We start from the raw sequence: 53,228 nt of genomic DNA, 5'->3' as shown, positions 1-53,228 counted from the left end.
CAAACGCGGACCACTAGGGCGTGTCTCCAAATAGCTTGATCCAGCAGATACAGGCCTGCAGCACAGTCGCTGCGCGGTAGGTGATGGCGAGTTTGTCGTCGAGGGTGGCCAACCCTCGCCATTGCTTGGTCATGCAGAACGAGCGCTCGACGACGTTGCGGTTGGGTTCCGACTCGACGTGCGTTCAGCGGGTTGCAGAGAAAGTTGATCCCAGAAGTGAGCGTTGCCTGATCGGCAAGAATCGCATCGACGAGGGCAACCCAGAAGCAACGGTTAAAGTCGGCTCCTCTAAGAACTTCTTTGAACTTTTCGGGGTAAACGCGCTACGGAGCCGCGTCAAATCGTCTCAGGTACACTGGACGAATGCTTCGGACAGACCAACTGTTTCAGGAATTTCGCGAACTCGGAATAGTGCCTGGCGATTGCATAATTGTGCACTCGTCGTTATCCAGCTTGGGCAACGTGGAAAATGGGGCGAACGGGCTTTTGGGCGCACTCCTGACCGCAGTCGGCCCAGACGGAACCATAGTCGTGCCCACGTACACCGGATCGGTGGTAACGGACCCCTTTCCAGGAATCTGTGGGTCGCCACGCACCGAGATCCAGCTGGCCCGTGACCGTATTCCGCTCTTCGACGACCTTATGCCGACCGGAATGGGTGCGCTGCCATCAGCAGTCCTCGCTCACCCAGCACGATATCGCAGCAAACATCCACAGGCATCGGTTGCTGCGGTAGGAGAAATGGCATCTGAGGTTACGACCAAGCAAACACTTTCGTTCGCGCTGGGCATAGATTCTCCGTTTCAAACCCTCTACGACATGGGAGCACGGATTCTTCTGATTGGCGTAGTACACAATCGAAACTCATTTCTGCATCACGCAGAGTCTCACGTTTCGGCCCGACGCATCAAGATGCGTCGCTTCCCCTACCTTGTTGACAATGAACGAGTTTGGGTCGAAACGCCCGACGGCGCGGACGACAATGACACATTCTTCCCACTGGTGGGAGACGAGTTCGACCTGATGGGGAAGACGCGTATCGGCAAGATCGGATTAGCCGAGTGCAGACTCTTGCCTGCGCGCGCGTTGACGGATTATGCAGTTGAACGGCTGGAGCAACTTCTTTCAGGTCAAGGGTAGCTCTCGGTCTCACCCTGTTTCGCACGAGATCCGTCAGCTGCTGAGCTTCGTTCCCCTAGTCACGAGGCCCGCTGCCAAACTGATCAATCCAGCCAGAATGAATCCCCAGTAGATCTCATCGACCTGCACGAATCCCGCAATTGCTAGGCCCAGGGATGCCAAAGCGATTTTAATTCCCGCCATAGTGGGGAACACCGAAAATCGAAGGTCTTCGGGCGATGCTTCTCTCCTTACAGCGAATGCACATGATCAGCGAGCCGCTCCCGACACATCCTCGCCGGACGATGGTAGGTCCCCTCGTCGAACTTCGTCGGTGCAGCCATACCGGCATTCTCATGGTGCGATCATTGTCGCCTCCAGACTCAGGATGGTTCACCCCGCGATCGCGCAGCGCATGGCCGCGGCAAGTAGGCGCTGGCCGCTACGTAGTTTGCTGACCGTGGTCTGCGCAGCTGGCACTTTACTGGTTGGATGATCGAGGAGCGACTAGGCAGGCCGCGGCGGCAGCGCAGGTCATGCCGAGAATGATCGCTCGGAAGGGTGCGGCGGCGGCGAGTCCGGAACCGATTGCGATGAACAAGGTTTGGGGGAGCATCATGAGCATGTTGGCCGCGGCCATCACCCGCCCGCGCCTCTCTGGTGGGGCGGCGTCCTGAAGGTAGGTCATGACGCCGACCGATAGCAGCGCGAACGCCCCACCGAGCGCGACGCAGGCGAACGCGACTACCGGTGTGGAAGGGACCGCGAACAAAATTGTGGACACTGCGCAACCCGCGGCGGCTATCTTCATCGCCCCGAGTGGGCCTAGTCGTCCGACGACGCGACCGGTGAGCGCGCCCAGGACAGCGGCCCCGATGCCTTGGGTGACCAGCAGGACGCTGACGAACGCGGCGGGTTTGTCCAGTCCGAGGGTGACGACCTGGAAGATGATTGGTTCGAACACACCGATGGCCGCGTACAGGATGGCCAGTGCGAGTGAGGTGCGAAGCATCGTGCCGGTGGTGAGCAGGAATCGCAGGCCCGCAAGGGATTCGGTGAAGATGTTCGGGCTGGGCGGGGCAAGGCGCTCGGGTTCGGGTAGGAACCACAACAATGTCGCCGAGAGAGCGAAGCTGGCGATGTCGATGAGGATGACGGCAGTGGCCCCGTGCCAGGCGTACAGGCCCGCACCGATAAGCGGGCCGATGATCGTCATGACCTGGCCGCTGCTGACGATGATGGCGTTTGCGCGTGGGCGGACTGGTGGCGGCAGTATGTCGGCGAGCAGGGCGCCGCGGGCGGCATTGAACAGCGCGCCGCCTGCGCCGTAGCAGACGGTGACCGCGAACACGATCCACACCTGGCTCGCCGAGTGCACCAGCAGTAGAGGCAGCAGGTAGAGGGCGCCGGCGGCTTGAGCAGTGATGCTGACGGTGCGGCGGGAGAACCGGTCGCACAGCCATCCGGTCAGCGGGGCGGCCAGGACAGGGAGTCCGTAGGCGAAGAACACCAGCCCGGCAAGCGCAGAGCTGCCGGTGAGCTCCTTGACCCAGATGCCGAGCACCAGCGCGAGCACGCGGTCGCCGAACAGCGACACCAGCTGACTGCTCAGCAGCAGCCGGAACTCCACAAGCCGCCACGGCGACAGTGTCTGCGCTGCAGAGGATTTGTTGTTCCCATCGAGTGCGTTCATGTAGTTGTTCGCCAGTCGGAGACTGTCAGCAGGGCCTGGTCGGGGTCGACGTTGTCGCGCAGCGCGGACAGGCGGGAATCGGCTGTGCGGCTCGCCATCCTCTGCATAAGGCGCGCGAGGAGCGTCGCGTCCTCGTCGTCGGTGGACGGTAGCCCAATGTCGGTGAGTGCCTGGTCGATGGCCAAGTCGAAGTGGCGCTTCACCGAGATGGTGTCAAGCCGGTTCACGCCGAGGGTCAGGTGTAGGGAATGGTCGTGGTCACCGGCCGCGGCGCGGTGCGCGGCACCGCGGGGCAGGTACATAAATTCCCCGGCGGTCATGGTGTGCGGGTGCAGCGACTGTTCGGGCGAGTCAGCGGCGCCTTCGGTCCATCCGCTGGCAGGGGTGGCTTGTTCAGTTTCCCAAATCTTGGTGCCCTCGGTCTGTAGGATCAGCAGGTCCTGGCAGTCGCGGTGCAGTGGCAACGCTTGTCCGCCCGGGGGGGGTGAGGAAGGCGCCTGCTTCCACGTATGCGCCGTCGAAGGACCGGCTGACCTGGTGACACAGCCGTGCGACGGGCGGATACCACTCCTCCAGGCGGTTCAGCACGATCGTGGCGCCCTGCCGGTACAGCTTGGCGGCGCGGGCGGGATCGATGAAGCCTGGGACGGGAGTCGCGCCGGCATCGCGGGCTCGAATGTAGCTGCTGGCCGGGATCGCCGAGCCGGTGCGGCTGAGTTTGATGTAGGGGAATCGGACAGCGCTGCAGAGTAGGATTTGCTCGATATCGCGGATGGTGAGCAAACTGGCAATCCGCGGATCGGCGATGGATCCGTTGGTACGTCTCTGCTGCCAGTGCTTCGATCGGAATGCGTCGGGGTCGGCGACGATCGCCGCGAGACCACAGTCGAGTGTGTCGGTCATGGTGCGCTCCTGGGCGGGCAGAGGGTACGTCGGGTGGTCACGCGTTCCATTATCGCCCTAACGATTCGCATACTTACGGATTGTCGGTCGGCGCGCGCCTCGTACCACATCCAGTTAAAAACGGGGTTGACTTCCAGGAACACGGCCTGGTCTTCGTCGAGGAAGGCGTCGATGGCGCACAGATCGAGCCCGCAGGCCGAGGCCAGCGCGAGGAACTTATCCCGCTGGTGGGCCGGCAAATTGTAGGGAGTCACACGCACGCTGGCGGGCGCGCGCCAGCGGTCGCTGCTGTTGGCGTGCGAGACGAGAAAGGTGACGACGGTGTCGTCAACGACATACACGCGGACCTCTATGCTTGAGCGGACGCAGGCTTGCGCAACGACCGGAGCCAGCTGTCGCGGCAATGCGCGGTCGACGAGATCGAGGGCCACTGGACTGACAGTATAGATTGTTCCCGGGTCAGGCTCGACATCGTGTGTCGACACGGTTTTGAGGATCGTCGAACCTCGCATGGAATCGAGTGTGTTCGTAATGCGGGTCGCTGGGACTTCGAATCCACAACGCTGAGCGGTTAGCAACTGCGTGAGGGTATCGATGCTCTCCGGTGTGGCGCCAGAGTTCAGTATCTTGCCCTCGAAAGCGGTACGCAGGACATCAACGAAGGCTCGCCATTCATTTCGCGCGAATTCACGAGTAATCGCGCCGCCAACGCCGCCGACGGCTGCCGGGGTGAAGTACCGCAGGAACACAACGTGAGGGTCGATTGGCCGACCGTCAAGCAAGACCTCGACTTTCGTGCCGGTAAGGCCGACCTCCAGCGCGGGGGGATAGTCGATCTCGATACGATGGGCCGCGATACCGACTGCACGCAGAGCCCTTACGAGGAACACTGCCTCACGATCGGCGGCGCGAGTCAGGATCAGGACGTCGACCTGCTCCTGGATCGGCTCGGCAGAAGCTTCCCGTGTTAGGGCGGTCGCCGGGGAGCGTGGGGTGAGTTCCTGGTCAAGCAGGCGTAGATCGTGGGACGCATTCATGGGTTTTGCCTGGACGGAAAGAAGGCGGGGTGAGACTGGTAAGGCCACACCCCGCCGTCCTCATCCCAGGTGATTAGAAGCCGAACTTCGGCTCCGGACCCAGGAAGTCCTCGAGGGCCAGGAATTCGTCTAGAATTCCGAGAACGACCTTGTCTGACTGAACGGACATTGCATTTCCTTTCATTTGGGTTATCCCTTGGGTGGAGATTGAGGCCGATGAGACGACGATGTCCTCTCGTCTGACTACTCTGGTAGGGCGCTTTCTGGCCAGTCCGGACCAATTAGTTTGCGCCGGAAAAAAGTGGCCGCAACACAACGTTTCCGGTGATGTTTGACAGTTCCGGGTGATTGCCGATCGGGGTCGTTCCGGACAAGATATCCCGGAGGTGGTTGCGCGACTCGGGCCGGATGTGCGGGAGGTGACCCGCACCAGAGAGCTCGACCACCAGCCGGCTTGCGGCCTCGGCCGGGGTTTCGGTCGCGAACTCCTGGCCGAGGTGGGTCAGAATGTCTGGCGAGCGGGGCAGGTTCAGTATCAACGCGAGGAAGAACTGCTGCTCGGGAGAGTCAACCTTCGGCAGTAGCAGCCGGGTTGTCAACCGGCGCAGTTCTTCTCGCGAAACGGCGGCCAAGTCGTCGGCGAACTCCGGATGCAGATCCATTGCGCGGGCGAGGGAGCGTTCGTACAGATCCTTGTCGCGCACCACGGCTGGCATCTTCAAGTAATCTAGAGACTCGGCTACGCTCGGGCGTTTCGGCAACAGCGATTCTAAGCCTTGCCGCAATAGGTCCGGCGAACCGGACCGTGCCAGCACTTCGACCAGGCGGCGCTGCCGGGTACGCCGATCGCGGTCCAGGGAGGGATCCACTGCGACGCATGGGGGAAGATAATTCAGCTGCGTGCCGCTGTCGCGATCCTGGTGGGTGCGAATCACCATGGTGATGGTCGGCTGCGAGACGTGGAAGTTGGCGTGGATGAAGCGGGGGCCAGCGTGGATGCGCCGCACAGCGCCCTCTTCGAGAATCTCCGAGCCGCGGAGCCGCAGCTCGCCGAACAAGAGCTCCTCTTGTACCGCGACGCGGGGATCGAACTCGTACTCAACGTGGACGCTGCGGCCGCGCAGGACCGCGAAAGCGCCGCTGAAGGAGTGCTGGTGGATGCTCGTGGAGCCGCCCAGCCACACCAGAACCTCGACGCGGAAGCGATCGTTGGAGAATACCCGCAGGTCGAAGTCGGAGAATCTATATGAAAGATCAAGGTGTTGGTTATGGTTGATAAGCAGATCGCTAAGCTCCATTGCGGGCGCCTGAGCAGCGGCTGCCTCGGCGATCACTGGGAAGACCTCAGGGTCATAGTTGCTTCGCTTCCAGGCGCTATCGATCTGGACGCCCATCGACGAGAAGGCGCTAGTTTTCGCGCTTGCGGCGACTTCCACAATGACCTCCCAGCGGACAGTTTAGCTTTGGTTAACAAGCACTTTCAGCTCTGTCAACGGCAGGATCGAACGCAGCACCGCAGATCATGCAAAGGGACTGTGATCCGTCCCGGCGTTTCCGGAGGGCTCATTGCGTGAGTGCCTCCTCCGGGTTGAGGGTGCGCGTGCAATCGTAGTGGAGTTGCTCGGCGTGGTCGGGGGTGAGGTCATGGCAGTAGCTGTGGGGGCGTTCGCGGTTGTAGAACGCGACCCACTGTGCGGTGGCCAACGACAATTCCGCGACTCCGGGGTACCGAGGGCCGTTGTCGACGAGCTCGTTCTTGTAGTCGGCGTTCACCGATTCGGCGAGGGCATTGTCGTAGCTATCGCCGACCGTTCCGATCGACGCCGCGATGCCCTCCTGCGCCAAATGTTGCCCGAACGCGATCGCCGTGTACTGACCAGGTTCAACCGGTCGACGCACCACCCCAAGCGGCGGAGGGGTTTTCGATGGGACGAGCACCGGGATGGGCAGCGGCGCTGACGGGGCGCGCGGTGATGGTCTCGCCGGGACGACCGCCTGTGCGCCGGGATCTCGAGAGAGCGTTCTGGACCCAGATCGCGCGAGGGCTCACCAGTGAGGACGCGGCGGTCGCGGTCGGCGTGTCGGGTCCGGTGGGCTCGCGGTGGTTCCGCAATGCTGGCGGGATGCCGACCCTCGATCTGGCCCCGATGTCGGGGAGATATCTGTCGTTCTCCGAGCGCGAAGACATCGCTGTGATGCGAGCCGAGGGAATGAGCATGCGTGCGATCGCCGACAGGCTCGGGCGGTCACCATCGACGATCTCGCGGGAGGTCCGCCGCAACGCCGCCACCCGAAATGGAAAACTGGACTACCGTGCGTCGGTGGCGCAGTGGAAATCCGATCTCGCCGCCCGACGACCGAAAACCGCGAAACTGGTTGTCAACGAACGGCTCCGACGTTACGTCCAAGACAAGCTGTCCGGTGTGTTGTGTGACGACAACGGTGACGTCGTCGGCCCGGCCACCGCGTGGAAGGGCCGAAACAAGCCACGGCGAGCGGATCGAAGATGGGCGAACGCGTGGAGTCCGGAGCAGATTTCGAACCGGTTGCATGTTGACTTTCCCGACGACGACTCGATGCGCATCTCGCACGAAGCGATTTACCAAGCGCTCTACATCGAGGGCCGAGGCGCGCTCGAACGGGACCTTGTCGCGTGTCTACGGACCGGGCGGGCGTTACGGAAACCGCGAGCACGGGCGAAGAAGCTGCGCACCGGTTTCATCACCGACGAGGTGACACTGGCTGCGCGCCCCGAGGAGGTCAACGACCGCACTATTCCCGGGCACTGGGAGGGCGATCTGATCATCGGGCTCAATCGGTCTGCGGTCGGCACCCTGGTCGACCGAACGAGCAGGTTCACCATACTGCTGCATCTACCGCGAAAGGACGGATACGGAGCGGCGCAGCCGATCAAGAACGGGCCGGCGCTCTCCGGCTACGGATCGGAGTCGGTCCGCGATGCACTCGCGGCCGTGCTGTCGCCGCTCCCGGCACATCTGCGCAGGTCAGTGACGTGGGATCGCGGGAAGGAACTCGCCCGGCATGCCGAGCTGACCGCGGCGACGGGAACCAGGGTGTACTTCTGCGACCCGTACAGCCCCTGGCAACGCGGTACGAACGAGAACACCAATGGATTGCTTCGGCAGTACTTCCCGAAAGGAACCGATCTCGCTCGCTACGAGTATCGGCAGATTCAGGCGGTTGCCACCGCACTGAACAACCGGCCTCGCAAAGCGCTCGGATGGAGAACGCCAGCGGAAGTGCTTGCAGAGCAGCTAGAGTCGGCACCACGACGCGGTGTTGCGACGACAGGTTGAATCCGCCCTGCGATCCAGCATCGGAGTGGTGTACCAATCCTGTTGCAGTGAAGGCGAAGTCGTGTCTGCGACGGGTGAACAGGGCCTGCTCGAGCACACCAGAAACCAACGGTGTGGCCTTGGTCGTCATCACTCGCCAGCCGAGGATCCGCCGGGAGTACACGTCGACGACGAACGCGGTGTAGACGGACCCCGACAACGTCCAGCAGTAGGTGAAGTCAGCGACCCACCACTGATCCGGGCGGGTCGGAGCATTCCACTGCCGGTCGATCAGATCCGGGTGCCGCGGCACCCGATCATCGCGCTGCGTGGTGACTGTGCGGCGCTTGCCGCGCACCACGCCGGCTGCGCCGCAGATCGCCATGAGCCGCCCGACCTGGTCACGCCCGACGTCGTGACCAGCGCGTTACATCGCATGCCACATCTTTCGGACCCCATAGAGGCCCCGGTTGGCCGTGTACAGGTCGTGCACGGTGTTCGCGGCGTAGGCCTCGCACAGCGCCGCCGCCGAAACGCGGCCGCGGTTCTTGACGGCGTAACAGGTGGACTCCGGCGATCTGCACCTCGTGCTCGGTGAGCACCCGGCAGATCGGGTCGACCCCGAACTCTTCCCGGTGAGCGTCGATGTACTCGACGATCACCGGGAGTCGGCGGTCGACCTCCGCCGCGGCGAAAAACGCCGACGCAGTCTTCACAATCTGATTGGCCCTGCGTAACTCGGCGTTCTCCCGACGCAACCTCGCCGCCTCGCCCGCCACATCGGGATCAGGCTCGACATCACCGGCCGAGCCGACTGGAACGCCCTTGTCGACCCAGTTCCGCAACGTCGCGGGATTGATATCGAGCAACGCCCCGACATGCTTGCGGGCACCGAGTTTCGAATCACCCTCGGCGAGGCGGTCGCGGTACATGCCCACCGCCCGCTATCGCGACGTCTCGTCGTACTTCCGTGGTGCAGCCATACCGGCATTCTCCTGGCGAGATCACGGTCTCCACCAGATCCAGGACGGTTCATTCAGAGCGTCGACGAAGGCTCATGCTCGTTGTCAGTATGTGGGCGGGGAATGCGTTGTTAGCATGGTGGTGTGGCTGAAGCTCTCAAGTATTCGGTGGTAGACGGTCAGAACCGCAGCATTGGCGTGCGCGTGGCCGATGGCCAGATTGGTGCGGCGGCAGCGGCTGATGCTGGCGCGGTGGTGCGTCGGGTCGCGGGTGATCGTATGCGATCGGGGGTACCGATTGGTACGCGTGAGGCCGGCGAGCTGGAGCTGACGGTCAATGGAGATGTGGTGCCACTGTCGGCGGGCAAAGGCCGATTGTCGCGGCGGTCATTTCGGGTGGCGTTTGAGTACTGCGGCGCAGATTATGTGTTCGGTCCAGTGACTGATGATGAGAGTGCGTTGTCACGCGGCGGGGCGGAGTTGGCCAGGTACTTCATCAATGCCGACGATCAGGTCGAGTTCTTTGACGATGGTGCGCAGACGCCTACGGCTACGGAGTCGGCGGTGGGCGTGACGCTTGCGGCGGCGTTTGGCTGCGGTGCGATGCACGGGTTTGGTGCATTCGTGGAGGCGTTGGTCAATGGGGCTGGTCAGACGTAGGGCGTGCTTTGTGTGGTCGCTGTGGTGTGGGTGAGCGCAGCGTGGATGCGCAGAGCTTCAGCCAGTGTGTCGGCGAAGCCGTGGGTGGCCAGACGCCCTGCGGTGTTGATGACGAGTTCGATGTCGACGCCATCGGCGCTTAGGTGCCCGTATGCGGCCAGTATGTCTGCGGCGACGTTGTTGGGTGTCCCGACGTGGACTAGCCCGGCCGCTCGAACTGCGCGGATGGATGAATACGGCTGCGTAGGTGCGACGTCGAGACCAGCGTTGACAAGCATCGCGCTGTAGTGGGGCGAGGCAAGGTGCGCACCGACGGAGTCGAGGATTAGCCTGTCGGGGTCAACCGCGATGCCGCAGCTGGAGTCGAACGCGTAGACGATGATGACGAGTCGCGGTGGAGCGGCGCGTCCAGCGGCGCCGGCCAGTAGCGCTGGTGCGAGCACCTCGGCGAGATAGTGGGGTGGGCAGAGCACAGTGATCGCGGCGTCGGCGCATTTGCCGGCGACACGTGCCATGTGTGTGCGCATTACCCCGAAACCCAGCGTGTAGGGCCGCGTGTCGGCAGAGTAGAGGTACTCATATTCGGTATGCACTGCGCGGGCGAAGTCGCGCACCGCGTCTGCGCCGCGTGGTGCTGGCCCGGTGTGGCCTGCGATGGTGTGCCAGTGCGCGATGAGGTCGGGGTGGCCGTGGCCGATGCCGATGATCGGTGGTTCGGCCGAGAGCGCGCTCAGCGAGTGCGCGTGCGCCGCGACCGCGGTGGGTGTGTCGGCGGGGTACACCGATACTGCTGTGCCGAAGCTGAGGTGGGGATGGCGGGCGGAAAGGTAAGAAAATGCCTGCCAGTGACTGATTCGGAAGGAATGCCCACTCCATAGCCGCCCGCGGTAGCCCGTTGCGGCGAGAGCGTCACTGATGCCGTCGAGATCTGTTCGTGTACTGGGCATCCCGGGAAGCATGACGGATGCGGTGATACTCACGCGGATTGGTCCTAGCGGTAGTTGCGGGCTTGTTGTTCAAACATGCGGGCGTAGTGTCCGCCGGCGTCGTGTGCGAGGGTGTCGTGGTCGCCGTGTTCGATGAGTTCGCCTCTGTCGAAGACCAGGATGTGCATGGCGCGCCGTACCGAGGAAAAGCGGTGCGAGACGAAGATTCGCGTTGCTGTGGCGAAGTTGGTGTCGAACTGGGCGAAGAACTGCTCTTCGGCGAGCGGGTCGAGGGCGGCGGTTGGCTCGTCGAGGATGACCAGGGGGGCGTGCGAGAATACGGCGCGGGCGAGGGCGAGTCGCTGCCATTGCCCGCCGGATAGTTGCTTTCCGCCCGAGAACCGGCGGCCCAGACGGTCGTCGAGGGTGATGCCGTGTCCGGGAGTCGCGATGTCGAATCCAGCGTCGCGTGCAGCGGCGTGTTGTGCGTCGCGCTCGTCGAGGCGTTCGATCGCGCCGAATCCGATGTTGTCAGAGACCGATAATTCGTAGCGCACGAAGTCTTGGAAGATGACCCCCAGCTGTTGATAGAGGGAGTGTCGGTCGTAGTCCTGGATGGGGACGTGGTCAATGAGGATTGTGCCTGCGGTGGGTTCGTAGAGCCGGGACAGGAGTTTGACGACGGTGGTTTTGCCCGATCCGTTAGCGCCGACGAAGGCTACGGATTGTCCCGCGGGAATGGTGAAGGAGACGTTGCGGAGGGCGTCGGCGTCGGTGTTGGGGTAGCGAAACGACACGTCGCGAAATTCGATGGTGGGTGCGGTGTGCGGAGCGTGCCGGGTGCCCTGGGGCAGGGTCGTTGGGGAGGTGTCGAGGAGGCGGAAGAGATTGGATACGAATAGGCCGCTTTCGAGCACCGTGGCGAAGCCAAAGAAGATGGCACCCATGGATGCCTGCACGATAGTGATGGCTTGCAGGTAGCCGGTGAGCTGTCCTACAGCATCCGCGGAGTTGGAGGCATTGAACAGTGCGGCAATGGCGGCGCCACCGGCGGCCAGGACGCTGATGAGCCCCAGGGCGGCGTAACGGCCCATGTGACGGCTGGTGGTGGCGGAGTCCTGGGCGAGGAACCGTTGGACCAGCGTCCTGTATCGGGCGCGGAAGGCGTCTGCGAGGCGGAATAGCCGCACCTCTTTGAAGCTCAGGTCTGTGGTGGTGAGCTGTTGGTAGTAGAGCTGCTCGCGCCGCTGCTCGGCGCGGGCGTACTCCAGGGCGAACATGTTCTGACCGAACTGTATTTGCGCGATCGCGCTGGGGATCGGGGAGAGTAGGACGATGATCCCGATCCACCAGTTCCAGGAGATGATCACTCCGGCAACTGATATGACGGTGATGGCTTCGCGGGCGACGTTGATGCTGTCGTCGAACAGTTGGTGGACGCGGGCACCGTTTGCTTCTTGGAAGGCGCGTTGCAGCTGGTCGTAGGTGTCGGCGTTCTCGAAGTCGGCCAGTTCGAAGCTCGCGCCCTTGTCCATGACCAAAGTGCTGATGGCGAACGACAGGCGTAGACGCAGTATCTGGTTGAGGTACTGGTTAGCTGAGCCGGCGAGGTGGGCAACGATGCTGACCGTGACTAGCGCGACCGCCCACCCCATCAGCGGCTGGGTGGAGTCCTGTGCACCGGTGGCCAACGCCGCGACCGTGCCTACTGCGCCGGCGATGACGGCCACTTGAATGGCGGGGACGATTCCGGTGATCACCGTTGTCGCCACCAGTAACAGAGTTCGGATCGGGCTGATGCGCCAGATGAGTACGACAATGCGCCACCACACCGCGGCGCGGTGCCGCGCGCTGGGTGAGGTGGCATCGGTGGTGGCGTCGATCATGCGTCGGGGCGACCTTTCAAGGTGCGGGTGAGGTGAGCGATGAGCGCATAGACACTGTTCTCCGCGTCTCGGTCGACACCGATGATGCGGTTGACGTGCATGTGGATAATGCTTCCGCGGATGTCGTCGGGGGGCGCGGTGGTGGGTTCCTGGGTCAGCGTGGCGTTGAGGTGCCGCGCGCTATCGACGAGATGCGCGCTGTGTTCGGTGAGCCAGTGGTGCAGGGCGGTGCCGGCGTTATCTGGTATGCGGTCCCAGGGCCGCAGCAGTTCGGCCAGTACGGGCCCGTGGCCACGCAAGAGTTGTCGTGTGTGGCTGGTCGGGGTGGTCTCGGTGGTGGGGTCGAATGCGAAGGCGGCCCCGTGTGCTCCGATCGCGTCGATGAGTGGCGCGGTACTGGCCAGGCAGGCCAGCCGCGTGGCGGTGTCGTGTCCGACTTCGGAGGCCAGGGTGGTGAGTGGGGTGCAGTTGAGTAGCGCGACCGCGAGGTAGCTGCTCGCAGCGAAGACCTTGACCGCGCCGGCCCAGGTCGCTTGCCCGCCGTAGCGGTGGTGCTCGGGGCGGAACGCAGGAGTATCCACGCAGGGTGATGGCGTGGTGCGCGCAAGGTGCGCACGGACTTCGCCGACCGCGTGGTCGCGTTGTGCGTCGTCAGGTAGGTGTAGGCGTATCCGCAGGTGATGGCCGCCGCTGTCGATGTAGCGAATGTAGAACCAGTGATCGACAATGCCACGCTCAACGAGGTCGGTAAGCGGCCCGTTGGCCAGCGCGTCAAGCAGCGAAGGGTGGTCCTGCGGGGGGCTGTAGATGTGCAGCGAACGCCATTGTTCGCCGATTGCGTCGATGTTGATCGACTGGGATTGCCGACACCCTTCCGTCACGGTGGGCAAGTGCAGAAGTGGCGTGGTCGGCCGGGGTGGGGTCGCTGTTACTGGGAGGACCAGTTCGTGTTTGTACCGGTGCCGATGGTTGCAGTTGGTCACTGTGGGTGATGTGGTGGTGTCGAGGTTCTCCTCGAGCCAGACCCACCCGGCCGGCTCTGCGGAGGACTTGTGCAGCCGCTCAGCGGCTTGCAAGAGCGCTGGGGCATCGTCGCGGCGCACAGTGAATCGTGAATCGGCCGACGCGACTGTCACGAAGTCACCGTGGAATTCGCCGGCAGTGGCGATCGCGTCAATCTGTTGCAGTCGCGCCCTCGGGTCGCGGCGGCGGTCGGTCACTGCGGAGGGGAGGGTGACTTGGCGGCGCCGCAGAATTGCGTCTCCGGCGGTCACTCGGGGGAGACGTCTTATCCCGGCGAGGTCAGTGGGCCACGAGAAGCCGGAGGGCTCGGCGTAGCCGTCGTGGGAGACCTCGAGCATGAACCGCGCAATATTCGGCGCGAGCAGCGGGTTGAGCATGTGGTTCTGGTGGACGAACAGTCGCCGGTCGTGAACACCAGACCACAGAAACAGTCGTGACCCCGTGGAGCCGACGTAGATGTCTGCGAGCTCGATCGCCGGCAGGGTGTGAGAGCCGTTGGTGTCGATGGGTATTTCGTACCTGCGGTGGTGTGGCGCGGCAACGATGTTGATGGCGCGGTCGGAGGTGGGTTGGTAGATGGCTTCTGCATGTAGCGCCTCGGCGTCGAGGTGACTCTCTTCGAGTCGGCAGTAGTCGATCAGTGCGTCGGCGAATGGCCTGGTGAGCAGGTGGGCGAAGCGGCCGGTGGATCGGCCGCCGTAGGCGATGGCGTCTTCACGAAAAATGGGCTTTTCGGCGGTGTCGAGTTCGAAAAACACATCGAGGTAGGGGTACCAGGCCAGCTCCTTCTCCCGGGGGTCTCGGCGCTCTGCCCAGTGGTCGAGCCAGCCGTCGAGCACATCGACGGTTCCCCCGTCGCCGCGGCCGGCAAGATCGGCGGCCGCCATCGTCCAGGGCGACGGGTCGGTGATGGGAGCGATGGGTCCGCTGTAAGGCGATTGGCGCAGCGGGTGGAGGTAGGACTCGGGGGGACCCAGTCCGCCGCTGTGTTCGCTCAGGAGCTGCACTATGGGGACGAGGCTATTGGCGCCGTAGCGATCGTCGAAGGCGTCGCGATAGCGGCGCAGAATTTCGTTGTGGCCTGGGCGGAGCGTAGCGATGGTGAGCAAGATGTCGCTGGCCGTGGCGACCCGGCGGGCCGCACTCGCAGACAAGGTTGCATCGGTGGTCGCGAGAGTGCAGTCGGCGTAGACCGCTACCTGCGGTGTGTTCGTGGTGGGCGTGTTGTCGCGGATGACGCGTACGTGCGCGCGGATCGTGCTCAACACCTCGGGCAGGTCAGTCGTTTCATCGATGCTGTAGGTGCGCATTTCGGCCTCAGCGTGATGGTGAGGGGTCAGTGCCGTGGCCAGGGTGTCCAGGCGTTGTCTCGGTGTAGGAACTTCACGCAGGAGCATGCCCTGGGTGATGAGGCTGTTGACGAACGTCGCAGCGTCGCTGCGAGTGGTCGAGAACTTCTCGGCGATGTGTGCAATGACCTGGTCGAGGGGGGCTGGTATCCGACAATGGTCAACGATGCTGCGCACAGCCGGGGTGGCGGCCACCCGAATAGTTTCGGACTTACGAGACGGGGTCGGTCCGGGACGCTGAAAGTATGCCGCTGCCGCAGTCCACGCCACCGTCGGATTGGCATACACCGTGTCCGTACCTGCGGCGGCGTCTCGGGATTGGGCGAGTGTGTAGAGCAACTGCGGATCTGGTGCAACAGACACCCGATCAATGACGTGGTCATCGAGCATGATCGATGAGCTCGTATCGTTGTCTCGCGAGACCGATCCAAGGGCAATTCCTGCGGTGAGCCCGAACGGGGTCGCTCGGGTCACGACGCGAGAGGCGTAGCGACGTACCGTGTCACCGAGCCTGCGATCCTGGTGAGCTGTAGTGCTGTGCGTGGTCGCCGCGTCGATGGAGGTGCTGGCGATCATGAGCGCGGTGTGTGCCAGGGGTGTATTGCGCAGGATCGTCAGTGGATCATTACTGTCGGAGATCGCGTGCGCCTGTCCGACGGAGATTGTTGACGCGCGTAGGAGAAAGATGCGCCCGGGCGTGTAGCAGCCCATAGTCATGAGAGTTCTCCCTGCTGCGGTGTGGTCAACGGCGATGGAGCGAAGGCGTCGATCCATAGCGGCCGGTGCCGGCAGATGGCGGCGAGAAGGGTTAGGGCTACGCCGGCGGCGCCGTTGAGAATCGACGGGTCGTCGACGGGTTGGTGTGTACTGTCCACGTCGTGCACGGCGAGAGGCAGGGTGGGCTCGACACTGTCGATCAGTCGCTCGAGAAGCAGCTCAATAGTGGGACGCAGTGCGTCTCGTAGAGCCACGCGCCCGGCCGATACGACCAGGAGAACAAGCAATACACCAGCAGTGCCGTGACAGAGGGTGGGTGCGATGTGGCGGCTTTCGGGTTCGGCGACCATCTTGAGCAGTGAGTGAATGTGCTCGTCGTGGGCAGCCCGCTCCTGGTCGCTGCCGCGGTGCAGAACATGGTGACATGCCTCGGCGGCTATGAGGCAGCCCGGAGATCCGTAACACCAGCCGAGCTGCGGTTCAGTTTGCGAGGCCAAGGATTGTCTGGTGTCGGTGTGGATGAAGTTGGGCCAGAACAGCAGTCCGTCGGAACGCGGGCGCGCTTGGCGGAGGAGCCAGTCGTAGCACCGGGCGAGGTCGTCGCGCGCACCCGCAGGCTCAGTGGAGGACCCCATGGCCGCAGCGGTGAGCAGTCCCGGGTAGCCGTGCGCATAGCCCAGGTCGATGGTTGGGCCGCGTCCGAGTGATGAAGTGTCGTCATCGACCTGCACGCCACGACCATGGGGAACCCGCAGCACGGCGAGGACTGCGTCAACGTCTGCGCGGGCGGGGATATCGCTGTCTGGTAGCGGTGCGTGCTGCGCACGGAGGACGGTGAGCGCGGACGAGGCGCCGGTCACAACGTCATACCGCGACTCACTGTAGGCGGCACCCGCCGATGCCGAGACTTCTCGGGACAATGCCTCGCCCGTCTGGCGGAGTAAACGGTGGTGGAGGGGCAGGTAGCGCTCGTCGAGTGCCCCCAGCGTTCCCGCTGCGATCGCCATCCCAGCGGTGCCCACAAAAGCCGTACTGGTACTCAGCGGAACAACCGAGGTCCACCGCACCGCTTCGGACATCATGTTGCGGGCTACTTCGACCGACGTGGCATCGCCGGTGACCCGTGCGCACTCCGCGTGCAGCACCGCTAGGCCGGCGTGTCCATGCGACAGCGCAGGTGGATACCATTCATGCACGTGAGAAGATTGCTTAGCTGCGCGCGTCGCCATCGCGGCAACGCTGTCGACGTCGCAGAGCCGACCAGCGATCCGCTCTGCGGCGCTCCATGCGCGATCAGCGATCACGGTGTTCACCGCTCCGAACCAGGTGATGGCAGGGATGGTCAATCGCGTTGAACCCTTCGATTGGGGGTGGGATGCCGACTCGTCAGCCGCACCCCACCCTGGAGCAGAGGTAGTGCCACACGTTTGGACGTCGTTGACGTGTGGCACCACAGGCGCGTGAACCTGTTACCGGGTCAGAACGAGCACCCCGCGGTACAGGCACCCACCGTGGTGCACTTGCACGTCGTCTTCGTGCACACCGGCGTCTTCGTGATCAACGAGATCGTGAAGGCAGCCGGGGCTGCATCGACCGCACTGACCTGCACATCAAGGTTTAATGCATCACTCATGTTGCACTCCAATCTTCGCGAGTCGGACGAATCGATCTGATCCACCCGTGCTCTAAACTTAGTGATAAAAACAACATTTTCAAGCCGTTACCGCTCCTTTGTGTAAACATGGGCAGGTCTACGAGTACGCCCTCACCCACGTTGAACGCTTCGGGGTGTAGGGCGGGCTGTCGGCGCGTGAACGCCGCGCACTGTCGCGGAAGCGCACCGGACGTGCCGCGTCAGGACCGCCCGGGAGATATTGTCAAGACCTGTGGATGAGCGGAGTTCAGGCGGCCTCCTCGGTAGTTGAGGTGGCTGTGGTTTCGACGAGTATGCCCTTGTCGAAGGTGGCGCCGTTGCGGACCAGTTTCACCAGGTGCGGCGCGTTGACCGCCCGCCATTTCGCCTCTGCGGCCTCGATGAGCTTGTAGGCCATCGCGAGGCCGGCCGCGCGGGATCCGGGGCCTTTGGTGACCTTGGTCCGTAGCCGTACGGTCGCGAAGGTGGACTCAATCGGATTGGTGGTGCGCAGGTGTATCCAGTGTTTGGCTGGGTATCGGTAGAACTCGAGCAACACGTCGGCGTCATCGACGATCTTGGCCACGGCTTTCGGATACTTCGCGCCGTAGGCTTTCTCGAAGGCGGTGATCGCGGCCCGGGCACGGGACTCGTCTTCGGTGTTGTAGATTCCCTGCATCGCTTTGATGGCGTTGGGGTGCGCTGATTTCGGTAGTGCGGCAAGCGCATTGGCTTGTTTGTGGAATCAGCAGCGTTGCTCACGTGGTTCAGGGAACACCTCCCGGATCGCGGCCCAGAACCCGAGCGCGCCATCCCCGACGGCCAGGGCCGGCGCCGTCATGCCGCGGCGTTTGCACGAGCGCAGCAGATCAGCCCAGGACTCGGTTGATTCCCGATATCCATCAGCCAGGGCGATCAACTCCTTACGTCCGTCGACGCGGACCCCAATCATCACCAACAAACAGAGTTTCTCCTGCTCGAGACGCACTTTGAGGTGGATGCCGTCGACCCACATGTACACATAATCGGCGGTGATGTCGCGGTCGGTGAAGGCGGCAGCTTCTTTCTGCCACTGGCTGGTCAGCCTGGTGATCGTGGCAGCCGACAGCCCGGCGCACGACCCCAGGAACTGCTCGAGCGCGGGCCCGAAATCACCGGAGGACAGTCCATGCAGATACAGCAACGGCAGCACCGCGGAGATCTCCGGGCCCTTGCGTGCCCACGCGGGCAGGATCTTCGACGAAAACTTCTGACGCTCAACAGTGTCGGGGTCGACACGCTTGTCGTTGACTCGCGGGGCTGTCACCGCGACCGCACCGGCGGCGGTCATCACCTCACGTTCGTGGTGATAGCCGTTGCGGACCACCAGCCGGTGCCCGTTGTCATCAACCTGATCAGCGAACTGGTCGATACAGGCGGCGACCTCAGCCCGCAGCGCAGCGGCGAGCATCTGCCGAGCACCGTCACGCACGATCTCATCGAGGGGCTCGCTGCAGGAACTGGTGACAGTTCGGGTGGGTTAGGCAGCGGTCATCTCGGTCTCGTACTCGATGGGGGTCAATCGGCCCGGGCGGTCTTGGCGTAGTCGTCGGTGGTGGTCGCGTTCGATCCAGGTCATGATGGCCAGCCGGAGGTCTTGGCGGGTCTGCCAGGTGCGGCGGGTGTCGAGGACCGTGCGTTGAAGGATGGAGAGGAACGACTCCATCGCGGCGTTGTCGCCGGCGGAGCCGATCTTGCCCATCGAGCCGACCAGGTCATGGCGACGCAGCGCCCGTAGAGCGGCGTGAGCTCTCATCTGAGGGCCCCGGTCGGAGTGCAGGATGCAGCCGGCGACGTCTGCGGCTTCCCTTCTGTCGGCGGGCCACTGCGTGCTTGATCGCGTCGACCACGATGCGGGCCTTCATCGGTGACTGGATGGAGTAGCCCACGATCCGGTTGGAGTAGGCGTCCGTAGATCGCGCAGCAGGACAGCGTGCCTTCCAGGGCTGGAATCCTTTGGGCCTTGTGTTCGGTGATGTCCATCAGCCACAGCCGGTTCGGGGCGGTGGTGGTGAACAGGCGCGTGACGTGGTCCTCGTGGGCCGGGAGGTCGTCGCTCGTCTTGTGCTTGTTGCCGTTCTTCGGCTTGCCGTAGGAGGACCACGGCCCATTCGTCGAGCACAGCCGTCACGCGGTCCGGTACGCCATCGGGGTCCCGGCGCGGCGGGCGTCATCGGCCAGGACCCGGTAACCGGCGGTCGGGTCATCGACATGGGCTGCGGTCAGCGCTGCGACGCGGTGGGCGCGCAGCTGCGCGGCCGGGCCGACCGGACGAGCCGCCCACCGGTGGTAGGGCTGTCGGGCGAGCTCGAGGACACGGCATGCGACCGCGACCGGGACACCCGCTTCGGCAAGCTCGGCGACGAGCGGGTACTTCATTGCGGGGAGCCACCCAGCTTCAGATTTGCCTGCGAGAGGTAGGCGGCTGCCCGGCGCAGGACCTCGTTCTCCTGTTCCAACAGCCGCACCCGCTTGCGCAGCTCGCGGGTCTCGGCCTGCTCCTCACGGCTGGCACCGGGTCGCTCGCCCTCATCGATACGAGCCTGGCGCAGTCACTTCGACAACGTCATCGGGTGAACCCCGACGTCGGCCGCGATCTGCTCGAGGGTCACCCCCGGCTCGCGGCCCCGAGCGATCGCGACCACGTCATCGCGGAACTCCTGCGGATACGGCTTCGGCACCACGACATCCTTCCAGGCCGCCCCCTCGGGCAAGCCACATCAGATGTCACCAGTTCCTGCAGCGAGCCCCTTGCGCGGGCGAGCGTCGGCCGAGGATGATCGGCCAGAACGGCTCGCGCTCAACAACTTCCTCATGCCGCTTTAGATGTTGTGAGAAGCCGAACCCTTCGAAAGCTTGATCACCGACCCCTCCGGAACAGGGGTCGATTCGCCGGGCTGCTCACCCAACAGCTCGCCCATCGGAGTCACATTCTCGAGCACCTCGCTGGGCGCGATGTCGTGGCCGTCGGCGTCGTAGTAGTCGTACCAGGGCAGCCCGGCCTCGATGTACCGGTCGCAATCGATCGGCGTGGCCGGGGCGGGTTCGCCGGTGATCTCGGTCCACTGGTCTGCCGAGCACAGGTGTACCTGCACGGCCCACACACGTCCTTCGTCGTAGTCGGACACGGGCCGGTCGTCGTTGAAGATCTCCTGGGTCATCCGTCCGCCTGCTCCGAGCCCCATGCTCGGAGGACTTGCAAGACAGAAGGCCGCATCGCTGAAGTCACCCGGGTCGCCGAACTCATCCGCCGGCGGGGGCGCGTTCCACTCGGCCAACGCCGCTTCGGTGAGCCCGACGGCACGGAGTTGCACGCCGCCGTGCGTCTCGGAGCCGGTCACCTGGCCTTTGACGGTCAGGTCCTGGCCCAACGGCGCCGCCACGAACTGCCGGATGAATCCATCGCCGGCATTGATTCCGTCCAGCCACGGCTGGGCCGGGAGAGCGCAGTAATTCTGCGGCTCACTGGTCAACGTGTCGGCCCATTCGCCACCGCTGACCGCGCACACCCTCCCGATCCCGACTTGCAACGCTGCCGGTTCAGATGACTCGAAGTTCATCCACATTGCTTCTCGCTGATAGATCGGGATCATCACACCGCCGGTCTGGAGCCACTCCGCCGGCACGGTGCGCGGGAAGTCCCCGACCCGCCGGACAGGGAACGCACCGAAACCCGGCGGCAGCGGATGTATTCCGTCCTCGGGTATCCGCAGCGTGCGCAGAAACGTGATGCGCGCCGGGCCGAGCACGAGCGCGTTGTGTTCGAGGGTGATCTCCGTGGTCATCCGACCTGCCTCCTTGGTTGGTGCGGCCTGTCTACAGGAGCCCACCGACATACTTTGCCGACAGTGAACCGCACCGGCGTGTCCGGACGCTCCGCTCAGGAAAGTGAAACCATGGCACGAACCTGTGCGGTTCAGGGTGCGTCGCCTGCTTGAGTGCCTGATTCGAGATCGGGCGCGATTTTGCGGACGAAACCCTGTGCGCCAGAGGCGAAGAGGGCTTCGAGGAATCCGTCATTACCTCGTGCGCTCCTCAGCGATCTCGCGGCGAGCAGTGCGTATGGCCTCGTGGTAATCCTCTGCGGGAACGTCGTAGAGGCCACTCTCCTCGGCGTCGTCGACGAGAGCTTGCAGCGCCTTACGTCGCCAATACTGGCGTTGGCTGTGGATGGACCTACCCGTGTTCTCAGATTCGAACTCGAACACCGGCGCATGCCGGTCGGTATTCTTGCCTGGAATGGTCGCCACCGGGTCTGTCGTACCCCTTTGAGATCTGTCGCCGGGTGAGAGGGGACAGCGTGGCGGAGGGATCGGATGTCGACGCACTTGCGGACGCGTGCCGGGAACGGCTCGGTCCACAGTCCGAGTGGTTCCAGCCCGACGGATATCCGGACAGCCTGACGCTGTGCATTATCGACTCGATCCAGTCGACCGGTGCGTACTACTCGAGTGTTCGCAACGCCGTGAACCGCTACCGCTGTTGCGGTTCATGAGGTTGGTGACACGGTTAGGGCACCTCGGTGGAGGCGGGGGGGGGTCTTCCCGCGTTCTGCTGCTGCGGGCAGCGCCTGTGTTGTGGCGCCGTACCGCGTACGCCATGAGTAGAACCGCGAACAAAGCTCCAAGCGACACACCGAACTTGGTGGCCACCGCGGCACCACTCAGGGTGACGAAGGCCCCCAGCGCAACGCCGATAACCGCGATCAACACCGACTCGGCACGTCGCACTAACGGCGTGGGCCGCACGGGATCGGAAGCGACGGGACGCATCGGCTCGAGCGGTTCCATTTATCTGTCGCTTGTCGCCGCTGTTCGTCGCCAGTCGCCGCGGTCTCGCTAGCTGTCCTTCACCTTCGCCATGGCCAGCACGTCGAGGCGCTTGTCGAGCTCGGCCTCGGTGAGGGCGTCGCCGATCAACCCGCGGTCGATGACGGTCTGGCGGATGGTCTTCTTCTCCTTCAGCGCTTGCTTGGCCACAGCGGCGGCCTCCTCGTAGCCGATCGCCGAGTTCAGCGGCGTGACGATGGACGGGGAGGACTCGGCGAGGGTCCTCAGGTGCTCGACGTTGGCCGTGAGTCCGCTGATGCACTTGTCGGCGAACAGAACCGAGACGTTGGCGAGCAGCGTGAACGACTCGAGCACGTTGCGGGCCATCATCGGGATGTACACGTTCAGCTCGAACGCACCCGACGCGCCACCGAACGCCACGGCGGCGTCGTTGCCGATCACCTGGGCCGCGACCTGCGTAACAGCCTCGGGGAGAACGGGATTGACCTTGCCGGGCATGATGGAACTGCCGGGCTGCAGATCGGGGAGCGCAATCTCGCCGAGACCGGTGAGGGGACCGGAGCCCATCCAGCGCACGTCGTTGGCGATCTTGGTGAGCGAGACCGCGATGGTGCGCAGGGCGCCCGAGGCCTCGACCAGACCGTCGCGGGCAGCCTGAGCCTCGAAGGAGTCCTTGGCCGGGACCAGGGCGTCGACGCCGGTGGACTTGACCAGTTCCGCAACAACTTTCGCGCCGAAGCCGTCGGGAGCGTTCAGGCCCGTGCCGACGGCGGTGCCGCCGATGGGCAGCTCACCGAGACGGGGGAGCGTGGCCTGCACGCGCTCGATGCCGGCCTCGATCTGGCGGGCGTAGCCGCCGAACTCCTGGCCCAGGGTGACCGGCACGGCGTCCATCAGGTGCGTGCGGCCGGACTTGACCACGGTCTTCCACTCGGTGGCCTTCGCGGCGAGTGCGGTGTGCAGGTGCTGCAGAGCCGGTACCAGGGAGGTGACGGCCGCTTCCGTGGCGGCAACGTGGGTTGCCGTGGGGAAGGTGTCGTTGGACGACTGCGACATGTTCACGTGATCGTTGGGATGGACCTCCACGCCGTTGTTCTTGGCGATGGACGCGATCACCTCGTTGGCGTTCATGTTCGAGCTGGTGCCCGAGCCGGTCTGGAATACGTCGATGGGGAACTGATCGTCGTGCTTGCCGTCGGCGATCTCGGTGGCCGCGGCGATGATCGCGTCGGCCCTGTCGGCGTCGAGCAGCCCGAGATCTTTGTTCACCTGCGCGCACGCGGCCTTGAGCAGACCCATTGCGCGAATCTGGGTGCGCTCGAGCCCACGTCCGGAGATCGGGAAGTTCTCCACCGCACGCTGGGTCTGCGCCCGCCACAGCGCGTCGACGGGCACCTTCACCTCGCCCATCGTGTCGTGTTCGATCCGGTACTGCTGCTCCGAGCCGGTCATGTGTCGCATCCGCTTTCTCGTTGGGGTGTTCCGGGTGGTCGTATCGGTCCGGGTGGTCGTATCAGAAGGAGGGTGCCGCTCCGGCGTCGCCGTCGAAGTCCACCGACGAGTACTCGCGCAGCTTGTCGATGCGGTGGTAGGCGTCGATCATGCGCACGGTCCCGGACTTCGAGCGCATCACGATCGACTGGGTGTACGCGCCGCCGCCGGCGTAGCGCACACCGCGCAGCAGATCGCCGTCGGTGACCCCGGTGGCGGTGAAGAAGACGTTCTCGCCGGAGACCAGGTCCTCGGTGAGCAGAACACGGTCTAGGTCGTGACCGGCGTCGATCGCCTTCTGCCGCTCGGCGTCGTCGGTGGGCGCCAGGCGACCCTGCAGCGCGCCGCCCAGACAGCGCATGGCGCACGCGGCGATGATGCCCTCGGGGGTGCCGCCGATGCCGATGAGGAGGTCGGTGCCCGAATCGGGGCGGGCGGCCGCGATGGCACCGGCGACATCGCCGTCGGAGATCAGGCGAATGCGGGCGCCGGTATCGCGAATCTCCTGCATCAGACTCGCGTGGCGGGGGCGATCGAGGACACACACCGTCACATCGGACGCCGAGCCCTTCTTGATCTTGGCGATGCGTTCGATGTTGACCGCGACGGGAGCGGTGATGTCGATGAAGTCGGCGTAGTCGGGGCCCACCGCGATCTTCTCCATGTAGAACACCGCGGACGGGTCGAACATGGCGCCGCGCTCGGCGACGGCCAGCACCGAGATGGCGTTGGGCATGCCCTTGGCCATCAGCGTGGTCCCGTCGACGGGGTCGACGGCGAAGTCGACATCGGGACCGTTGCCGTTGCCCACCTCCTCGCCGTTGTAGAGCATGGGGGCCTCGTCCTTCTCGCCCTCACCGATCACCACGACACCGCGCATCGAGACCGAGCTGACCAGCTGCCGCATCGCGTCCACCGCGGCGCCGTCGCCACCCTCCTTGTCGCCTCGACCCACCCACCGGCCGGACGCGAGGGCACCGGCTTCGGTGACGCGAACCAGTTCGAGGGCAAGGTTGCGGTCGGGAGCCATGTGGGTGCGGGAGTCCGGGGTCGATGTCATGGCTGATGCATTTCCTCACGCTGAGAGGCCGGACGGCCGTGGCGGACACTGCGTGCATACTCTCATTGCCGACGCGAGAGCGATTGCGCAGGTTGCGCGCACCGGCGCGGCGGGGGTGGTTTCCCCGGAGTGTCGGCGGGGTGGTTTCCCCCGAGTGTCGGCGGGGTGGTTTCCCCCGAGTGTCATAGTGGAGTGGTGGCGGAGAAGAAACCGAGGATCCAGCAGAGCACCAAGGACATGGTGTGGTCGCTGATCCCTCTGGTCCTGGCGTGCCTGGCCATCGCGGCGATCGCCGGCCAGTGCTCGCTCAGCGCGGGAGGCCCACGTCAGGGGCAGGTCCCGCGTATCGACCTGTCCGCCACGCTTCGAGCGGATGCCGACATCCTGGCCTTCCCCATCCGTGAACCCGCGGTACCGCAGTCGTGGATCCCCAACTCCGCCACCCGCAAGGGAGTGACCGGGAACACGCAGATCAGCACGGTGGGCTTCGTCACCGATACCGGCTCCTTCGTGTCCCTGGGGCAGTCCGACGCGACCGAGCAGGACGTCGTTCGCTTCATCGCCGGCGACCAGCGCACGGCCACCGGAGCCGAACAGGTCGGCGCCCGCACCTGGGTGGTGTACGGCGGCGACGGCGTCGAACCGATCTGGGTTGCCGATCTGGGCACGGTGCGGCTGGCCGTCACCGGCTCGGGCACGCCGGAGCAGTTCACCACCCTCGCCGCCGCCGCGGCGAGCGCCTCGGCGATGTAGCGCTGCGTTCACTCGTTCGCAGCGCCTGTGCGCTCACTCGTTCGCTGTGAGCGCCCTTTCGATTCGAGCCCGCGCGCCCGCCAGGTGCTCCTCGCATCGCGCCGCCAGTGCCTCACCGCGCTCCCACAGGGCCAGCGACGCGTCGAGATCCAGCCCTCCCTGCTCGAGAACCTTCACCACGTCGACCAGTTCGTCGCGCGCGGACTCGTAGTCGAGCTCCTCGATCTTCTTCTCCGTCACAGCAGTCCTCTCAGTTCGAGCGACCCATGGCCGCGGCGGTGATGGAACCGTCGGCCACCCGGATGCGCAGCGATGTTCCCGGCGGGGCGTCCGCCACCGACCGCACCACCTGCGGATCGGCACCCGGAACCACCTTCTGCACGACGGCATACCCGCGGGCGAGCGTCGCGGCGGGACCGAGCGTGGCCAGACGTGCCCGGTACCCGTCGATGGCGTGCTCCTGCTTGGCCACCTCGCGGCCGATGTCGCGTCGAATCACCCGAAGGCTCTCGGCCACCTCGCCGGACCGTCGAGCCACGCCCGCCAGGGGATCGGACAGCACGGGCCTGTGACGGAGCATCTCGATGGTGCGAGACTCGCGGCTGACCCAGTTGCGCAGGGCGGCAGTCAGTCTCGCGCGTGACTCTGCGACGAAGGCGAGTTCCGCGCGGGCGTCGGGCACCACGCGTTTGGCCGCATCGGTGGGGGTGGCGGCGCGCACGTCGGCCACGTGATCGCACAGCGGGCTGTCCGGCTCGTGGCCGATAGCGCTGATCACCGGGGTCGTGGCAGCGACGATGGCGCGGCACAGGGCTTCGTCGGAGAAGGGCAGCAGATCCTCCACCGACCCACCGCCGCGGGCCATCACGATCACGTCCACCGCCGGATCGGCGTCGAGTTCCGCCAGCGCCGCCATCAACCCGGCCGCCGCGGTGGGCCCCTGCACGGTGGTGTGGCGCACCTCGAACTGCACTGCGGGCCAACGCTCTCGGGCCACCGAGAGCACGTCCCGCTCGGCGGCGCTCGCACGCGCGGTGATCAGCCCCACGCGGCGGGGGAGGAAGGGAAGGGGGCGCTTGAGTCGGGGGTCGAAGAGCCCCTCCGCGGCCAGCAACGAGCGCAGCCGTTCGATCCGCGCCAACAGCTCACCGATCCCGACCGCGCGAATCTGGGTGACGTTCAACGAGATCGAGCCGCGCCCGACGTAGTAGTCGAGCTTGCCGTACATGATCACCCGGGTTCCCTCGACGAGCGGAACCGGCGCACTCTCGACCACCGCGGCGCTGCACCGCGCCTGCAGCGACATGTCCACCGACGGATCGCGCAGCACCATGTACGCCGTCCGCGCTCCCGATCGCAGGCTGATCTGAGTGATCTGGCCCTCCACCCACACACTGCCGAGTCGGTCGATCCACCCGGAGACCTTCATCGCCACGGTGCGCACGGGCCACGGCTGCTCGGCCGTACTGGGTTGGGTCACTTGGCGCGGGCGGTCGTGATCCGGTTGGCCAGCATGGTCTGGAACGGCGCACGCGCGGACGAGGCGTCCTCGTAGGCGAGCAGTGTGGTGAGTTCCTCGAGCGAGAGGGTGCGAAGGCGCGCACGCAGCTGCGCGAGGGTCAGCGAGTCGTAATCGAGGTACTCGGCGATCTCCGGCGGCTTCGCCTTCGCCTTGCGCTTGCGGGCAGGGGCGGGGGCCTCGGGCGGGGTGGAGTAGAGCGCGAACCGGCCGGCCGCGCCCTCGCTGGACGGTGCGGCCGCGTTCGGCGCCGATGCCTTACGGGCGGCGGCCTTCTTGACCGGTGCGGGTGCTGGACCGGCGCCGGAGTCGGCCGGTTCGGCGTCGGAGGTTCCGGCGTGGTCCAGCGCAGTGTTACCGAGGTCAGTGTTGTCGAGATCGGCGTCGTCGATGCTGTCGAAGCGGGAGGGGACCGGGCGCAGGGTGGCCTCCGATTTCCCGGAGGTGACCGCATCGTCGTCGTCGAAGGTGGCCCAACTCGGGCTCTCCTCGGCGGAGGACGAGATCAGCGAGATCACCTCGTCGCCCTTGATCGCGAGTTCGGTGATGGTCTGCTGGAACCGCATCGCGTTCTGCAGCACCTGGCTCACGGCCGTCATGGGCAGGGACACGGCCGTGGACGGCAGGCGACGGGCCTCGTCGACCACCACCACAACCAGGCCGAGGGCGACGCGCGCGGCGAACGGGGGTCGAATCATGGCACCACCATGCCAGGAGGGGTGCGGTTTTGGGTAGCCGACGTGCTGGGCGAGTGCACACGTATCCTGGGCGCATGTCCTCTGCCGTGCCTCTCAATGTCGGAATTGCGCACTCGTCCGGGTCCGACGTGCCCTACCGCGGGGACAAGCGAATCCTCCTCGCCGAGCCTCGCGGCTACTGCGCGGGTGTCGACCGCGCCGTCGAGACCGTGGAGAAGGCCCTCGACAAGCACGGTGCCCCCGTGTACGTCCGCAAGGAGATCGTGCACAACCGGCACGTGGTGGACACCCTGGCCGAGCGCGGCGCCGTGTTCGTCGACGAGACCGACGAGGTGCCCGAGGGGTCGCTGCTGGTGTTCTCCGCCCACGGCGTCTCGCCCGCGGTGCACGCCTCCGCAGCCGAGCGGAACCTGCGCACCATCGACGCCACCTGCCCACTGGTGACCAAGGTTCACCAGGAGGCCAAGCGCTTCGCCCGCGACGACTACGACATCCTGCTCATCGGCCACGAGGGTCACGAGGAGGTCGAGGGCACCGCCGGCGAGGCTCCCGACCACGTGCAACTCGTGGACGGCCCGGAGTCGGTCGACGCGGTGACCGTGCGGGACCCGTCGAAGGTGGTGTGGCTCTCCCAGACCACCCTCAGCGTGGACGAGACGATGGAGACCGTCGCGCGTCTGCGGGAGCGATTCCCCACCCTGCAGGACCCGCCCAGTGACGACATCTGCTACGCCACCCAGAACCGTCAGGTGGCGGTCAAGGCCATGGCCCCCGAATGCGACCTGGTGATCGTGGTGGGCTCGCGCAACTCCTCGAACTCGGTGCGCCTGGTCGAGGTGGCTCTGGGGGCCGGTGCCCGCGCGGCGTACCTGGTCGACTACGCCCGAGAGGTCGACCCGGCCTGGCTCGAGGGTGTGCGGACCGTCGGAATCACCTCGGGCGCGTCGGTGCCCGAGATCCTCGTTCGCGGGGTGATCGATCTGCTCGCCGAACACGGGTTCGGCACGGTGCAGTCGGTGACCACAGCCAACGAGACCCTCGTGTTCGCGCTACCCCGCGAGCTGCGCGCCGAGAGCTGACCGGCTCGCCTCAGTCGCGGTCGCGGTAGCGCACCCGCGGAGGCGGGTACGGCTCGATTCGGGGGCTGTCGGGCCGACCACGGGCCGGATCGGACTCGCGGCTCCGCAGATCGGGTCGCCGGGAATCGGAGTACGGGGTGGCCCGCCCCGCGAAGGGTTCGGGGCGCGGGTAATGCGGGATTGGTGGCTCCACGGCCGGGCGGCGCCCACGCGTGGTCGAACCATCGGATCCTCGCGCACGGTCGGATCCGCGCGGTCGGTCGGAGTCTCGCAGAGGGGTGTAGGAACGCGGCTGCGACTGCCGGGGCTCGGCCCCGGTGGCCCGCATACGCCCGGAATCGGCGGTGGAGGGGCGCTGACGTGTGCGCGCACTGTGCGCGCGCACCTCGCCCTGGCGCTGATCGAAGTAGAACCGCGCCCCGCCGATGATCAGTGTTAGCACGGTGGCCACCACCATGAGCGGGAAACGGTTGACCAGCGGAATCGCGACGTTCAGCACGATGTCCTTGAGGGAGGTTCCGGAGTCGTCGGTGATCAGCTGATACGCCACCGGCACGGCGACGAACAGGATCAGCGGCGGCTGCACCATCGCTGTGAACAGACCTCGGTGTCGCACGGCCACCACGGCCGCCACGCAACCCAGGACGTACAGAACCGCGAACACCGAGGTCAGTTCACCACCTCGCACGGCGTCGATCACGATGCCCAGTGCAGTGGCTCCGACGGCGACCAGAACGGCTGCCCACGCGGGGATACCCGCGACGGTGGGCACTGCGGAGCGTTCACCCGGGGCTACGGCAGCACGTGGGCTCGATGGTGACGGCACACGACGAGGTTAGCCCGTCACCGACCCGTTGCCTCGCTGACGTGACCGGAGTCCGTCTCGTCCGCGGCGCGCGACATGCTGCGCGGGCGGACGTCGATGCGGGTGATCTGCGGTGGATCGCCCTCGAAGACGTCGAGCTCGTGGAGTTTGTGAGCGGTCACGAACACACGGGCCTCCAGTGAGCCCACGGCGCTGTTGTACGACTCGACGGCCCTGGCCAGTTGGGTGCCCAACCGATCGACGTGCGCACCGGCAACCCCGAGCCTGTCGAACAGCTCCCGGCCGAGTGTGCGAATGGTGGCGGCGTCGCGGGCCAGCGCGTCCTGTTTCCACGTATAGGCCACCGTGCGCAGCAGCGCGACCAGGGTGGTGGGCGTCGCCAGGATCACGCCCCGCCCGAAGGCGTGTTCGAGCAGCCCGCGATCGCGGGTGAGAGCGGCATCGAGGAACGGATCGCCCGGGACGAAGAGCACCACGAACTCCGGGCTGGGCTCGAACGCATGCCAGTACTTCTTGTCGGCCAGCTGGTCCACGTGCGTGCGCAGGTGGCGAGCGTGCCGAACCAGATGCTGCTCGGTGACCGCGGGATCGTCCTGCGCGGCCGCGTCGAGGAACGCCGTGAGCGGCACCTTGGCGTCGACGACGATCTGCTTGCCCCCGGCCAGGCGCACCACCAGGTCCGGGCGGACCCCCGACGCGCTCACCTGGGTGTCGAAGTCGCAGTGACGCGTCATCCCGGCCAGCTCGACCACGCGCTCGAGCGCGATCTCGCCCCACCGACCGCGAATCTGCGGGGTGCGCAGGGCGGTCTCGAGGCGCCCGGTCTGCGACGAGAGAAGCTGTGAGGCGCGATGCATCTCGGCCACCTGCTCCGACAGGCCGGCGTAGGCATGAATGCGGTCCCGTTCGACGTGGCGCACATGATCGGACAGCGAGTCCACCGCATCGCGCAGCGGCTCCACCAGACCCCGAACCTCCACACCGATGGCGCGGGAGTGGCGCCGCGCGGAGTCCTCACCGAGCAGACTCAGCGAACGGGCCAGGGTCTGTTCGTTCTCCGAGATCGCGGCCAGACGCTCGCGCGCACGGGCCAGCTCCCTGGACGCGCGCGAACCGCCGGCGAACCACCCCAGTGCGAGGCCGACGGACAGGGCGGCCAGTAGGGCGAATGCGGTCGGTGCGGTCATGGTCGGCAGTGTGCACGCACCCACCGACACCGCCGGTTCGCAGAGCGCGTCAGCACCGCTGAGCTGGGAACGGGCGCGCGTCCCCGACCTTGTCGGTGGCCTCCGTTAGCGTGCGAAGCATGAGGATCCTGCACACGTCGGATTGGCACATCGGGCGCACCTTCCACGGTGTCGACCTGCTGGCCGATCAGCGGCGTGCCCTCGAATCGATCGCCGAGATCGTCGTCGAACGGGCCATCGACGTCGTGGTCGTGCCGGGCGATGTATACGACCGTGCGGTGCCCAGCGCCGATGCGGTTCGCGTGTGCAACAGCGGCTTCGAGGCGATCAGGGCCGCGGGGGCGCAGTTGGTGGTCACCTCCGGCAATCACGATTCGCCCGCTCGGCTCGGCGCGGGTGCTGCGTTCGCCGCGGCGGGCGGGCTGCACCTGTTCACCACCATCGCCGGTGTGGGTGCGCCCGTGGTGATCGACGACGAGTTCGGGCCCGTCGCGTTCTACGGCATCCCGTACCTGGAACCGGAGACCACGCGGGCGGATCTCGATGTGCCGCAGGCACGCTCGCACGCCGATGTGCTCGCCGCCGCGATGGGTCGGGTGCGCGCGGACCTGGCCGGGCGGCAGGCCGGTACGCGCTCGATCGTCCTGGCGCACGCGTTCGTCGTGGGCGCGCAGAGCGCGGGGTCCGAACGCTCGATCGCCGTCGGTGGTGTCGAGACTGTTCCGGCGTCGTCGTTCGACGGGGTCGATTACGTTGCGCTCGGTCACCTGCACTCGCCGCAGACCGTCTCGGAATCCGTGCGCTACAGCGGATCCCCGCTGCCGTACTCCTTCGGTGAACGCACTCACCGCAAGGCCGTGTGGGTGGTCGAGATCGGTGCCGACGGTCTGGGCGCTGTCGAGCGCGTCGAACTCCCGGTGGTGCGCCCCCTCACCCGGCTCGAGGGTGATCTGGAGGTGCTGCTCTCCGACGAGCGGTACGAGTTCGCGGTGGAGCACTACGTCAGTGCCGTGCTCACCGACGTGCAGCGGCCGGTGGACGGGATGCGGCGCCTGCAGGAGCGGTTCCCGCACGCGGTCCACCTCGAACTTCGTCGCCCGGAACAGACCGGTGAGCGCACCTACCGCGACGCTGTTCGAGAGCGGTCCGACGCCGAGATCATGGTCTCGTTCGTCACCCGGATGCGCAGCGAACCCACCGATGCCGAGGTGGTCCTGCTCGGGCGCGCGCTCGCCGCCGTCACCGCCGAGTCGGCGAGCGTGGCCGACGTGCACGACGCTCCCCGCGAGCGCAGCGCATGAGGCTGCACACGCTGCGCGCCACGGCGTTCGGTCCGTTCGGCGACTGCATCACCGTCGACTTCGACACCCTCGGGGCCGACGGGTTGTTCCTGCTGCACGGCCGGACCGGCGCGGGCAAGACGTCGATTCTCGATGCGGTGGCGTTCGCGCTCTACGGAACGGTGCCGGGATCGCGGCGCGAATCCAAGCGGTTGCTCTCCGATCACGCCGCCGAGGGCGCGGTTCCCGAGGTCGAACTCGAGGCCACTCTCGGCGGACGTCGGTTGCGCATCGTGCGCAGCCCGGAGTACCAGCGCCCCAAGAAGAGTGGGACCGGCACAACCAGGCAGAACGCCAAGGTCACGCTGACATGGCTGGACGGTCGGGGACAGAATCTGACCCGCCTCGAGGAGGTGGGCCGTGAGGTGGAGCGCCTGCTCGGGATGCGCGCCGATCAGTTCTTCCAGGTGGTGCTGCTTCCGCAGGGAGACTTCGCGCGTTTCCTGCGCGCGCGCACCGACGAACGGGGTGAACTGCTCGAAAGGCTCTTCGACACAGCTCGATTCGCGGACATCGAGGCGTGGTTCGCCGAGCAGAAGCGGCTCGGTGCGCAGCGGCTGGCCCAGCGCAGCGCGGCGATCGACACCCTGGCCGCGCAGATCGCGACCGCCGCGGGGGTACCGCTGTGCGCGGACGACGACCCCACGGACTGGGCTGCCGGGCTTCTCGCCGGTGCGCGGGCCACCCGGTCGGTCGCCGACAGCGAGAAGGAGACGGCGGTGGCCACCCTCACCGCGGCTACCGAACAACTCGACGCGGCGCGACGGGTGAGGGACGCTCGTCTGCGCGGGGAAGCGGCTCGCCGATCACTGCGGGTGTGGGCGGAGCATACGGATCAGCGCGCAGCGCTGGCCGCCGAGCGTGCCCGGGCGCTGCGCGCGGTGCCCGTCGCCGGGTACGCGCAGGTGGCGGCTCGATCGGCCGATCGCCTCGAGGCCGCGCGCCGTGCCGAGGTCAACGCGGAGCGGGAACTCGAGACGTTCTGTCGGCAGGCGCAGGTGCCGATCGAGGGTGCCGAGCAGGGATGGGCCGACCAGCGCGCTCACCTGGACCGCATTGTCGAGGAACTCGAGCGTGCCGACGCCGTTCGCGCCGACATCGCCGCCGATCGAGCCGAGCTCGTCAGCCTCTCCGACACGGCGGGAACGGTGGACCGCCGACTCGCCGAGATCCCCGAAGCCATGGCGAGCATCGACACTCGAATGGCGGCCGCGGCCGCTGTTGCGGCGTCGGTCGGTGAGCACACCCATCGGCTCGACCGTGCGCAGGAGGCGGCGGCCGCAGCGGCCCGATACGCGAAGTTGAGCACACAGCTCGCGGTAGCCGACGAGCAGCGGCTCCAGGCGCAGGAGCACCGACTGGCCGCGCGGGAGTCCTGGCTCGACATTCGTTCGGCACGCCTGGACGGGATGGCCGCAGAGCTCGCGGCGGCGCTGGTGGACGGCGAAGCGTGTGCGGTGTGCGGATCCACCGATCATCCCGAGCCTGCAACCGTCGTCGGTCGCCGCGTGGACCCCGCGGACGAGGATGCGGCCGGTGCGCGCGTCGAGCAGGCGCAGGCCGACCTCGACCGCTGCGTCCAGCTCTGCGCGGAGCTCCGCACCGCCGTGGCGGAGGTCGTCGCTCGTGGAGGTGACCGGCCGGTCACCGAGATCGACGCCGAACTCGCGCGATGCCGGGCAGCGGTCGACGCGGCCGTCGCCGCGGATCGCTCGCTGACCGATCTCGGGCGCGAACGCGACGAGTTGGCCGGCGAGGCGACAGCACTGCGCGCGCAGCGCGAGGAGCTGACAGCCTCCATGGCGACTCTGCGCGAGCGGCTGACGTCCGCGCAGGCGCGCAGCGAGGAACTGGCCCGCATCGTCGGTGACGCAGAACTCCACGAGGTGCAGGCCCGGCGCCGAGCGCTCGATCGGGCAGTCGGCGCCGCGGCGGTGCTGCGCGATGCGCGGCAGGAGGCCCGCTCGGCGCAGACGGTGCACGGTGAGCACCTCGACAGCCTCGCCGAGGTGGTCGCCTCCGCCGGGTTCGTCGACACCGCCGAGGCCGTCGAGGCTGCGCGGGACCAGGCCACGATCGACGCCATGGACGCCGAGCTTGCTGCCGCCGACCGTGATCATGCCGTCGCCACGTCCGTGCTGGCCGATCCCGAGGTCGACGCCGCGCTCGGTGTCCCCGAGGTGGACCCGACTCCGCTCGAGGAGGCTGTCCGTGAGGCAGCGGAGCGTCACAGTGCGGCCATCGCCGCCGCCGCCGAGGCGAGCAGGCGCGCGAGCGACCTCGAAGACCTCACCGCCGCGCTGTGGTCGGCCCTCGATCGCCTACGGCCGGTGATCGCTCGTCAGAACGAGCTCGCGGGTCTGGCCGATGTGGTCGCCGGGCGAGGGGCGAACGAGGTGGGGATGTCGCTGCGCTCCTACGTCCTCGCGGCGCGGCTCGAGGACGTCGCCGCCGCCGCGTCGGACCGCTTCCGCCGTATGTCCGGCGGCCGCTTCGATTTCGTGTACACCGACGAACCCGGCCCGCGACGGACCCGCGGCGGGTTGGGCCTGGCGATCCGGGACGACCACACCGGGGTGGTACGCGCGGCGGGAACCCTGTCGGGAGGCGAATCCTTCTGTGCCTCACTGTCCCTGGCGCTCGGTCTGGCCGACGTGATCGCCGCCGAGTCCGGTGGGGTGCGGCTGGACACGATGTTCATCGACGAGGGCTTCGGCAGCCTGGACGCGGAGTCGCTGGACTCGGTCATGGAGGTACTCGACGATCTGCGGGCAGGTGGTCGCACGGTCGGCATCGTCAGCCACGTCGACGAGATCCGTGACCGAGTGCCCTCGCGCCTGCACGTGCTGCGCGGTCGGTCGGGTTCCACGGTTCGCATGCACGCGCTGGTGTGAACTCGGGTCAGCGACGGCGTGCTGCGAGGGCCACCCGCCACAGGTGCATCGACACCGTGGAACGAAACGGTGACCACCGCTGCGAGTCGCGCAGGTCCAACCCCAGAACCGCGGCGCCCTGCCGCACCACCAGGTCGGTGTCGAGCAGCACGTCCGGGTCCCGCATCACACGCAGCGATGTGTACCGCGCCGTCCAGGGACCGATGCCGGGCAGGGTCAGCAGATCGGCTTCGAGGGCGGCCGCGGTTCGCCGCGCGCTCGGATCCACCACGCCGTCGGCGAGAGCGGCCGCGGTACCGACGATCGACCGCACTCGCCGCGCCGGGCCGGTCAACACGTCGGTTCCGTGCTCGGCGATGGCCGCGGCGGTGGGAAACAGGCGCAGGTCGGTGCCGTCCACCGGCTCGCCGAGCTGCGCCACCAGCCGTGCGGTGTGTGTCGCGGCGGCAGCCATCGAGATCTGCTGCCCGATCATGGTGCGGATCAGCACCTCGGTGGCGTCGAGGGCGCCGGGCACCGGAAGCCCCGGTGCCTCCGTGATCACCGGGGCCAGCTGCGGATCAGCTGCCAGGGCTCGATCGGCGAGCGTGGTGTCCACATCGGTTGCCAGGAGTGAGCGCACCGCGCCGAGTGCGTGCTGTTCGTCCTCCTCGGCGCCGTGAGCTGTGATGGTCACCGACGCACCGGCCTCGCCCAGCTGCACGTCGATCACAGCGGGGCCATGCGCGCAGGACAGAGCCCGGCGGTACCGCCCGTCGTCGAAGATCTCGAGTCCCGGGACCGCGTGCGCGCGCAGGAACCACGACATCCACCGGACGTCGTACGGCCCGGGCCAGGGCAGTGCGGTGGTCAGCAGCAGCGGGCTCCCGGGTTGGCGTCGGCGTCGGCGTGACGTTCCCGCCAGTATTGCGCCTTGCTGAGCACCTCGCGCCCGGGGTGCACGCGCCGCGAGTGCTCGACGTAGCGGTCATAGTCGTGATCGCCCATCAGTGACCGGATCCACCACCACGTGCCCCGCACCACCCCCACGGCGATCACGAGTGCACCGATGCCTTCCGTGCTCCCGAGTGGCCGCCGCCCGACGACTCGTCGGCCAACTCGTCCCACTGCTGCTGGACGGCCTTCTCGGTCTCGGTGGGGATCAGTCCGCTCGGGCCGAAGATCTTCGACGGCACCGACGGCTCCTCCGTCGAGGGCAGCCCGCCCGCTCGTATCGCCCTGACCCACACCACCGCTCCCGCGGCCACCACGATGATCACCAACAGCGCGAAGATGATCGAGAGCGTGCCCTGGATGAAGGTGTTGCGGATCACGGCGTCCATTGCGGCGGCGTCCTTCGCGGTGCCGAACGAGGTCTTGCCCGCGTTGCGTGCATCGACGAACTGGTTGTGCTGAGCCCAGTACCCGATGGCCGGCTTGGAGGAGAAGATCTTCTGATACGACGCGGTCATCGTCACCACGAGATCCCAGGCCAGGGGCAGTGCCGGGATCCAGGCCCACCGGAACAGTCCCGCCTTGAGCACCACGGTGAGCACCACCGTCAGGGCGATGGCCGCCAGGAGCTGATTGGCGATACCGAACAGTGGGAACAGAGTGTTGATGCCACCGAGGGGATCGGTGACCCCCATGAGCAGGATTGCACCCCACGCGGCGACCACCACGAACGAGCAGAGCCACGCGCCGAGGCGCCACGACGGGTCACGGAAGCGTCGTGCGCCGCCGCCGAAGTTGCCGAGGGAATCCGAGAGCATGAAGCGCGCGACGCGAGTGCCGGCATCGATGGTGGTGAGGATGAACAGGGCCTCGAACATGATCGCGAAGTGGTACCAGAACGACTTGAGGTCCTCACCGCCGAAGACGCGGTGCAGCACTTCCGACATCCCGAACGCGAGTGTCGGGGCGCCGCCGGTGCGCGAGACGATCGACTCCTCGCCCACCGCCTGCGCAGCTGCGGTGATCTGTTCCGGGGAGATGTTCGTTCCGCCGAGGCCGATGCCGTTGACCCAGGTGGCGGCGGTTTCGGCGGTGCCACCGGTGACGGCGGTGGGCGCGTTGAGCACGAAGTACAGGTGCTGATCGAGAATGCAGGCCGTCACCAGCGCCATGACGGCGACGAACGATTCGGTGAGCATCGAGCCGTACCCCACCAGGCGCATCTGCTTCTCCTTCTGCAGCAGCTTGGGGGTGGTGCCGGAGGAGATGAGGGCGTGGAACCCCGACAGTGCGCCGCAGGCGATGGTGATGAACAGGAACGGGAACAGCGAGCCTGCGAACGCCGGGCCGGTGCCGGTGGAGGCGAACGACGTCACGTCCGGCATCTGCATCACCGGCCGGGCGATGAGGATGCCCACGGCCAGCAGCACGATGGTGCCGATCTTCATGAACGTCGACAGGTAGTCACGCGGGGCGAGCAGCAGCCACACCGGCAGCACCGACGCGGCGAAGCCGTAGCCGATGAGCAGCCACGCGATGGTGACCTTGGACAGGGTGAACCAGTTTGTGCCCCACTCGGTTTCGGCCACCCAGCCGCCGGCGACGATCGCGAGCAGCAGCAGTACGACCCCGATGAGGGAGACCTCGGAGACCGCACCGGGGCGCAGGTAGCGCAGGTACACCCCCATGAACAGGGCGATCGGGATGGTCATGGCGATGGAGAACACACCCCACGGACTTTCGGCGAGGGCGTTGACCACCACCAGGGCCAGCACGGCGATCAGGATGGTCATGATCACCAGCACACCCACGATGGCCGCCACACCCCCGACCACCCCGAGTTCCTCGCGGGCCATCTGGCCGAGGCTGCGACCGCGTCGACGGGTGGAGATCCACAGCACCAGGTAGTCCTGTACGGCCCCGGCGAACACGACGCCGATGATGATCCACAGCGTCCCCGGTAGGTATCCCATCTGCGCCGCGAGCACCGGACCCACCAGTGGGCCCGCGCCGGCGATGGCGGCGAAGTGGTGCCCGAACACCACGCGCCGATCCGTGGGCATGTAGTCGCGCCCGTTCTCGAGGATCTCCGACGGCGTCGCGCGGTCGTCGCGTGGCTTGACGATGCGCTGCTCGATCAGCCTGGCGTAGAAGCGGAACGCGAAAATGTACGTGCACACCGCGGCGACGACGAACCACACCGCGTTGACCTGCTCGCCCCGGACGACGGCGATGATGGTCCACGCCACCGCGCCCAGGAGTGCGATGACGACGAACAGCACCCGCTTGGCCGGGGTCATGGGGGAGTGGTCGGCGATGTCGACCGGCGGAAGGTCCGGATCGGTGCGGGTGAGCACGATCTTCGGATCGGTGAGGGTGGCCATACGAGCTCCCGAGTGCCAGGTGATTGATTCTGCTAACTGCCTGCGTCACTGTAGGCATCGCACCCGTTGCCCCGGGCGGCTTTCGGGCCATTGCTCGCCCCGTAGACTCTGCAGTCCGTGAGCCTGACCCTCGGAATCGTCGGCCTGCCCAACGTGGGCAAGTCCACCCTGTTCAACGCCCTGACCAACAACGATGTGTTGGCCGCGAACTACCCGTTCGCCACCATCGAACCCAACGAGGGCGTGGTGCCGCTGCCGGACCCGCGGCTGGACAAGCTCGCCGAGATCTTCGGCTCCGAGCGGATTCTGCCCGCGCCGGTGACGTTCGTCGACATCGCCGGCATCGTCAAGGGCGCCTCCGAGGGTGCGGGCCTGGGCAACAAGTTCCTGGCCAACATTCGTGAGGCCGACGCCATCTGCCAGGTGGTGCGGGTGTTCGCCGACGACGACGTGGTGCACGTCGACGGCCGCGTCGACCCCGCCGCCGACATCGAGGTGATCGAGACCGAGCTGATCATCGCCGACCTGCAAACCCTCGAGAAGGCCGTCCCGCGTCTGGAGAAGGAGGCGCGGACGCAGAAGGATCGCGCCGTCGTGGTGGCCGCCGCCCGTACTGCGCAGGAGTTCCTCGACGAGGGTCGCACCTTGTACTCGGTCAAGGACAAGCTCGACACCGCGCTGCTGCGCGAGCTGAACCTGCTGACCATCAAGCCGTTCCTGTACGTGTTCAACGCCGACGAATCGGTGCTCACCGACGCGGACAAGGTCGCTGCGCTGCGCGACGCCGTCGCCCCCGCCGACGCGGTGTTCCTGGACGCGAAGATCGAATCCGAACTCGTCGAGCTCGATGCCGAGTCCGCGCAGGAGTTGCTCGAGTCGATCGGGCAGACCGAGCCGGGCCTGCACGCTCTCGCCAAGGCCGGGTTCCACACCCTCGGCCTGCAGACCTACCTCACCGCGGGCCCCAAGGAGTCGCGCGCCTGGACCATCCACCAGGGCGACACCGCCCCGAAGGCCGCCGGGGTGATCCACACCGACTTCGAGAAGGGCTTCATCAAGGCCGAGGTGGTCTCCTTCGACGACCTCGTCGCCGCCGGGTCCATGGCCGCCGCCAAGAGCGCGGGCAAGGTGCGCATCGAAGGCAAGGACTACATCATGGCCGACGGGGATGTGGTGGAGTTCCGCTTCAATGTCTGACGGCCGCGTGCGCCTGAGCGGGCGTCTGATTTGCCTCGACGACGGTCAGGCCGCACTGGTGCGTCGTCACCTGCCTCGTCACGTCGTGCTGACACGAGCCGAGAGTGGTTGTGTCGCTTTTGATGTCACATCGACCGAGGATCCTCTGGTGTGGCGGGTGGACGAGGAGTTCAGCAGCGACGAGGCGTTCGACGCTCATCGGCGCCGGGTGGCGGACAGCGAGTGGGGGCGGGAGACCGCGGGTATCGAGCGGGATTACACAGTGGTGCGGGGCGGGTAGCTGTCACAGTCCCCCGGCGTCTCTGGCCGCGCCACTCCACGAATCGCTGGTGTCGGCGGCGAACCGGGACTACCGTTCGACCCCGATCGGAGGGACCTCATGTCGCGCACACGTGTCCACAACCTGTTCGTCTCGTCGGATGGCTTCGCAGCCGGTGACCGGGTGACGTTCGATGAGCCCATCGGCGATGCCGGTGCCCTGTTCGGCAGGTTCGACGGCCGGGTCATCGACGGTGTTCATGGCACGAATGACCCGGTCACGATCGACCGGGCGCTGTTCAGCATGTGGGGCCAGGGCATCGGCGCCGAGATCATGGGCCGCCGCAAGTTCGGACCGCAGACCGGTCCCTGGCCCGACGACGGCTGGCAAGGATGGTGGGGCGACGAACCTCCCTTCCGCACACCGGTTTTCATCCTCACCCACTACCCACGGGCGAGCATCCACTTCGCCAACGGCACCAGCTTCCACTTCGTCGACGAGTCGCCACGGGAGGCCTTGGCGTCGGCGCAGGGTGCGGCCGGGGGACTGGACGTGCGCCTCGGTGGAGGCCCGTCGACCGTTCGGGCGTTCCTCGAGGAGGACCTAGTCGACGTGCTCCACATCGTGATCGTTCCGGTTGTCCTGGGCCGTGGGGTGCGGCTGTGGGACGGTCTCGAGGGCCTTGCGGATCGCTTCACCGTCGAGACTATCGGTACCGCCAGCGGCCTGACCCATCAGCTGTGGAATCGACGTCCGCGTGAGGTTGACTGAGGTCATGGGACTTCTGACCTTCGGCATCAACGTCACGCTCGACGGGTGCATCGATCATCGCGAAGGCATTGCCGACGACGAAACTCACGAGTACTGGACGCACTTCATGCAGCAGGGCGGCGCGATGCTGTGGGGCCGGATCACCTACGAGATGATGGAGACCGCCTGGCCCGCCGTCGCGCGCGGTGAGATGGACGTGCCAGCAGCCATGCGCGAGTGGGCGGTCAAGTTCGAGGACCAGCCCAAGTACGTGGTCTCGTCCACCCGCAGCGACTACACGTGGACCAACACCCACCACCTCACCGGCGACCTGCGTGAGGCGGTGACCGCGCTGAAGGCGTCGACACCCGACGGCGTGATGTTGGGCAGCGGCATGCTCGCCACCGAACTCGACCGACTCGATCTCATCGACGAATACCGGTTTCTGCTGCACCCGCGGATCGTCGGCCGCGGCCCGGCGTTGTTCGGCCGCGGACTGCCCGAGACCAGGCGGCTCGACCTCGTGTCGTCGACTCCGCTGCGCAGCGGCGTGATCGCGCTGCACTATCGGCGCGGGCAGTGACGGTGTGTGCAATAACAGTCGCTGAGCGACGGAAAGTGCACACTCCTTGCCGGTGGTGGCGATAGGTTGCCCTGGTGGCCGAATACTTCGAGTTCGACGGCGCGCTCGAGCCACTCGTCTGGGGCCGGAACACCTACACGATCCTGCGGTTGCCTCGGGATCTGGAGAACGCCGCCCGCGCCGAGAACACTCGTCGACTCGAGGGGTTCCTGGACGAGACCGAGGTGAACGTGGGTCTGAACAAGGCCGACAGCGACGTCCTGCGCGACGCCTTCGTGTACGTCGGGGCCTCGACGCAGCGTCAGATCGGCGCCGAGCCCGGTGACGTCGTGCGCTGCCGGCTCCGCCCGGTCGATCCCTCTGTCGTGGTGATCGACAATGACGTGCGCAGCGCCCTCGACGACGGGGACGTCCTGGGCGCGTTCGAGTCTCGCACGCCGGCGTGGCGCCGTAGGGCCCTCGCGCAGATCAACTTCGCCAACTCCGCGGCTACCCGGACCCGTCGAATCGCCACGCTGGTTGCCGAGCTGCGCGCGCTACGATAACCGCGCATGCAGGTGACAGACCACCTGAATCAGCGGGGAGACCTGGTTCGATTCAGGTCATGTCCGGATGGGGCGCTGCGCTACGGCGCGCCGACTCCACTGGAAGGGCTGAACATGTCGAAGAAGGACGATCAGAACCTCGCGCAGGTATTGGCGAAGATCGAGGGAATGGACGAGACGGTGCGCGCGGTGATGAGTCGCATGCACCAGGTGATCGTTTCTGCCGCACCGGAACTCAAGCCCCGCATCTGGTACGGCATGCCCGGTTACGCGCGATCGGCCAGCACCCCGGTCCTGGTGTTCTTCCGCAGTGACGAGCGGATGAGCCTGGGGGTGAGCGAGAAGGTGACCTTCACGCCCGCGGGCGGTGCGGACGGACTGCTCATGCCAGCCGCGTGGTACTTCGAGACGCTCGACGCCGCGACTGAAGCTCGGATCGCCGAGATCGTGCGTGGCGCCCTCGCCTGATTTCGCTCAGAGCCGGGCAACCAGGAGGACGGGGATCAGCGAGGATGCTCGTGTGAGCACCGACGATTTCGCCGACGCCGTGCTGGAGGTGGTCGAGCGCATCCCGGCGGGGCGGGTGATGACCTACGGCGATATTGCGGGTTTCCTCGACCGCGGCGGCCCTCGCGGTGTGGGCGGCGTGATGGCTCGCGACGGTGCCGCCGTCACGTGGTGGCGTGTGGTGCGCGCGAACGGAACCCTCCCACCGCACCTGATGGTCGAGGCGCAGACCCAGTGGTTGGCCGAGGGGACGCCGCTGCGTCGGGGGATCGTGGACGTCGACGCCGCCCGGTGGTGGCCCCGCGAGTCCGTGCCCACCTTCTGACTCGCCCCCGCAGGCGTCACCGCTTCGGATCGACTGCGCGGGCGATGCGGAGACTGATGTCGCCGAGCTGGCCGATCTGTCGGCGCCACCGGGGCCATGAAGATCGCTCAGCCCAAGGCCAAGCTCGCCGAGTCCGGCCTCGAATGGGTGAAGGACTACTCCGACGGCGCCGTCAGGGCGATCGGCGTGGTCGAGGTACTCGGTGCCATCGGCCTGATCCTGCCGGCGGCCGTGAACTTGGCCACTGTCTTCGTTCCGCTCGCTGCGGTCGGACTCGCCCTGGTCATGGCCGGGGCCGTCGTGGTGCACGCTCGTCGCAAGGAGGTCCCCATGGTCGCCGTCAACGTCGTGCTGCTGGTGCTCGCGCTGGTCGTGGCCGTCGGGCGGTTCGGGAGCTGCTCCTTCTGAGTCCCGACGGGATTCGGCCCCGCCCCCGACGGGCACGCTCGTGCACATGAGCGCGCTGTGCCCCACCCGGCCGGTGTCAGCGACGCTGCTCCCGACGTCGAGGGGGGCGGTGGCTGCGCGCGGTGGCGCAGCGGGACAGTGTGGGCAGCATAAGTCGGTGAGCGATCGAAAATGCACACTCCTGGTTGGCCGGAGCGATAGGTTGCCCCGATGGCTGAGGTGAAGCAGGTCCAGGTCACGTTCGACTGCGCCGACCCCGAGCGGGTGGCCCGATTCTGGTGCGCGGTGCTCGGATACGAGGTGCCGCCCCCGCCGCCCGGGTTCGACTCCTGGGACGCCTTCAACCAGATCCTCCCCGCCGAGCATCAGGGGTCGAAGTTCGCGTGCATCGACCCGAACGGAGTGGGCCCCCGCCTGTTCTTCCAACGGGTGCCGGAGGAAAAGGCCGGCAAGAACCGTGTCCACCTCGATGTTCGCGCAGCTCCGGGGCTGGTCGGGGACGAGCGACTGGCCGCGCTCGAAGCCGAGTGCACCCGACTTCTCGCCCTCGGAGCCACCAGGGTGCGGCTGCTTCCGGCCGGGAACGGCGACGAATCGTGCATCGTGATGCAGGACGTGGAGGGCAATGAGTTCTGCCTCGACTGATTCTGGTGCGGGCGAGGGTGGGGGTATCGACGATTTCGCCGAGGCCGTGCTCGAGGTGGTCGAGCGCATCCCGGCGGGGCGGGTGATGACCTACGGCGACATTGCGGGTTTCCTCGACCGCGGCGGCCCGCGCGGTGTGGGCGGCGTGATGGCTCGCGACGGTGCCGCCGTCACGTGGTGGCGTGTGGTGCGCGCGAACGGCACCCTGCCGCCGCATCTGATGGTCGAGGCGCAGACCCAGTGGTTGGCCGAGGGGACGCCGCTGCGTCGGGGGATCGTGGACGTCGACGCCGCGCTCAGCGGGGTTGTTGTGTCGCCGGGAGACCATCAGCCTCTGCACAACTGATCAGAGGTGACCGTCTCTCGGTTACCCGCACCGGGCAACGTCAGGAGTCCGAGACCCGATCGCCCGCGGACAGTCCGGTGGAGGAGAGGGCGGTGGCGATGTCGGGGTGTCGGAAGATCGAGGTCACCTGATCGTGCACCACGCGAAACGCCGCGGCCTCGGTGACCGGGCCGGAGCTGTCCGCCGCCGTGGCCTCCTCCTCGACCACCACCACGCCGTCGCGGTAGTAGAGCTCGCCCGGCGTCAGGGACACATCGGGGTGCTCGGCCCAGGCGCGCAGGGCTGCGATGCCCTGACCGGCGCCGTCGGCCGACCCCACTTCGACGTCGTCGCTCGACAGTGCCAGGACGGTCTCGACGTCACCATCGTTGAGCGCGTCGTGCCAGGCGAGGACGGTGGCGATCTCGGAGGTGCTCATACAGCGAATCTAGCCGACCCGCGTCGCGCCACCGGGCACCATGGAGTGATGGCAACCGATAGAGCGCCGGATGTGGCGCGGCACCTGGGTACCGGACTGACCGTGTGGGGTGTGGGGAGTGTGATCGCGGGCGCAGCCGCCGCGAGGTGGGGGCGTCGGCCCGGTGTGCGCGCCTTCGGCGTTCAGAGCGCGCTGTGGGGTGCGATCGACGTGGCCATTGCCGCGGCGGGCGCACTGTCGACGACGCCGCCGACGACGCCGAAGCTGCGACGGTTGCTCCTGATCAACGTCGGCCTGGACGTGGGGTACGTGGCCACCGGCGCCCACATTGCGGTCCGCACACCGACTTTCGGTGGACGGATCACCCGCGAGCAGGCCATCGGGCACGGGTCGGCCATCGTGGTGCAGGGTGCGGCGCTACTGGCTCTCGACTCCACTCACGCAGCCCAGCTTCGCTGAACGGTTTCGGATCAGAGCGATCGCAACACTGTCGACGGCGGACGATGCTCGCGAGGGTGATCGGTGACTTCTCACCGAAAGGCCAACACCGATGACCGTCACCACCGAAGCCCACGCCGGCCCCACCGACGCCGAGCTCAGCGCCCGCTTCCAGCCGATATTCGACCGCATCGCCGAGGGGGCGGTGGCTCGTGAGCGCGATCGCCGTCTGGCGTACGAGGAGATCGGCTCGCTGCGCGAGGCGGGGTTCGGGGCGCTGCGGGTGCCGGTGGAGTTCGGCGGTCTCGGCGCCTCGGTGACGCAGCTGTTCTCCCTCCTGATCGACCTGGCCGCGGCGGAATCGAATCTGCCGCAGGCACTTCGCGTGCACTGGAGCTTCGTGGAGGATCAGCTCGCCGCCGAGCCCGGACCGGAGCGGGGGCGGTGGCTGCGCGCGGTGGCGCAGGGAGAACTGGTGGGCAACGCCATCACCGAACCCGGGGTGGGCGCGGTGGACCGCTACCGCACGACACTCACGCGCGACGGCGACGGATACCGGTTGACCGGTGAGAAGTTCTACAGCACCGGCAGCCTCTACTCGAACTACATCCTCGTGGCCGCCGATCTCGACGGTGAGCGCGTGTCGGTGCTGGTGGACGCACAGGCCTCCGGCGTCGCCCAGCGCGACGACTGGGACGGGTTCGGCCAACGCCTCACCGCCAGTGGCACAACGACATTCGACAACGTCGCGGTGGCGGCAGATCGGGTCCTCGGTCCGGGTTACGGCGCTCCGGGCCGCACCTACGGCACGTCCTACCTGCAGTTGGTGCAGCTGGCCGTGCTGGCGGGTATCGCTCGTCGCGCCACCGACGACGTCACCGAGTGGGTGCGCGCCCGCACCCGCACCTACACCCACACTGCGGGCGACGTGCCGCGCCGCGATCCGGTGGTGCAGGCGCTGGTGGGCGAGCTGTCAGCAGCCGCGTTCTCCTCGCGCGCACTCGTCCTCGCAGCCGCGGCCGACGTGGAGGTGGCAGTGGCGCGTCGCGACGACGAGTCGCTCGACCGGGCCGAACTGACCACGGCCTACGCGCAGTCCACGGTGGTCGATCTCGTTCTCGGGGTGACCACGAAGCTGTTCGAGGTCGGCGGCGCGTCGATCACCTCGGAGGGCACCGCCTTCGATCGTCACTGGCGCAACGCCCGCACCATCTCGGTGCACAACCCGGTGCGGCAGAAGCTTCGCTCGGTGGGCGCGCACGTGCTCAACGGCGACGACCTGCCGTACGCCTGGAGCGCGGGCAACAAGCCCAGCTGAGCTGCTTCCGAGCTGATTCGCAGCGACGTCCGGGCTACTTCGACTGCGTCCGGAAGCACACGGCCACGACGCCCGCGGTCGCGGCGGCCACCGCGGGGTCGGGCTCGGCGCCGGACCGAGCCATGAAGGTGCTGCGGGAGGTGACCTTGCGGGTGCCGTGCTGGTCGGAGACCTGGTTCTCGAGCACGATCAGGTCGCTGCCCGCGGCCTGACGAAACGATGCCAGGTGCACGTCGCACACCAGGCGGTCGCCGACGGTGAGCGGGTGGTGGACCTCGAACTGCTGGTCGATCTGCAGCAGACCGGCGGTGTCGTAGTCGTCGATGACGTTCTCGATGGTGAACTCCACCACCGAGGCGCCGAGCACCGACATGAAGGTGATGGGTGCGATCAGGTTGTCGTAGCCCAGCTCGCGCGCCCCCTCGAGGGTGTGGTGAGCGGGGTGCTCGTCCTGCAGGGCGGTGGCGAACTCGCGGATCTTCTCTCGACCCACCTCGTAGTACCCGGGAATGCGGTGAACCTCACCGACGAGGTTGTGCATGCGCTCGGCGACCCGCGCCGCGCGGGCGAGCGTCTCCTCCGAAGGTGGCGTGGTGGGCGACGTCATGGTCCGGGATTTTAACGGGTCGGCCCAGTTGGGACGTACTGCGGCCCAGGGCCGGTCGATCGATCGGGGGGTCGATCTACTGTGGGGTCGATCTACTGTGGGGGTGTGTCGGCTTTCGCTGCAGTGCGCCCCAGCCCGGTCTTCCTCGCTGTGGTGGGGATCTGCGTGGTCGGTGGCGCCATCGCCGTACGTTCCGAGCCCGGGACCCCGGCGTCGTACGCCGGGGTGTTCGTGTTGGTGGTGGCCGGCTGGGTGGTCTCGCTGTGCCTGCACGAGTTCGCCCACGCGATCACGGCGTGGCGCTACGGCGACCGGGACACCGCGGCGCGGGGATACCTGACGCTCAACCCTTTTCGCTACGCGGTGCCGGGGTTGTCGATCGTGTTGCCGCTGATCTTCGTGGCACTGGGCGGGATCGGGCTCCCGGGTGGCGCAGTGTGGCTGAACACCGCCGGCATGACCCCCCGCCAGCGCACGCTGGTCTCCCTGGCCGGCCCGGCCGCGAATGCTGCGCTCGCGGTGATACTCCTGGCGATCGTCGCGCGATACGGCTCCGACACCGACGCGCCGTCGCTGTGGTTCGGCCTGAGTTTCCTCGCGCAGTTGCAGGTGATCGCCGTGGTGCTCAACCTGCTGCCGGTGCCCGGTCTGGACGGGTACGGCGCTCTCGAGCCACACCTGTCGATGCAGACCCGCCGGGCACTCGCCGGGGTCGGCCCGTTCGGGATCCTGATCGTGTTCGCCCTGCTGTTCGTCCCGGCGTTCAACCGGGCGTTCTTCGGTTTCGTGGACGCGATCTACGGCCTGTCCGGTGTGCCGTCGCTGTGGGCCGCCTACGGCAGCGCCCTCACTCGGTTCTGGACCGGTTTCTAACTCGCCTGCTGCGCGTCGCGGGTGGCCTTGGTCAGCGCCCGCCGCCGGCGCGCTCGCACCACGAGGTACACCAGCACGAGGAAGACGACGACGGCGATGATCGCGCCGACCCCGGAGGCGCCGCGGAATCCGGGTGCCTCTGTGTCGAGGGTGCGCTCACCTGCGTGGGCGGCATTGCCCGTGCCCAGCACGATCGACAGGGTGAGCAGGTTGGGGACCGCAACCGCCAGTGCCGCGACGGCGGACAGCAGTGCCACCGGCTTGCTCACGCGGGTCTTGCGCGCGGCCACGCCGAGCCAGAGCAGCAACAACGGAACCAGCGTGCACACGATGCCGAAGGTCAGGCCCCACCCGATCCCTCGGTGGAAGGTCTGCCCGGCGAGGTCCCCGACCCGGATGCTCCACCAGCGCGGTGCCACCGCCGCGAGGACGAAATACGTGATCACCACGATCACCAGCGCGATCCCGATCGCGATGACCCGACCCTTCCACGGCGATCGCTTCTTCTCTGCTGCAGTGCCCTGATCGATGGTCATGGCCCCGATCCTAGGTGGCCGCAGCCAGAGTTCGCGAGGATCGTTGCGCCCGAGCGAATTACACGATTGAAAGTTGCCGGAGTGACTGGCGTGGCAATTGGTGCCTGTGGTGCAATCGGTGTCGACACCTCTTCCACGGCCGGGTGCTCGGGTGCGGCGCCACGGTCGGCCACAGCAACGAAACGGACAACTACGTGCATCTCTCACGCCGCGACCTCCTCCGACACGCCGGCCGCGGCTCCGTTGCGGTGGGCGTAGCCGCCGTCGGGCTCGGCGGACTCGCCGGGCGAGCACGAGCGGAGTCCACCCGGCCGGTTCTCGGTACCGTCGTCGACTTCGCCGGCGGCGTTCCGTCCGCCGAGGCGATCCTGGCGGCCGGTCACATCGGTGCCGTGCGCTACGTCTCCGACCGTCGGCCCGGCGCGCAGTGGATGACCGGCAAACCCCTCACCGCGGCCGAGGCCGAGGCGCTCACGGCAGCGGGAGCGCAGGTGGTCTCGTGTTACCAGTTCGGGAAGGGCCCCACCGCCGACTGGCGCGGCGGGCTCGAGGCGGGCAAGCGTCACGCCGAGCGGGCGATCGAACTGCACACCGCAGCGGGCGGCCCGACGGGACGGCCGATCTACGCCTCCATCGACGACAATCCCACCGAAGCCGAGTACCACTCCATGATCGCGCCATACCTCGAGGGGTGGCAGTCGGTGATCGGCGATGTCGACCTCGGCGTGTACGCCAACACCCCGACCATCGATCGCGTCATCGCGGACCGGCTGGGCAACTTCCTGTGGCAGCACGACTGGGGTACGCCGGAGGGCTACGTCCACCCCAATGCCGACCTGCACCAGATCCGCATCGACGACGACACCATCGACGGTGTCGGCGTGGACATCAACACGGTTCTCAGCGCTGATTTCGGTCAGTGGTCACTGGCCTGATCGCCGCGGGTGTAACCGATCGCGAGCTGCGAGCGACGTCACAGAGGACAGCGACGTCACAGGGCAACACAGACACCACGACTTGGACCAGGAGCGCGAGATGTCCGTTCTCATCGATCTGTTCTACGACTTCTTGAACTACATCTACTCCGGGATCAACTTCGGTTCGTAGGTCCCGAGCCGGCTCAGACCACGAAGGCCGCGACCGTCGGAGGGAAGTTGCAGGGCAGCCCCGCCTGAGTGGACACCGAGCCGCCCACCGAGGCGAGGACCCGCCCGCGTCCGGTGTCGACGACCGTCGACAGAGTCGCCGGGCCGGTGGGGTTGATGCCGGCGCTGCCGTCCAGGACGGCGGAGCCGGTGCGCAGGGTGTCGATGTTGACCCAGTTCACCACCAGCGGTGCGGCCTGGCGGTCGGCGAGCGCCGCGGTTCCCAGCGCGGTGAACACGAAGCCTGCCTGGCCCGGGCGGGGGCCGGGGGGCGGCAGGGTGGCCGGACCGGAGACCGCCAATGCGGACCCGACCGAGTTGCCGGTGGTGGAGATGCATCCGAACGCGACGGTGGGGTAGAGGAACTGCGCGATCACGGGCCCGCCGCTGGGGATGTCCGGACCACCGCCCTCGCTGCCGTCGAGGAACGTGATGACCGACTCGACCGTGGCCTTGGCCTCCGGTGGGAGCGGTGCGGAGGCCAGCGCTGCGCGAATCTGCGCGAGGAGATCGGCGGGGACCAGACCGGCCGGGGTGGTCTGCAGGGACGCGATGATCGAGGGGATCACGCCGAGCACCGCACCGGCATCGGCTGCCGGCGGGATCGGGTCGGCCACAGCGGGCGAGGGGACGGCGACGGGCACCAGGGCGACCCCCGCAGCGACGGCTGCGGCCGCGATCAGACTTCGGGTCGAAAGGGTACGGCGCACCGGGGAACTCCTGGAAGGTCGCGAGCGGATCGAGCTGTCGGTCGTGCTCTGCAAGCCTAAGGAGGTTTCGCACCGGTTGTACAACCGAGCCGAATCGACCGATAGGCTCGACCGGTACCCCCGCGGGCCGCGTCGTCGGAACCGCGAAACGCCAGCTACGGAGAGTGCAGAGAACGTGATGGCACGATCGGCGGGCAGTTCGGAGAGGGCGTCGGCAGCGTCGATCCTGTTGCGATTCGCACCACATTTGCTGATTTCGACGCTGATTCTGCGGGCGTTGTGGACCTTTTTCACCCCCAACGGGATGAACTGGGTCGACCTGCACGTGTACGTCGACGGGTCCGCAGCTCTCGACGGCGGCGACCTCTACGGGTTCGTCTACGCCGACCAGACCCCCGACTTCCCCCTCCCGTTCACCTACCCACCGTTCGCCGCCGTGGTGTTCTTCCCGCTCCACTACCTACCGTTCACGCTCGTCGGTATCGCGTGGCAGGTCGGCACCGCCGCTGCCCTCTACGCGGTGGTGCGGATCGCGCTGTCGATGGTGCTCGGCGAGCGCGCGCACAGCGTCGACGGCCGGCGCGCCGCTCTGCTGTGGACGGCGGTGGGGCTGTGGACCGAATCGCTGCGCACCACTCTCGACTACGGCCAGGTCAACGTTTTCCTGGTGCTGCTGGCGATGCTGGCCGCACGCAGTGCGTCGTCCGCGCTGTCCGGCTCGATGGTCGGCATCGCGGCGGGGATCAAGCTGACTCCGGCGGTCACCGGCCTGTACTTCCTCGCCCGACGTCGGTGGGCGGCGGCGGTGTGGTCGGCCGTCGCGTTCGCCGCAACCATCGGGATCAGCGCTCTGATCGCGCCCGGTCAGACGCATCGGTACTTCACCTCGATCCTGGGCGACGCCTCGCGCATCGGGCCGGTGGGGTCGGTGTGGAACCAGTCGCTACGCGGAGCCCTCACGCGCATCGTCGGCCGCGACGTCGGAACCGGGCCGCTGCTGGTGGGTGCGGTGGTCGTGGTGGCGGTGCTCGCGGTGGTGGCCTGGCGTGCCCTCGCCGCCGACGATCGCCTCGGCACTCTGATGCTCGTGCAGTACTTCGGGCTGCTGGTCTCGCCGATCTCGTGGTCGCACCACTGGGTGTGGGTGGTTCCCCTGCTCATCTGGTTGCTGCACGGCCCGTACGCCGGTCACCTCGGGACGCGACTGGTTGCCGGCTTCTGGCTGGTGACCACACTGGTCGGCGTTCCCTGGCTCCTCAGCTTCGCTCAACCCGACATCTGGACCGTGCAGCGCCCGGCTCTGCTGGCCTGGCTCGGCGCGGTGAATGTGGTGGGGACCGTGGTGACGTGGCTGTGGATCGCCTACGTCGGTCGCCGCGCGCGGGTCGACGCTACGCCGACGCCAGCCGATCGATCGTCGACGCCAATGCCACATCCAGCCCCGTGATGCCCCCCGCGGAGTGGGTGGAGACGGTGAAGGTCACCGTTCGCCAGCGGATGTCGATGTCGGGATGGTGGTCGACCTCCTCGGCCGCCCGGGCGACGCGGGTCACCAGGTCGATCGCCTCGAGGAACGTCGGTGCCGTCACCGCCCGGGTGAGTGCCTCACCACTGCGCTGCCAGAGCGGGAGGGTGCGCAACGCGTCCGTGATGGCGTCGTCGGTCAGTTTCGCCTGTGCGGTCATGCCTTCGATAGTGCCCTCTGAGCGGGCGGGGGTGTGGCGATGACGGTGAACGTGGTGGTGGCGGGTGCGTTGATCGAGGACTCGACGCTGCTGGTGGCGCAGCGCGCGACACCGGCGGAACTGGCCGGGCTGTGGGAGTTGCCGGGCGGGAAGGTCGACGACGACGAGTCCGAGGCCGACGCCCTGGTGCGTGAACTTCGTGAGGAGTTGGCCGTCGAGGTGGTGGTGCACGAGCGGATCGGAGGGGACGTCGCGCTCGAGCCGACCTCGACGGGGGCGCAGGTGGTGCTGCGGGCGTACCGCGTGGAACGCCTGAGCGGAACACCGACGGCGCGGGAGCATCGGGCGCTCGCGCGGGTGCGCGCGCAGGAGTTGGCGACGCTCGAGTGGGTGCCCGCCGACCGAGTGTGGGTCGAGGAGCTCGCCGCCCTGCTGCGCCCTGGCCGGTAGTTCAGGCGGCGCGTGCTTTCGCAAGGCCCTTCTTCAGCTCCTTGCCCGTGGCGCCTGCCTTCTGCAGTTTCTGCATCCGCATCACCACCAGCGGACAAGTGATGCAGCGCAGGTCCTTTCGGCAGCACTTCTTCTTGGGCTTGAGGGAGGCAACTCGTGCCGCGGAGACCTTGCTCGACATGAGCCTGAGGTTACCCTGCCCTAACTTTCTTGGGAAGGGTCTGCCGTGTGTGGGTGAGCGTCGTCACTGCTGTGTGGCGGCTAAACTATGGCGGTCGCCTTCGTGCCGCGACGGAGCGCGCTCTCTGGGCCGCTGGCCCCGCACCCCCACTCGACCCAGGAGAAGTTCCGCGTGAGCACCCCAGCCCCCGTCTCGTTCCGCAACGTCGCCATCGTTGCGCACGTCGACCACGGAAAGACCACCCTCGTCGACGCGATGCTGCGCCAGTCGGGCGCCTTCGCCGAGCGGGCGGAACTGGTCGACCGGGTCATGGACTCCGGCGACCTGGAGAAGGAGAAGGGCATCACGATCCTGGCGAAGAACACGGCGGTCCACCGCCGCAACGCCGACGGATCGACCACCGTCATCAACGTCATCGACACCCCCGGCCACGCCGACTTCGGCGGCGAGGTCGAGCGCGGGTTGTCGATGGTCGACGGCGTCGTGCTGCTGGTCGATGCCTCCGAGGGGCCGCTGCCGCAGACGCGCTTCGTGCTGCGCAAGGCCCTCGCGGCATCACTGCCGGTGATCCTTGTGGTCAACAAGACCGATCGCCCCGACGCGCGTATCGAAGAGGTGGTCTCCGAGAGCCACGACCTTCTGCTCGACCTTGCCTCCGATCTCGACGACGAGGCCGCCGAGGCCGCGGAACTGGCCCTGGACCTGCCCGTGCTGTACGCCTCCGGGCGAGAGGGCAAGGCGAGCAGGGAGCAGCCCGAGAACGGCAGTGCGCCCGACGCGGAGAACCTCGACGCCCTGTTCGAGGTGCTGCTGGACTACATCCCGGCACCCAAGGGCGACCCCTCGGCGCCGCTGCAGGCACACGTGACCAACCTCGACGCCTCGGCCTTCCTCGGACGCCTCGCGCTGGTGCGCATCCACAACGGCGAGCTGCGCAAGGGCCAGACGGTGAGCTGGATGCGTGAGATCGACGGCGAGCCCGTGGTGCAGAAGGCCAAGGTCACCGAACTGCTGACCACGATCGGCGTCGAGCGAGTGCCGGGCGAGACGGGCGTGGCCGGGGACATCGTCGCCGTCGCCGGATTCCCGGACATCATGATCGGCG

49 protein-coding genes, 5 pseudogenes and 1 other annotated feature (1 of these 55 only partly in view) are annotated in these 53,228 nt (G+C 66.9%); of the genes and pseudogenes, 24 read left to right on the top strand and 30 right to left on the bottom strand.

Features of this window, described 5'->3' with window-relative positions; translation table 11 throughout:
* Positions 1 to 363 precede the first annotated feature (363 nt).
* Positions 364 to 1,140, top strand: a complete 777-nt coding sequence (locus ACY48E_RS13100) for an AAC(3) family N-acetyltransferase (RefSeq protein ID WP_462872633.1) — start codon at positions 364 to 366, stop codon at positions 1,138 to 1,140.
* A 460-nt stretch (positions 1,141 to 1,600) separates the two neighbouring features.
* Here ACY48E_RS13100 and ACY48E_RS13095 read toward each other — a convergent pair whose 3' ends face one another.
* The 6 genes and pseudogenes from ACY48E_RS13095 to ACY48E_RS13070 all read right to left on the bottom strand — a co-directional run.
* Complete coding sequence (locus tag ACY48E_RS13095) at positions 1,601 to 2,812, bottom strand: MFS transporter (protein ID WP_462872632.1); 1,212 nt, start codon at positions 2,810 to 2,812, stop codon at positions 1,601 to 1,603.
* Positions 2,809 to 3,276, bottom strand: a complete 468-nt coding sequence (locus ACY48E_RS13090; RefSeq protein WP_462872631.1) for a JmjC domain-containing protein — start codon at positions 3,274 to 3,276, stop codon at positions 2,809 to 2,811. Before ACY48E_RS13090 ends, ACY48E_RS13095 begins: the two co-directional genes overlap by 4 nt.
* On the bottom strand, positions 3,206 to 3,715 hold the full coding sequence (locus tag ACY48E_RS13085) for a hypothetical protein (RefSeq protein ID WP_462872630.1): 510 nt from the start codon (positions 3,713 to 3,715) through the stop codon (positions 3,206 to 3,208). The genes ACY48E_RS13090 and ACY48E_RS13085 overlap by 71 nt, the downstream gene beginning before the upstream one ends.
* Positions 3,712 to 4,752 carry an ATP-grasp domain-containing protein gene (locus ACY48E_RS13080; RefSeq protein ID WP_462872629.1) on the bottom strand — a complete coding sequence of 347 codons (1,041 nt, stop codon included), beginning with the start codon at positions 4,750 to 4,752 and terminating at the stop codon, positions 3,712 to 3,714. Before ACY48E_RS13080 ends, ACY48E_RS13085 begins: the two co-directional genes overlap by 4 nt.
* Positions 4,753 to 5,033: 281 nt before the next feature.
* Positions 5,034 to 6,188 (bottom strand): cupin domain-containing protein, encoded by a 1,155-nt coding sequence (locus tag ACY48E_RS13075; protein ID WP_462872628.1) that lies wholly within the window; start codon positions 6,186 to 6,188, stop codon positions 5,034 to 5,036.
* A gap of 211 nt (positions 6,189 to 6,399) precedes the next feature.
* Positions 6,400 to 6,617 (bottom strand): annotated as a pseudogene (locus tag ACY48E_RS13070) (integrase core domain-containing protein); the annotation flags it as partial.
* A 60-nt stretch (positions 6,618 to 6,677) separates the two neighbouring features.
* Here ACY48E_RS13070 and ACY48E_RS13065 point away from each other — a divergent pair.
* Entirely contained in the window at positions 6,678 to 8,069 is a 1,392-nt protein-coding gene (locus tag ACY48E_RS13065; protein WP_462872627.1) for an IS30 family transposase, read from the top strand.
* Positions 8,070 to 8,076: 7 nt separating this feature from the next.
* Here the strand turns inward: ACY48E_RS13065 and ACY48E_RS13060 are convergent.
* A pseudogene (locus tag ACY48E_RS13060) lies at positions 8,077 to 8,980 on the bottom strand (IS3 family transposase); the annotation flags it as partial.
* Positions 8,620 to 8,750 (bottom strand) — a sequence feature (AL1L pseudoknot). (Overlaps the previous pseudogene by 131 nt.)
* 174 nt (positions 8,981 to 9,154) lie before the next feature.
* Between ACY48E_RS13060 and ACY48E_RS13055 the strand changes: the two are divergent.
* A complete protein-coding gene (locus tag ACY48E_RS13055; RefSeq protein ID WP_462872626.1) occupies positions 9,155 to 9,670 on the top strand; it encodes a hypothetical protein in 516 nt (171 codons plus the stop codon).
* Here the strand turns inward: ACY48E_RS13055 and ACY48E_RS13050 are convergent.
* The 9 genes and pseudogenes from ACY48E_RS13050 to glpX form a co-directional block, all read right to left on the bottom strand.
* The gene (locus ACY48E_RS13050) at positions 9,661 to 10,617 is read right to left on the bottom strand and encodes an LLM class flavin-dependent oxidoreductase (protein WP_462872625.1); all 957 of its coding nucleotides are present in this window, start codon (positions 10,615 to 10,617) and stop codon (positions 9,661 to 9,663) included. The two genes, ACY48E_RS13055 and ACY48E_RS13050, sit on opposite strands and share 10 nt — an antisense overlap.
* A gap of 44 nt (positions 10,618 to 10,661) precedes the next feature.
* Positions 10,662 to 12,482, bottom strand: coding sequence for an ABC transporter ATP-binding protein (locus tag ACY48E_RS13045; protein ID WP_462872624.1), 1,821 nt, complete (start codon positions 12,480 to 12,482; stop codon positions 10,662 to 10,664).
* On the bottom strand, positions 12,479 to 15,565 hold the full coding sequence (locus ACY48E_RS13040) for a thiopeptide-type bacteriocin biosynthesis protein (protein ID WP_462872623.1): 3,087 nt from the start codon (positions 15,563 to 15,565) through the stop codon (positions 12,479 to 12,481). The genes ACY48E_RS13045 and ACY48E_RS13040 overlap by 4 nt, the downstream gene beginning before the upstream one ends.
* Before the next feature lie 2 nt (positions 15,566 to 15,567).
* Positions 15,568 to 16,917, bottom strand: a complete 1,350-nt coding sequence (locus ACY48E_RS13035; protein WP_462872622.1) for a lanthionine synthetase LanC family protein — start codon at positions 16,915 to 16,917, stop codon at positions 15,568 to 15,570.
* Positions 16,918 to 17,472: 555 nt separating this feature from the next.
* Positions 17,473 to 18,687 (bottom strand): annotated as a pseudogene (locus ACY48E_RS13030) (IS256 family transposase); the annotation flags it as partial.
* Between the two features lie 36 nt (positions 18,688 to 18,723).
* Positions 18,724 to 19,924, bottom strand: a pseudogene (locus ACY48E_RS13025) (IS3 family transposase).
* Positions 19,925 to 20,065: 141 nt separating this feature from the next.
* A complete protein-coding gene (locus tag ACY48E_RS13020; RefSeq protein WP_462872621.1) occupies positions 20,066 to 21,028 on the bottom strand; it encodes a hypothetical protein in 963 nt (320 codons plus the stop codon).
* A gap of 1,053 nt (positions 21,029 to 22,081) precedes the next feature.
* Entirely contained in the window at positions 22,082 to 23,485 is a 1,404-nt protein-coding gene (locus tag ACY48E_RS13015; RefSeq protein ID WP_462872620.1) for a class II fumarate hydratase, read from the bottom strand.
* Between the two features lie 61 nt (positions 23,486 to 23,546).
* Positions 23,547 to 24,584, bottom strand: coding sequence for a class II fructose-bisphosphatase (glpX, locus tag ACY48E_RS13010; RefSeq protein WP_462872619.1), 1,038 nt, complete (start codon positions 24,582 to 24,584; stop codon positions 23,547 to 23,549).
* Between the two features lie 195 nt (positions 24,585 to 24,779).
* On the opposite strand from glpX, the gene ACY48E_RS13005 reads away from it, so the two are divergent.
* The gene (locus ACY48E_RS13005) at positions 24,780 to 25,337 is read left to right on the top strand and encodes a DUF4245 domain-containing protein (RefSeq protein ID WP_462872618.1); all 558 of its coding nucleotides are present in this window, start codon (positions 24,780 to 24,782) and stop codon (positions 25,335 to 25,337) included.
* A gap of 33 nt (positions 25,338 to 25,370) precedes the next feature.
* Here ACY48E_RS13005 and ACY48E_RS13000 read toward each other — a convergent pair whose 3' ends face one another.
* Genes ACY48E_RS13000 through ACY48E_RS12990 form a run of 3 tightly spaced genes read right to left on the bottom strand, consistent with a single transcriptional unit; the run spans position 25,371 to position 27,554 of the window.
* Complete coding sequence (locus ACY48E_RS13000; protein ID WP_462872617.1) at positions 25,371 to 25,577, bottom strand: exodeoxyribonuclease VII small subunit; 207 nt, start codon at positions 25,575 to 25,577, stop codon at positions 25,371 to 25,373.
* A gap of 10 nt (positions 25,578 to 25,587) precedes the next feature.
* On the bottom strand, positions 25,588 to 26,766 hold the full coding sequence (xseA, locus tag ACY48E_RS12995) for an exodeoxyribonuclease VII large subunit (RefSeq protein WP_462872649.1): 1,179 nt from the start codon (positions 26,764 to 26,766) through the stop codon (positions 25,588 to 25,590).
* 47 nt (positions 26,767 to 26,813) lie between these two features.
* Positions 26,814 to 27,554 (bottom strand): lipid droplet-associated protein, encoded by a 741-nt coding sequence (locus tag ACY48E_RS12990; RefSeq protein ID WP_462872615.1) that lies wholly within the window; start codon positions 27,552 to 27,554, stop codon positions 26,814 to 26,816.
* A gap of 74 nt (positions 27,555 to 27,628) precedes the next feature.
* Here ACY48E_RS12990 and ACY48E_RS12985 point away from each other — a divergent pair, with 74 nt between their 5' ends.
* Positions 27,629 to 28,633, top strand: a complete 1,005-nt coding sequence (locus ACY48E_RS12985; protein ID WP_462872614.1) for a 4-hydroxy-3-methylbut-2-enyl diphosphate reductase — start codon at positions 27,629 to 27,631, stop codon at positions 28,631 to 28,633.
* A 10-nt stretch (positions 28,634 to 28,643) separates the two neighbouring features.
* Here the strand turns inward: ACY48E_RS12985 and ACY48E_RS12980 are convergent, their stop codons facing one another.
* Positions 28,644 to 29,459, bottom strand: coding sequence for a DUF6542 domain-containing protein (locus ACY48E_RS12980; protein WP_462872613.1), 816 nt, complete (start codon positions 29,457 to 29,459; stop codon positions 28,644 to 28,646).
* A gap of 17 nt (positions 29,460 to 29,476) precedes the next feature.
* Positions 29,477 to 30,646, bottom strand: a complete 1,170-nt coding sequence (locus tag ACY48E_RS12975; protein WP_462872612.1) for a DNA recombination protein RmuC — start codon at positions 30,644 to 30,646, stop codon at positions 29,477 to 29,479.
* Positions 30,647 to 30,765: 119 nt separating this feature from the next.
* Here ACY48E_RS12975 and ACY48E_RS12970 point away from each other — a divergent pair, with 119 nt between their 5' ends.
* The gene (locus ACY48E_RS12970; protein WP_462872611.1) at positions 30,766 to 31,947 is read left to right on the top strand and encodes an exonuclease SbcCD subunit D; all 1,182 of its coding nucleotides are present in this window, start codon (positions 30,766 to 30,768) and stop codon (positions 31,945 to 31,947) included.
* Entirely contained in the window at positions 31,944 to 34,880 is a 2,937-nt protein-coding gene (locus tag ACY48E_RS12965; RefSeq protein ID WP_462872610.1) for an AAA family ATPase, read from the top strand. The genes ACY48E_RS12970 and ACY48E_RS12965 overlap by 4 nt, the downstream gene beginning before the upstream one ends.
* Before the next feature lie 7 nt (positions 34,881 to 34,887).
* Here ACY48E_RS12965 and ACY48E_RS12960 read toward each other — a convergent pair whose 3' ends face one another.
* The 3 genes from ACY48E_RS12960 to ACY48E_RS12950 are packed head-to-tail and all read right to left on the bottom strand — an operon-like array spanning position 34,888 to position 38,197.
* On the bottom strand, positions 34,888 to 35,721 hold the full coding sequence (locus tag ACY48E_RS12960) for a DNA-3-methyladenine glycosylase family protein (protein ID WP_462872648.1): 834 nt from the start codon (positions 35,719 to 35,721) through the stop codon (positions 34,888 to 34,890).
* An 8-nt stretch (positions 35,722 to 35,729) separates the two neighbouring features.
* Positions 35,730 to 35,867 carry a CstA-like transporter-associated (seleno)protein gene (locus tag ACY48E_RS12955; protein WP_462872647.1) on the bottom strand — a complete coding sequence of 46 codons (138 nt, stop codon included), beginning with the start codon at positions 35,865 to 35,867 and terminating at the stop codon, positions 35,730 to 35,732.
* 47 nt (positions 35,868 to 35,914) lie between these two features.
* Entirely contained in the window at positions 35,915 to 38,197 is a 2,283-nt protein-coding gene (locus tag ACY48E_RS12950) for a carbon starvation CstA family protein (protein WP_462872609.1), read from the bottom strand.
* Between the two features lie 117 nt (positions 38,198 to 38,314).
* On the opposite strand from ACY48E_RS12950, the gene ychF reads away from it, so the two are divergent.
* From ychF to ACY48E_RS12900, 10 genes and pseudogenes are all read left to right on the top strand, one after another.
* Positions 38,315 to 39,394 (top strand): redox-regulated ATPase YchF, encoded by a 1,080-nt coding sequence (ychF, locus tag ACY48E_RS12945; RefSeq protein WP_462872608.1) that lies wholly within the window; start codon positions 38,315 to 38,317, stop codon positions 39,392 to 39,394.
* Positions 39,387 to 39,674, top strand: coding sequence for a putative quinol monooxygenase (locus ACY48E_RS12940; RefSeq protein WP_462872607.1), 288 nt, complete (start codon positions 39,387 to 39,389; stop codon positions 39,672 to 39,674). Before ychF ends, ACY48E_RS12940 begins: the two co-directional genes overlap by 8 nt.
* 99 nt (positions 39,675 to 39,773) lie before the next feature.
* Positions 39,774 to 40,424: a dihydrofolate reductase family protein gene (locus ACY48E_RS12935; RefSeq protein ID WP_462872606.1), complete on the top strand. Its 651-nt coding sequence runs from the start codon at positions 39,774 to 39,776 to the stop codon at positions 40,422 to 40,424.
* A gap of 4 nt (positions 40,425 to 40,428) precedes the next feature.
* Positions 40,429 to 40,986 (top strand): dihydrofolate reductase family protein, encoded by a 558-nt coding sequence (locus ACY48E_RS12930; protein ID WP_462872605.1) that lies wholly within the window; start codon positions 40,429 to 40,431, stop codon positions 40,984 to 40,986.
* Between the two features lie 74 nt (positions 40,987 to 41,060).
* Positions 41,061 to 41,531 carry a YdeI/OmpD-associated family protein gene (locus tag ACY48E_RS12925; protein ID WP_462872604.1) on the top strand — a complete coding sequence of 157 codons (471 nt, stop codon included), beginning with the start codon at positions 41,061 to 41,063 and terminating at the stop codon, positions 41,529 to 41,531.
* Between the two features lie 6 nt (positions 41,532 to 41,537).
* Positions 41,538 to 41,999 carry a DUF1801 domain-containing protein gene (locus ACY48E_RS12920; RefSeq protein WP_462872603.1) on the top strand — a complete coding sequence of 154 codons (462 nt, stop codon included), beginning with the start codon at positions 41,538 to 41,540 and terminating at the stop codon, positions 41,997 to 41,999.
* A gap of 52 nt (positions 42,000 to 42,051) precedes the next feature.
* A complete protein-coding gene (locus tag ACY48E_RS12915) occupies positions 42,052 to 42,363 on the top strand; it encodes an MGMT family protein (protein ID WP_462872602.1) in 312 nt (103 codons plus the stop codon).
* Positions 42,364 to 42,456: 93 nt separating this feature from the next.
* A pseudogene (locus tag ACY48E_RS12910) lies at positions 42,457 to 42,771 on the top strand (DoxX family protein); the annotation flags it as partial.
* A 210-nt stretch (positions 42,772 to 42,981) separates the two neighbouring features.
* Positions 42,982 to 43,416 carry a VOC family protein gene (locus ACY48E_RS12905; RefSeq protein WP_462872601.1) on the top strand — a complete coding sequence of 145 codons (435 nt, stop codon included), beginning with the start codon at positions 42,982 to 42,984 and terminating at the stop codon, positions 43,414 to 43,416.
* Positions 43,397 to 43,762, top strand: coding sequence for an MGMT family protein (locus ACY48E_RS12900; protein ID WP_462872600.1), 366 nt, complete (start codon positions 43,397 to 43,399; stop codon positions 43,760 to 43,762). Before ACY48E_RS12905 ends, ACY48E_RS12900 begins: the two co-directional genes overlap by 20 nt.
* Positions 43,763 to 43,802: 40 nt before the next feature.
* Here the strand turns inward: ACY48E_RS12900 and ACY48E_RS12895 are convergent, their stop codons facing one another.
* Complete coding sequence (locus ACY48E_RS12895) at positions 43,803 to 44,180, bottom strand: nuclear transport factor 2 family protein (RefSeq protein WP_462872599.1); 378 nt, start codon at positions 44,178 to 44,180, stop codon at positions 43,803 to 43,805.
* 48 nt (positions 44,181 to 44,228) lie between these two features.
* On the opposite strand from ACY48E_RS12895, the gene ACY48E_RS12890 reads away from it, so the two are divergent.
* Together ACY48E_RS12890 and ACY48E_RS12885 are read left to right on the top strand one after the other, a co-directional pair.
* Complete coding sequence (locus tag ACY48E_RS12890) at positions 44,229 to 44,639, top strand: DUF6992 family protein (RefSeq protein ID WP_462872598.1); 411 nt, start codon at positions 44,229 to 44,231, stop codon at positions 44,637 to 44,639.
* 91 nt (positions 44,640 to 44,730) lie between these two features.
* Positions 44,731 to 45,936: an acyl-CoA dehydrogenase family protein gene (locus ACY48E_RS12885; RefSeq protein ID WP_462872597.1), complete on the top strand. Its 1,206-nt coding sequence runs from the start codon at positions 44,731 to 44,733 to the stop codon at positions 45,934 to 45,936.
* A gap of 34 nt (positions 45,937 to 45,970) precedes the next feature.
* Here ACY48E_RS12885 and ACY48E_RS12880 read toward each other — a convergent pair whose 3' ends face one another.
* On the bottom strand, positions 45,971 to 46,543 hold the full coding sequence (locus tag ACY48E_RS12880) for an FAS1-like dehydratase domain-containing protein (RefSeq protein ID WP_462872596.1): 573 nt from the start codon (positions 46,541 to 46,543) through the stop codon (positions 45,971 to 45,973).
* A gap of 105 nt (positions 46,544 to 46,648) precedes the next feature.
* Between ACY48E_RS12880 and ACY48E_RS12875 the strand changes: the two genes are divergently transcribed.
* Positions 46,649 to 47,416: a site-2 protease family protein gene (locus tag ACY48E_RS12875; RefSeq protein ID WP_462872594.1), complete on the top strand. Its 768-nt coding sequence runs from the start codon at positions 46,649 to 46,651 to the stop codon at positions 47,414 to 47,416.
* On the opposite strand, the gene ACY48E_RS12870 is transcribed toward ACY48E_RS12875, so the two are convergent.
* Positions 47,413 to 47,952, bottom strand: coding sequence for a permease (locus ACY48E_RS12870; RefSeq protein WP_462872593.1), 540 nt, complete (start codon positions 47,950 to 47,952; stop codon positions 47,413 to 47,415). The two genes, ACY48E_RS12875 and ACY48E_RS12870, sit on opposite strands and share 4 nt — an antisense overlap.
* Before the next feature lie 194 nt (positions 47,953 to 48,146).
* On the opposite strand from ACY48E_RS12870, the gene ACY48E_RS12865 reads away from it, so the two are divergent.
* Entirely contained in the window at positions 48,147 to 48,887 is a 741-nt protein-coding gene (locus tag ACY48E_RS12865; RefSeq protein WP_462872592.1) for a DUF1906 domain-containing protein, read from the top strand.
* 185 nt (positions 48,888 to 49,072) lie between these two features.
* Here ACY48E_RS12865 and ACY48E_RS12860 read toward each other — a convergent pair whose 3' ends face one another.
* Positions 49,073 to 49,807, bottom strand: coding sequence for an Rv1157c family protein (locus ACY48E_RS12860; protein ID WP_462872590.1), 735 nt, complete (start codon positions 49,805 to 49,807; stop codon positions 49,073 to 49,075).
* A gap of 178 nt (positions 49,808 to 49,985) precedes the next feature.
* Here ACY48E_RS12860 and ACY48E_RS12855 point away from each other — a divergent pair, with 178 nt between their 5' ends.
* Positions 49,986 to 51,254, top strand: a complete 1,269-nt coding sequence (locus ACY48E_RS12855) for a mannosyltransferase (RefSeq protein ID WP_462872589.1) — start codon at positions 49,986 to 49,988, stop codon at positions 51,252 to 51,254.
* Here the strand turns inward: ACY48E_RS12855 and ACY48E_RS12850 are convergent.
* The gene (locus ACY48E_RS12850) at positions 51,199 to 51,492 is read right to left on the bottom strand and encodes a 4a-hydroxytetrahydrobiopterin dehydratase (protein WP_462872588.1); all 294 of its coding nucleotides are present in this window, start codon (positions 51,490 to 51,492) and stop codon (positions 51,199 to 51,201) included. The two genes, ACY48E_RS12855 and ACY48E_RS12850, sit on opposite strands and share 56 nt — an antisense overlap.
* 39 nt (positions 51,493 to 51,531) lie before the next feature.
* Between ACY48E_RS12850 and ACY48E_RS12845 the strand changes: the two genes are divergently transcribed.
* Positions 51,532 to 51,942 (top strand): (deoxy)nucleoside triphosphate pyrophosphohydrolase, encoded by a 411-nt coding sequence (locus ACY48E_RS12845; RefSeq protein WP_462872587.1) that lies wholly within the window; start codon positions 51,532 to 51,534, stop codon positions 51,940 to 51,942.
* Between the two features lies 1 nt (position 51,943).
* On the opposite strand, the gene ACY48E_RS12840 is transcribed toward ACY48E_RS12845, so the two are convergent.
* Positions 51,944 to 52,123 carry a hypothetical protein gene (locus ACY48E_RS12840; protein ID WP_462872586.1) on the bottom strand — a complete coding sequence of 60 codons (180 nt, stop codon included), beginning with the start codon at positions 52,121 to 52,123 and terminating at the stop codon, positions 51,944 to 51,946.
* Positions 52,124 to 52,294: 171 nt separating this feature from the next.
* Here ACY48E_RS12840 and typA point away from each other — a divergent pair, with 171 nt between their 5' ends.
* Positions 52,295 to 53,228 carry the beginning of a translational GTPase TypA gene (gene typA / locus ACY48E_RS12835; protein WP_462872585.1) on the top strand. The gene runs 983 nt beyond the window's last position, so the window shows 934 of its 1,917 coding nt (coding positions 1–934); it begins with the start codon at positions 52,295 to 52,297; its stop codon lies beyond the right edge, outside the window.

Source organism: Rhodococcus sp. AZ1 (genome assembly GCF_054979605.1).
Note: the sequence above shows the minus strand (reverse complement) of the source record. Positions and strands in the feature narration are given on the sequence as shown.

What these genes read in the sequence shown, in the direction of transcription:
- ACY48E_RS13050 (WP_462872625.1), bottom strand. Translation starts at nt 10,617, where the DNA reads ATGCCCAGTACACGAACAGATCTCGACGGCATCAGTGACGCTCTCGCC.
- ACY48E_RS13100 (WP_462872633.1), top strand. Translation starts at nt 364, where the DNA reads ATGCTTCGGACAGACCAACTGTTTCAGGAATTTCGCGAACTCGGAATA.
- ACY48E_RS12905 (WP_462872601.1), top strand. Translation starts at nt 42,982, where the DNA reads ATGGCTGAGGTGAAGCAGGTCCAGGTCACGTTCGACTGCGCCGACCCC.
- xseA (WP_462872649.1), bottom strand. Translation starts at nt 26,766, where the DNA reads ATGAAGGTCTCCGGGTGGATCGACCGACTCGGCAGTGTGTGGGTGGAG.
- ACY48E_RS12985 (WP_462872614.1), top strand. Translation starts at nt 27,629, where the DNA reads ATGTCCTCTGCCGTGCCTCTCAATGTCGGAATTGCGCACTCGTCCGGG.
- ACY48E_RS12890 (WP_462872598.1), top strand. Translation starts at nt 44,229, where the DNA reads ATGGCAACCGATAGAGCGCCGGATGTGGCGCGGCACCTGGGTACCGGA.
- ACY48E_RS12900 (WP_462872600.1), top strand. Translation starts at nt 43,397, where the DNA reads ATGAGTTCTGCCTCGACTGATTCTGGTGCGGGCGAGGGTGGGGGTATC.
- ACY48E_RS12990 (WP_462872615.1), bottom strand. Translation starts at nt 27,554, where the DNA reads ATGATTCGACCCCCGTTCGCCGCGCGCGTCGCCCTCGGCCTGGTTGTG.
- ACY48E_RS12975 (WP_462872612.1), bottom strand. Translation starts at nt 30,646, where the DNA reads ATGACCGCACCGACCGCATTCGCCCTACTGGCCGCCCTGTCCGTCGGC.
- ACY48E_RS12970 (WP_462872611.1), top strand. Translation starts at nt 30,766, where the DNA reads ATGAGGATCCTGCACACGTCGGATTGGCACATCGGGCGCACCTTCCAC.
- ACY48E_RS12845 (WP_462872587.1), top strand. Translation starts at nt 51,532, where the DNA reads ATGACGGTGAACGTGGTGGTGGCGGGTGCGTTGATCGAGGACTCGACG.
- ACY48E_RS12855 (WP_462872589.1), top strand. Translation starts at nt 49,986, where the DNA reads ATGGCACGATCGGCGGGCAGTTCGGAGAGGGCGTCGGCAGCGTCGATC.
- ACY48E_RS12840 (WP_462872586.1), bottom strand. Translation starts at nt 52,123, where the DNA reads ATGTCGAGCAAGGTCTCCGCGGCACGAGTTGCCTCCCTCAAGCCCAAG.
- ACY48E_RS12940 (WP_462872607.1), top strand. Translation starts at nt 39,387, where the DNA reads ATGTCTGACGGCCGCGTGCGCCTGAGCGGGCGTCTGATTTGCCTCGAC.
- ACY48E_RS12920 (WP_462872603.1), top strand. Translation starts at nt 41,538, where the DNA reads ATGCAGGTGACAGACCACCTGAATCAGCGGGGAGACCTGGTTCGATTC.
- ACY48E_RS12965 (WP_462872610.1), top strand. Translation starts at nt 31,944, where the DNA reads ATGAGGCTGCACACGCTGCGCGCCACGGCGTTCGGTCCGTTCGGCGAC.
- ACY48E_RS12950 (WP_462872609.1), bottom strand. Translation starts at nt 38,197, where the DNA reads ATGGCCACCCTCACCGATCCGAAGATCGTGCTCACCCGCACCGATCCG.
- ACY48E_RS13020 (WP_462872621.1), bottom strand. Translation starts at nt 21,028, where the DNA reads ATGACCACGGAGATCACCCTCGAACACAACGCGCTCGTGCTCGGCCCG.
- ACY48E_RS13095 (WP_462872632.1), bottom strand. Translation starts at nt 2,812, where the DNA reads ATGAACGCACTCGATGGGAACAACAAATCCTCTGCAGCGCAGACACTG.
- ACY48E_RS12870 (WP_462872593.1), bottom strand. Translation starts at nt 47,952, where the DNA reads ATGACCATCGATCAGGGCACTGCAGCAGAGAAGAAGCGATCGCCGTGG.
- ACY48E_RS12930 (WP_462872605.1), top strand. Translation starts at nt 40,429, where the DNA reads ATGGGACTTCTGACCTTCGGCATCAACGTCACGCTCGACGGGTGCATC.
- ACY48E_RS13065 (WP_462872627.1), top strand. Translation starts at nt 6,678, where the DNA reads ATGGGACGAGCACCGGGATGGGCAGCGGCGCTGACGGGGCGCGCGGTG.
- ACY48E_RS12895 (WP_462872599.1), bottom strand. Translation starts at nt 44,180, where the DNA reads ATGAGCACCTCCGAGATCGCCACCGTCCTCGCCTGGCACGACGCGCTC.
- ACY48E_RS12885 (WP_462872597.1), top strand. Translation starts at nt 44,731, where the DNA reads ATGACCGTCACCACCGAAGCCCACGCCGGCCCCACCGACGCCGAGCTC.
- ACY48E_RS13040 (WP_462872623.1), bottom strand. Translation starts at nt 15,565, where the DNA reads ATGGGCTGCTACACGCCCGGGCGCATCTTTCTCCTACGCGCGTCAACA.
- ACY48E_RS12850 (WP_462872588.1), bottom strand. Translation starts at nt 51,492, where the DNA reads ATGACCGCACAGGCGAAACTGACCGACGACGCCATCACGGACGCGTTG.
- ACY48E_RS13045 (WP_462872624.1), bottom strand. Translation starts at nt 12,482, where the DNA reads ATGATCGACGCCACCACCGATGCCACCTCACCCAGCGCGCGGCACCGC.
- ACY48E_RS12880 (WP_462872596.1), bottom strand. Translation starts at nt 46,543, where the DNA reads ATGACGTCGCCCACCACGCCACCTTCGGAGGAGACGCTCGCCCGCGCG.
- ACY48E_RS12935 (WP_462872606.1), top strand. Translation starts at nt 39,774, where the DNA reads ATGTCGCGCACACGTGTCCACAACCTGTTCGTCTCGTCGGATGGCTTC.
- ACY48E_RS13085 (WP_462872630.1), bottom strand. Translation starts at nt 3,715, where the DNA reads ATGACCGACACACTCGACTGTGGTCTCGCGGCGATCGTCGCCGACCCC.
- ACY48E_RS13080 (WP_462872629.1), bottom strand. Translation starts at nt 4,752, where the DNA reads ATGAATGCGTCCCACGATCTACGCCTGCTTGACCAGGAACTCACCCCA.
- glpX (WP_462872619.1), bottom strand. Translation starts at nt 24,584, where the DNA reads ATGACATCGACCCCGGACTCCCGCACCCACATGGCTCCCGACCGCAAC.
- ACY48E_RS13015 (WP_462872620.1), bottom strand. Translation starts at nt 23,485, where the DNA reads ATGACCGGCTCGGAGCAGCAGTACCGGATCGAACACGACACGATGGGC.
- ACY48E_RS12955 (WP_462872647.1), bottom strand. Translation starts at nt 35,867, where the DNA reads ATGGGCGATCACGACTATGACCGCTACGTCGAGCACTCGCGGCGCGTG.